Origin of the sequence: Bifidobacterium sp. B4142 (assembly GCF_026537325.1) — a bacterium.
Classification (GTDB): Bacteria; Actinomycetota; Actinomycetes; order Actinomycetales; family Bifidobacteriaceae; genus Bombiscardovia.
Genome location: NZ_JAFNMJ010000002.1, coordinates 57,672 through 115,342 on the forward strand (window position 1 = coordinate 57,672; position 57,671 = coordinate 115,342).

Consider the following 57,671-nt stretch of genomic DNA (forward strand, 5'->3'; position numbering starts at 1 on the left):
AATCTTTTTGGGCGGGCCCCTCTTCTTTATGAGCGAGCTCAGGGAAGCCTTTAAGCGGATTCTCCAGGACAGGGTCAGCCGCTATATCATTCCCGAGAATGCACACCTCTATGTGGCCTATGGTGCTGCCATCATGGCTGGTCGCCACGACCAGGATGACCAGGACAGCGCGGCGCAGGTCAAGACTGACTACTCGCCTGAGTCCGACGTGAACGACCCCTTCGGCCCGGCTTGGGGACTGGACCAGGCGGAGGTCGACAGGGCACGGTCCGGAAAGGCTTCGAGCCTGGACAAGATGGCTCTGCATGATGCCATGCAGGATGGCCGCACCACCACCGTGGTGGACGGTGAAAATAAGGTTCCGGCGACCGAAACCGCCAAGGATGCCAGCCAAAATCAAGACATGCACTTTGAACTGACTTCGCTGGATGGTGTCCTTTCGGCATTGAAGGGCTTGGAGAACATGCCCTCGACGGCCAGAACGATCCGGCCGCTCTTCCTGAATGAAGACGAGCGCATGGAGTTCAACGACCGGCATGGGTCCCAGGTCATCCCTACTGGAGATCTGTCTGGGGCCAAGGGGCCGCATTTCCTGGGCATCGACGCGGGCAGCACGACCATCAAGGCCGTGCTGATCAACGACGACAAGACTATCGTCTGGTCCACTTATGGGGTGCATAAGGACAGCCCGCTGATCGCTGCCGCCAACATCGTCAAGGAGGTCAGGAAGTCCCTGCCGGAGGGCGCTTACATCGCCCGCGCCTGCGCTACTGGCTATGGTGAGGGTCTGGTCAAGGCCGGTCTGCATGTTGACGAGGGTGTGGTCGAAACAATGGCCCACTACCGGGCAGCCGAGGAGATCAGCCCCGGCGTTACCTCGGTCATCGACATCGGCGGACAGGATATGAAGTACATTGCCGTCAACGATGGGGTCATTGATTCGATTTGCGTCAATGAGGCCTGCTCGGCAGGCTGCGGATCCTTCCTGCAGACCTTCGCCCAATCCATGGGCATCAGCATCCAAGACTTCACCAAGCAGGCGCTGGCCTCCGAGGCCCCGACCGATCTGGGCTCCCGTTGCACGGTATTCATGAACTCCTCGGTCAAGCAGGCTCAGAAAGAGGGCGCATCCCCGGAGGATATCGCCGCCGGTCTTTGCTACTCGGTGGTCAGGAATGCCCTCTACAAGGTCATCAAGCTGCGTGATGCCAACGCTCTGGGGCCGGTGGTCGTTGTCCAGGGAGGGACCTTCCTCAATGATGCCGTTCTGCGGGCCTTTGAGCTCCTGACCGGCCGCAAGGTGACCAGGCCCAACATTGCTGGGCTCATGGGAGCCTATGGTGCTGCACTCACGGCCCGTATGCACTGCCCGCAGAATGAAGAGATCGAGGATCTGACTGTGGCCAGCTCCATCCTGGCAGGGGACGACTTGGATAACCTCTCCATGACCACCACCCACGATGTCTGCAAGCTCTGCCAGAACCACTGCAAGCTGACCATCACCGAATTCAAAGATGGCGGCCGCTATGTGACTGGGAACCGCTGCGAACGTGGCGGAGACAAGAACCGCAAGCGCTCCGACAGGCCTAACCTCTACGACTTCAAATACAAGCGGGCCTTCGCCTACCGCCGTCTGACCCCGGACAAGGCCACCAGGGGCGATATCGGCATTCCACGTGTGCTCAACATGTACGAGGACTACCCCTTCTGGTTCACCCTGCTGACCTCATTGGGCTTCCGGGTCATGATCTCGGGGCGTTCCAACCATGAGCTCTTCGAGAGCGGGATGGAGTCCATCGCTTCCGAGAACATCTGCTACCCGGCCAAGCTGGTCCACGGGCATATCCACTCCCTGGTGGACAAGGGCATCAAGACCATCTTCTATCCCTGCGTCACCTACGAGCAGGAGCTGGTTCCCGATACGGACAACCATTACAACTGCCCCATCGTGGCCAACTACCCGGTGGTGATCGAGGCCAACATGGCCGAGCTCAAGGAGAACGGTGTCCGCTTCATGCGGCCCTACTTCAACCTGTCCAACAAGGAGAAGATGGTCGAGCGGATCGTCAAGGTCTTCGACTGGGCCAAGGTGAGCGAGGAGGAGGCCCGGATCGCCGTTCAGGAGGCCTACAGGGAGGATGCCCGGTTCAAGGAGGACATCCGCCAGGAGGGGCTTCGCGCTCTGGCTTACATGCAGGAGTATGGGGTCAAAGGCGTGGTGCTGTCCGGACGCCCCTATCATGTGGATCCCGAGGTCAACCACGGCATTCCCGAAACCATCTGCTCCTTGGGCATGGCCGTGCTCTCCGAGGACTCCATCTGCGAGCTGGACGTACATGACCTGCCTAAGCTGAGTGACTACATCATTCCAGCGGCAGGTGAGCGGGCGCTGGCCTCCAACAACCCCACGGCCGCCAAGTTCCGCAAGACCGTACCAAGCTTCGGTGACGATCATCAGAAGATGCCCTTGAGGGTGACCGACCAGTGGGCCTACCATTCCAGGCTCTACTCGGCCGCCAAGTTCGTCTCCGAGTATCCCGACCTGCAGCTGGTCCAACTGGTCAGCTTTGGATGCGGTGTGGATGCCATCACCACCGACCAGGTCCAGGAGATTCTAGCTGACAAGGGCGATGTCTACACGCAGTTAAAGATCGACGAGGTCTCCAACCTGGGTGCAGCCAAGATCCGTCTGCGCTCGCTGAAGGCCGCCATGGACGAACGTCACCAGCGGGGTCTGGCCCAGGAGGACAGCGAAGACCAGGAGGAAGCCCCCGTTATGGAGCAGGCGCATGTGAAGGCCGGAGCCAAGGAAGTTGATTCGTTGCCTGACCTTGTTCAGGCGGAGGATCCATCTGATTCCCATGATTCTCAGGAATCTCAAGAGTCTGCCAGCCATATTGCAGTAATGGATGCAGGTGCGTCTGACAAGCAGAAATCCGATGGGTTCCGGTCCACCAACGCGCAGAAAATCAACCTATCTCAGCGCAAGGCCGACATTGTGGCTCTGGCCCGGTTCGTGGCCCTGCACGATAAGAGCGATCAGGGTCTGATAGGCCTTCATCCCATGGGCGTCAGGCCCATCCGGGAGGCCATGGCTTCGCAGCAGAAGAAGCAAGAAGCCGACAACCAAGGCAAGGATGTCCAGGCTAGCGGAGCCGCCGCCAAACCGACCCTGTCCAAGTACGCCACAGAGCATCGCTTCACCAAGGAGATGGGGCACAAATTCACAGTGGTGGCACCGCAGATGTCCCCTGTGCACTTCTCTCTCCTGGAGGCAGTCTTCTCCAGCGCCGACTACCACTTCGAGCTTCTGAAGCATGCCACGGCCGAAGACATCAACACCGGTGTCAAATACGTCAACAACGATGCCTGCTTCCCGGCCATCATCGTGGTGGGGCAGCTGGTCAACGCCTTCCTTTCCGGCAGGTTCGACCCGCACAAGTGCGCGGTCATCGTCACACAGACCGGCGGCATGTGCAGGGCCACCAACTACTATGGCCTTCTGCGCAAGGCCCTGGCTGATGCGGGCTACGGTTATGTGCCGATTATCACGCTGAGCGTGCAGGGCTTCAAGGCCAATCCCGGCCTTCAGGTAACCCCGGCGTTGCTGCATCGTGCTGTCAAGGCCTTCTATCTGGGCGATGCCATGATCGAGTGCCTGCTCAGGGTCCGTCCCTACGAGCAGGAGCCAGGATCAGCCAACAGGCTCTACAAGCTTTGGGACACGATCTGCAAAGAGACCATCGAAAACCACGGGTATTCCAAGACTGCCAAGAAAGTCTACGGTCATGGATATCTGCCTTACCGCAAGCTGATGAAGAGGATGATCCGGGCTTTCGACCAGCTGCCGCTGCGCGATATTCCCCGCAAGCCTCGTGTGGGGGTAGTAGGCGAAATCCTGGTCAAGTACCATCCAGATGCCAACAACCATGTGGTCGACCTGATTGAGAGCCAGGGCTGCGAGGCCGTGCTCCCCGGTGTCTGTGACTTCATGGTCAACGGCATTTCAAACGCCGAATGGAACGAGGAGATGCTGGGCACAGGCGGCCGGGTGGGTGTCAAGAAGATCGTCCTGAAGGCGGCGGATGCCTACCGCGCCCCCATGATCGCCGGGTTCAAGGCTTCCCATGGGAAGTTCGACATTCCCGCCCATATCAGTGAGCTGAGGGAAAAGGCCGCATCAGTCACCTCCCTGGGCGTTCAGGCTGGAGAGGGTTGGCTCCTGACCGGAGAGATCATTGAACTGATCCAGTCCGGCGCCCCCAACATCGTTTGCGCGCAACCCTTCGCCTGCCTGCCCAACCACGTGACAGGACGTGGCATGTTCGGCAAGATCCGTAGGACCTACCCTGAGGCCAACATCGTCTCGATCGACTACGATCCCGGCGCATCGGAGGCCAACCAGCTCAACAGGATCAAGCTGATGATCGCCGCTGCCAAGAAGCCGGGCGACCAGCAAACACTCAGCCGGGACCACAAGGATGCCGTGGAATCACAGCCTGCGGGATCGACCGGCCTGGATGCTGGGCAGGCAGCACCCGTCCAGGACGAAGAGAAGGTTCTGGAGAGTCTGTAGATACCAGGTTGAGGCCGGCGTCTGGAGCTAACGCAGCGGCCTCGGAACTGCTGAACCACGAAGATCAAGGAAAGAGGGGCTTACCATGACCAGCCGCGAGGAGATCAAGGCTCTGCTGGACACCGACCAGATCTACATTGCCGATACGCCTGAAATGAAGCAGGTCCAGGACGCCCAGCAGGATTTGGTCTTCGAGTTCAATGCCTGCCGTCCCAGCCAGGCGGAGAAAAAACAGAACCTTTGCAAAAAGATGTTCGGCTCCTTTGGCCAAGGCAGCTGGATTGAGGGACCAGTGCGGGCCAACTGGGCCTGCAACACCTACTGGGGGAGCAGATGCTACGCCAACTTCAACCTGGTTCTGGTTGACGATGGACGCATTGACATAGGCGACCACACCATGTTCGGACCCAATGTCACCATCGTCACCACCGGGCACACCATTCGCCCCGATATACGTGCCTATGGAACGCCCCAGTTCTCGGCCCCGGTCAGCATAGGCAGGAATGTGTGGATCGGCGCAGGCGCCATCATCATGCCAGGAGTGTCCATCGGAGGCAACACGGTCATCGGGGCAGGGTCCCTGGTCACCAAGGACATCCCCTCTAACGTGGTCGCCTATGGCCACCCTTGTAAGGTCGTCCGTCCCATCAATGACCACGATTATGAATACTTCTGGAGGGATCGTCGGTATCAGGCGCCCTATGATGCCCGACCTTTCAAGATGGATCAAGCTGGCTGACTGATGGCTGACTCTTTGGCCCTCCCTGCCGGCTGGTGTCTGGCAGCCGTCGTTTGGCCACCGCAATATCTGAGCTGATCAGCGATATCCATCCCAGAGTGGTGAGGGGAAGATCAGCGCCTTGAACCGGTCCCATTCCTGGATGTAGTCGACTTTCGGCCCACGCAGCAGCCGTATCTGTATGCCGTCCATGACTTCCAGACTCATCCTCACCCTGACCCGCATGTCTGTTGCCCACTCCATGCCTTTGGGAAGCAGCCATGGGAATTCGGAATAGCGCTCCCAGACCTCTGCCGGCCTGCGGATGAAATAATCATGCAAGGGATGGTTGGTCGCTACAGCCTCAGTTTCCAGGACTGTATAAAGCTGTGTGAGTTCGGGCTGGCTGGCGTTGTGGGCGACCAAATAGTCAAAATAGGCCGGGAGATGCGGATGTTCGGGGTCGGATCCCGGAAGGCCTGTCTGCAGGAATTCCTCAGGGGTGCCATAGGCATCGTAGATGTCTGTGACCAGGAGTGAGAGCAGGCCTTCCTTGCTGCCCACATAATGGAGGACGCCCGGTTGCGACATCCCTACCATGTCAGCGACGTCTTTGAGCGATATGCCGTTGTACCCATGCTGGCTGATGAGGTGGGCGGCGGCCTGTGTGATTTCCGCTCTTCTCACCTCCGGTGATTTTCTGGTACGGCTCGTCATTGTCTGGTCTTGCGACTCCTTTTCACTGCTCCTGGACATGTTGATACTTATGGTACATGGGGCGTATTGGTAACAGCACAAGGGTTCCGACTCGTCTGGGGAGAGAAAAGAAGTCGTGGCACCCGCGGCCCTGCATAGAGTCGTTGACTTGACAGAACCATTGAATAACTGTTAGGTATATCATTATCTAATGATTGGTAGATATGGCTTTTCCGCCATTGGAGTGTCAGAGAAGACTAGTTGAAAGATATCGACACCATGAGCGACTCAACAACCCAGGCATTGGGTGATTCCGAACTTCTGCAGGTGCATAAGGACTCCTCGGAGCCGTCAACCTATCCGGAATGGACTAGCGAAGAAAGCCAAGGCTTCCAGTCAAAGCTGGAGCCGCGGTCCTTTAACACCTTCGTTCTATGAATTGAGTCCAGTAAATCAAGATTGGAGTTCATCATGTCAGACAATGCGGGCAGCACGCGCCTTCCGGACAGGCTCATCTTCGGGTGCGCCTACTACGACGAATACATGCCCTATGAGCGGGTGGACAAGGATATGTCCATGATGAAGTCCGCGGGCATTACCACCATTCGTATCGCCGAATCCACCTGGAGCACTCTGGAACCCCAGCCCGGCGTATTCGACTTCAGCCATGTGGACCGTGTGCTGGATGCCGCAGGACGCTTCGGCATCCAGGTCATCGTGGGCACGCCCACCTATGCCGTCCCCGCCTGGCTGGTTGCCATGCATCCGGATGTTCTGGCGGACACCCCCAACGGCCACAACCGGTATGGCGCTCGCCAGATCATGGACATTGTCAACCCCTCCTACCGGTACTATGGCGAGTGCGTCATACGCAAACTGATAAGTCATGTGTCCGATAACCCCCAGGTGATCGGCTACCAGGTAGACAACGAAACTAAGTACTACGACTGTGTATCGCCCGACGTGCAGCGGCTCTTCGTCAAGGATCTGCGACGGCGATTTGATGATGATCTGGATCGTCTCAATGCTACCTTTGGCCTGGACTACTGGTCCAACAGAATTGACTCCTGGGAGGACTTTCCCGATCTGACCGGGACCATCAATGCATCCTTGGGTTCGGCCTTCGACCGCTTCCGCCGAAGCCAGGTCAGTCGTTACCTGGCCTGGCAGGCTGGCATTGTGCGCGAATATGCCCGCGAGGACCAATTCGTCACCCACAACTTCGATTTCGACTGGGGCCCGGGCTGGTCATACGGCATCCAGCCAGCCGTCGATCATTTCGAGGCGGCCGAATGCCTGGACGTGGCCGGTGTGGACATCTACCATCCCACGGAGGATAACCTGACCGGCAAGGAGATCGCCTTTGGCGGGGATATGAACCGCAGTCTGAAGGGCGGCGCCAACTACCTAGTCCTGGAAACCGAAGCCCAGGGGCAGAACGGCTGGCTGCCCTACCCAGGCCAACTGCGGCTGCAGGCATACAGCCATTTGGCATCGGGCGCTAACGGGGTCATGTACTGGCACTGGCATTCCATCCACAACTCCTTCGAGACCTACTGGAAGGGGCTGCTTTCACAGGACATGGAACCCAACCCCACCTATGAGGAGGCCGGCCAGTTCGGCAGGCAGATAGCGCAAAAGGGTGTGGGGGAGCGTCTGATCAACCTCCAAAAGCGCAACAAGGTCGCCATCATGGTGGGCAACGACTCCCTGACCGCTTTGGACTGGTTCTCCCTGGAGACTGGCTTCCCCCGTCAACAGGGGCAGATCTCCTACAATGATGTGATCAGACGGGTCTACGACGCTCTCTTCGAGCTCAACATCGAGTGCGATTTCATCAGTGACAAGGCTGACCGGTCCCGGCTGGGTCGCTATGCCCTGATCGTGGTTCCAGCCTTGTACAGCACCAATGAGGATACGCTGAGGGTCTTGGCCGATTACGTTCATCAGGGAGGTCACTTGGTGGCCACGCTGCGCTCCTTTGTGGCGGACGAGAACCTCAAGGTTTGGCATGACAAGGCACCGCATCTGCTGATCGACGTGTTCGGCATCGACTACAACCAGTTCACCCGTCCCGGCAAGGGTCTTACCCTGGATTTGCATGGGACCGACCAGGCCGGGCCGGCCTGCCAGGGGTTGATTGAGCTGCTGAATCCGCGTCCCGACACTCAGATTCTGGCATCCTATGACCACCCGGTCTGGGGGCGGTATGCGGCTGTGACCCGTCATGATTACGGTCGCGGCAGCGCGGAGTGGATTGGCACTCTACCGTCGGCCCAGGGTATGCGGCTGCTGCTGTCGGATGCGGCGGATGTGGCTGGCCTGAGCGGTCCTGCCCGGGATCTGGCCGGCCTGGTCACCGTGCGTGAGGGCACCAACGCCTTGGGGGAGCAGGTCGCCTACCTGCTCAATTATTCATCGAAGAAGGTCAAGCTGGACGCACCCTATGGTGGGCATCTGCTGGTGGCAGACGGGCAGGCTGATCCTCAGGCGCATGTGGATCAGGGCCAGTCCATGACCATCGGCCCTTGGGAACTGGCGATCATTGTTCGGTAAACCGTCTTCAGTCTGACTGACTGCAAAGCTATCAGTTTATGAGTTATCAATGAGAAAGGAAGGTGTCCAGATGGCATCGAGGAAGCTGACGGAGGATCTGCCCTACCGCAATCCCGACCTGAGCGTGGATGAGCGGGTGGCCGACCTGCTGGGACGGATGACCCGGGAAGAGAAGGTAGGCCAGATGATGCAGCTGGATGCCAGCCAGGGGGTGGACAAGGAGGTGGTGGACCAGCACGTCGGCTCCCTGCTCCATGTCTCTCCGAAGAACATGATCAAGGCAGACAAGGCCGTTCATCGCACCCGACTGGGCATCCCCCTGCTGATCGGCGACGACTGCATCCACGGCCATTCCTTCTTCCGCGGGGCCACCATCTTTCCCGAGCAGCTGGGCATGGCGGCCTCCTTCGACCCGGAATTGGTTCAGCGGATGGGACGGGCTACGGCCCAGGAGGTTGCCGCAACAGGCATTCATTGGACCTTCTCCCCGGTGCTTTGCATCGCCAGGGACACCCGCTGGGGTCGGGTGGACGAGACCTTCGGCGAGGATCCCTTCCTGATCGGCGAAATGGCGTCGGCCATGGTGCGCGGCTACCAGGGCGGATCAGCCATGACCGGAACCCTGCCCAAGGATGCTGTGCTGGCCACGGCCAAGCACTTTGCCGGCTACTCCGAGACCCAGGGCGGGCGCGACGCCTCCGAGGCCGACCTCTCGCACCGCAAGCTGCTCTCCTGGTTCCTGCCGCCCTTCGAGCGCCTGGCCAAGGAGGGCGCGGCCACCTTCATGTTGGGCTACGAGTCCATCGACGGGGTACCGGTCACCATCAACAACTGGCTGCTCAACGACGTTCTTCGAGGGGAGTGGGGTTACCAGGGCACCCTGATCACCGACTGGGACAACGTGGGCCGCATGGTCTGGGAGCAGAAGGTGCAGCCCGACTACGCCAGGGCCGCCGCGGCCGCAGTCAAGGCAGGCAACGACCTGATCATGACCACGCCAGGCTTCTACCAGGGAGCCTTGGATGCGCTGGATGTCGGGCTGTTGCGCGAGGAGGACCTTGACCGGGCGGTCAAGCACATCCTGGCCCTGAAATTCCGCATGGGGCTCTGTGAGGATCCGCGTCTGCCCGACCCCGAGGCCCAGAAGGCGGTCATTAACTCACCGGAGCACCAGGAGCTCAACCTCCAGGTGGCCCAGGAGTCTGCAGTCCTTTTGAAGAACGACGGCATCCTGCCCCTGTTCGGGGGTGTGGATGCTGATGGCCGCCCTAGCGATGATTCGCCGCACAGCGTCGCATTGGTGGGTCCGCTGATCGACGATGCCCAGAACCAGCTAGGGGACTGGGCGGGCGGTTCAGGTCAGTGCGACTGGATCAAGGACCAGCCTCGGGAGATGATCGCGACCGTGGCCGACGGTCTGCGCCAGGAGTTGCCCGAGAACTGGCAGCTTAACTGCGAGCAGGGTGTTGAGGTGCTCCGTCTGGTAGACGACCTGGCGGACAAACTCTTCCCCGATGGCCAGCCCAGGCCCGAGGTGGCGGCCCCGGCCAGGATCGATCAGGACCGCTTCGACAGGGCCGTAGACCTGGCCAGGCAAAGCGACCTGGTGATTGCCGTGGTCGGCGACGTGGTCCAGCTCGTGGGCGAAGGCTGTTCGACAGCCACCCTGGAGCTCTATGGTCCTCAGCGTGATTTGCTGGATGCTCTGGCGCAGACGGGCAAGCCCATGGTCATTGTGCTCATGTCTTCCAAGCCGCTGATCCTGCCCGCGTCCGCACAGTCGGCCAGGGCTCTGATCTGGCAGCCCGACCCGGGTATGCAGGGCGGTCGTGCCCTGGCCAGGATTCTCGTCGGCAAGGTTGAGCCCACAGGCAGACTGCCCATCACCTTCCCCAGGCACGTAGGGCAGTTGCCGGTCTACTACAACCAGATCCGGGGCCAGCATGGAAACCGCTATGCCGATCTGACCCAGGAACCGGCCTTCGCTTTCGGCCAGGGCATGGGCTACACCACCTTTGCCTACGGAAGGCCCCAGGTCGATGGACCGGATACCGTGGAACCCGAGGATACGGTCAGGGTGACTGTAGACCTGACCAACACCGGCCAGCGGCCAGGCACCGAGGTCGTTCAGGCCTATATCAGCGACCTGGTGACATCGGTCAGCTGGGCTGATCGCGAGCTCAAGGCCTTCCAAAGGATTCAGCTGCATCCAGGGCAGACCAAGAAGGTAGTCTTCGACCTTCCGGTGTCCGAGTGGACCCTGGTCGATGCTGACTGCAACCGCAGGGTGGAGCCCGGTCAGTTCCAGGTGTTGGTAGGATCGTCCTCGCGTAGGGAAGACCTGCAGGCCGTGACGGTGACAGTGGGCTGACTGACCGCCATCCGGTAGCGGAACTCCTCGCGTGTTGATTGCCCAAGGCCCTCGCCTGCTTCTACGATTGCAGCATGAGGAAAAGCGTAGGCGCTGGGTACGCGCACCTGTTGACGGTCCCTAATCCGCGGCATGTAGCCAGCCTGGCTAACTACTTTTCGCGCGGGTCTAAGCCGCGTTCCCAGTGGCGGTTCGGCATCGAGATTGAGCATCTGCCGGTCCGCAACGACGGATCCGATGCCCCGGTTCCCTATGAGGGGGAGCGGGGCATCGAGGCCCTGCTGTCTGCCTTGGAGCCCTGCTACGACGGCGATAAGGAGTACCGGGAGGACGGACACCTGGTGGGGCTGAGCAGGCCGGGCTGCGTGGTCTCCTTGGAGCCCGGCAGCCAGGTGGAGTGCTCCCTGGGTGTGATGCGGAACAGCCGAGAATTCGAGGACCTCTACCGTCGCTTCCGTGCCGAGGTCGACCCCATTGCCAAGCGTCTGGGGTTCCGGCTGATCGAGTACGGGTATCGCCCAGCCGGGTCCTACGCTGATGTGGGCGTCAATCCCAAGGAACGTTATGCGGTCATGAACACCTACCTGGGTCGCATTGGCCAGTGCGGACCCATGATGATGCGCAGCACCGCCTCCACCCAGATCAGCATCGACTACCAGGACGAGAAGGATGCCATCGCCAAGATCCGTCTGGGCACGGCCATTGGGCCTATTTTGGCCTACCTATTCCGCAATACTCCAATATTTGAGGGGGAACCCAACCACATGCCCCTGCGGCGCCAGCGGATCTGGGACTGGCTCGACACCCAGCGCACAGGTCTGATTCCTGGGCTGTTTGAGGATGGCTTCGGCTGGGAGGATTATGCCGTGGACATGCTGTCCACCCCGCTTATGGTGGCTGATGTCTCACACACCCCAGAGGTAGAGGGGCCGCAGGGGCAGCAGGTCTTCATAGCCTGGCACGAAAACGCCGGGGAGATCTATCCTGATCGGCCGCTCAATGATGCCGAGATAGCGCACATTCTGACCACGCACTTTAACGATGTCCGCTTAAAGAACTACATTGAGCTCAGGCACTGGGATTCCCTGCCCATGAAACGCGCCAGCCGACTTCTTGAGGTTGTCGGTGGTATCTTCTACGACTCGGATCGATTCGCCAGGCTTGTCGAGCTCTTGGACGGGGTGAGCGAGGAGGATGTGCTCCAGGCCAAGGCTGACCTGCAGGTCCGTGGCAGCCAGGCCAGCCCCTATGGCCGCTCTTTGGACTTCTGGCGGCAGGTGCTAGGTGCCGAGGACACTCTGGATGATGTGCCGGGTGACCCCTCTAATCCCAGCCGATTCCAGAACTAATATCTCGCGCAAGCTCACTAAATTGGACAAAACTTTGCTGTCGGTTTAAACTCGTGTTAGTTGATAAAACGTTATAGCAATTCTGGAGACTCGCAGCGGAGGGATTCCAATGGTGGTTGTCATTCGGTATGATGCGCTGACGCCAGAATTATACGAACGGGTGCGTTCGACGGCTGGTTTCCACGCTTACTCACCAATCGACGTAAAGGCGGCCCTTTCTGGTGGCTATTGCTCAGTCGTTGCCGAGGTAGAGGGTGAACCTGCTGGTATCGGCCGTGTCATTGCCGATGGACGAATAGCTTTCTTCATCAAGGATCTTGTGGTGCTGCCCCAGTATCGCCACCACGGCGTGGGTAGTGCTGTCCTTCAGGCACTTCTGGATCGAATCGCTCAAGAAGCATGCGAGCATGCTTACGTGGGGCTGATGGCCACTCCTGGCAAGGAAGGTTTCTACGAGGAACATGGCTTTATTCGGCGGCCAGGTCCGGACCTAGGCAGCGGGATGATCCGTTTCCTGGACGGCGCCTATCGGTCGCAGTTATCAACTGGAAGCAAATCAAAGGAGCAGGAATCATGAATCCAACACCAGTCATCATCGATACCGACCCGGGAATTGACGATGCCGTTGCCATTGCTTTGGCGCTATTTTCGCCTCGGCTGGATGTGCGTCTGATTACCACGGTGGCCGGCAATGTCGGCTTGGACAAGACCACGCCGAACGCCCTGCGGCTGCTGACATATTTCGAACGTCGTGTCCCGGTGGCCCAAGGGGCCTCTGCTCCTCTGCTGGAGCCTTTCGTGGATGCCAGCGATATCCATGGAAAGACTGGAATGGAGGGCTTCGACTTCCCTGAGCCCGATCGGTCCCTGCTGCTGAAGGAAAATGCGATCGAGGCCATGCGCAAGGAGATCATGGACTCGTCCGAGCCGGTCACCCTGGTGACCATCGGACCGCTGACCAATATCGCCCTCCTGCTCAAGGTCTACCCCGAGGTCGCCAAGGGGATTGGACGGATCGCCATGATGGGAGGCTCCACTGCCCGCGGCAATCGTGGTGTCATGTCCGAGTTCAATATAGCCACGGACCCCGAGGCTGCCGCCATTGTCTTCGAGTCGGGAATCCCCATCGTCATGGCGGGCTTGGACGTCGGTCTCAAGGCCCTGGTCCTGCCCGAGGACAGCGCTCAGCTGCCTGCCATGGGGAAGGTGGGCACGATGACCCACGACCTGTTCAAGAAGTACCGCGGAGGAAGCTTCGCCACGGGTCTGAAGATGTACGATCCCTGCGCGGTCGCATGCATCCTGGCCCCTGAGCTCTTCAAGTTCGCAGAGACCTCTGTTGAGGTAGAGCTGGCGCAAGGCCCGACCCGCGGCTGCACGGTCGTCGATCTGAAGGGTTATCGGAAGCGCAAAGCCAACGCTTCCGTGGCTATCGATGTGGATTCCAAGGGATTCCGGGCCTGGTTCCTGGATGGCATGAGCAAGTGCATTTGATTACCAAGACCAAGAAAGGGAGTATTACAAGGTGATTGCGGAGATCATTCTGGTTCTGGTCGTCCTGGTGGCGATCGGGTACCTGATCATCAAGAAATATAATCCAGCCCTGACCCTGATTATCGGGGGCCTAGTCCTCCTCCTGGGTGCCTGGGCGCTGGGACATCCTCTGTATGCTGCGGGCAAGGGGACAGGTTTCGGGCTCTTCGATGTCTTCATGGTTTTCAAGGACACCATTCTGGATCAGCTCAAGGCTGCCGGTCTGGTCATCATGGTTCTGTTCGGCTACTCAGCCTACATGAACAACATCGGGGCCAACCAGGTTGCCGTGAACTACATGGTCAAGCCCCTGCGTCACATCAAGCACAAGGCGCTCATCGTGCCGGCTGTCTTCCTGCTGGGTAATGTCATGTCCCTCGTTATCCCCAGCGCTTCCAGCCTGGCAATCATCCTCATGTCTATCCTTTACCCCGTACTGGTGGGCATGGGCCTTTCATCGCTTACTGCTGCCGGTGTAATCGCCTGCACGGCCACCATCATGCCCACTCCTCTGGGTGCAGATAATGTTATCGCCGCCAAGACGCTCAAGTACGATCTGATCGAATATGTCGGCAACAACGCCAAGATCGCTATTCCTTCCCTGCTGATTATGGCCTTGGCCCACTATATCTGGCAGAAGTGGTGCGATCGCCATGAGGAGGGTACCGGCGTCGCCGACCCGGTCGACCATGATGCGAAGGCTGTGCGTGACACCACGGGAATTCCCGGATATTACGCTTTCCTGCCTCTACTGCCCCTCATTCTGATCCTGGTCATCGGCATCGCGGCCATGTTCATCAAGGGTCTGACGATGGATATCGTGGTGCTGACCTTCATCTCCTTCTTCATCGCGGTTATCATCGAGGCCGTCCGGCATTGCTCCTTCAAGGAGATCCAGGGATCGGTTGTCGAGATGTTCACCGGCATGGGTCGCGGCTTCAGCCAGGTGGTCATCCTGGTCTGCGGCGGTTCTCTCTTCACCACCGGTGTTCAGAAGCTGGGGTTAATTGACGCCCTAACCCACTCGGTGGAAGGATCCACTGGAGCCGGCCTGACCGTGGCTCTAATTTTCGCCCTGGCCACCTGCCTGTTCGGCTTCCTGTCCGGTGGTGGCCTGGCCATGTTCTACGCGGTCATCGCCCTGGTGCCTGGCATCGCTGCTGCCGCGGGTGTCGACGGCATCCTTATCGCCATGCCCATGCAGCTGATCGCCAACTTGGCCCGCGGCATATCCCCGGTGGCGGCGGTCATTATGATCGTGGCTGCCAGCATCAAGGTGGAGCCCACCAAGGTACTCAAGCGGACCAGCGTGCCCAGCATCGTGGGCATCATCAGCGTATTGGTTTTGTCGATCTTCCTTCTGCCATACTGATTGCAGTTGTAAACCCCCCTAAGGGCCTCCCTAGTGTCGACGCAGTCGATTCTGGGAGGCCCTTGGTCAACTTTGGGATCACCCATTCTTTTAGAGTGTTCTATTTATATTTGATACATGGAAATAATGGTCGGTGTACCTGGATTTATGCCTATCTGAACGAGTGAGGAGCACCCAGTCGTTTGCGCTGATACAGAAATGCGCTGGCTCAGTGTATTCGTCTGGAGCGATGAATGAACTTTCAGTTGCTGCCGCACTCGTACGACATTCAACACGGACTTCGGGTTATGCTTGGACTGTTACACAATCGGTCAATTCGGAAAGATATTTTATGGGATTCGTGACTATTCGCGATGTGGCACAAAAAGCAGGCGTATCCATCGCGACCGTCTCGCAGATCTTGCATGGGAAGGGCCGTTTCTCCAAGAAAACCAAAAAACTGGTCATGAACACGGTTGACGCTTTAGGGTATATTCCTGATTCAAGGGCCCAGGCTATCCGTATGTCCGATTCTAAGATGGTCGGTTTATTGGTACCTGATTTACGAAACAGATATTTCGCGGATCTGGTCAGTTCTATGGAAAATATACTCTATGAAGAAGGCTTCAACACACTTATCGGTACTTCTGCCGAAAATGTGGAACGTCAGGACTCATTTATTACCAATATTCTAGGGCAGAGATTTGATGGGTTAATTATTATCCCACAAGGAGTGGAATCTGCAGGTTTGAAGGCTTTAGTAAAACGAAATATCCCCACGGTCTTTGTAGACCGCCGTGTACCCGGTATGGAAACAATTCCTTATGTTGTTTCAGATCCCAGGCCAGGTCTGGTGGAGGCGATGCGTGCCTTATATGCCGACGGACATAGGAAAATCGCTTATCTCGCTCATCCTTCCTTGAAGTCTTTTAGCTTGAATGAACGCGCAGAAGCATTTAAAAAGTTGAGTCCTCAGTTCTTCGGAAAGTCGGGTTCTCTGATTCTGTCTAGTGACAGCAAGAGCGGATCGCTCGAACTGGCGCTGAACCGTATCGATGAATTTGGAGCTACTGCACTCATTTTCGGGTATTCGCCAGATGCTATCAGTTGTTTGGGCATTTTCCATGATCGCGGAATCAAAATAGGTTCCTGCATGTCGCTTATTTCTTTTGATGATATTGATGTCTTCAATCTTATGACGCCAAGAATTTCGATTATCTCCCAGCAGGCCGAGAAAATGGGGCGCAGAGGCGTGGAGATGCTACTTGAACTGATAAGAAATGGAGTAAGTGGCCTGGGGGCTATGGTGAGTATTCCCACCATTTTCATTCAACGTGAATCGGTGGGGCCGGCTCCAGCTTTGGGCTCATACCACTGAGTGAAATTTGCAAAGCGATTCCACCTTGCTTAGACCGAATCGTTAACTGCACAATATCCTTGAATATTATTCAAATGATGCACGGTATTAAATGAAACCGGTGCCAATATGCTTATCGACACCGGTTGGTAGTTCATTAGACTCACAAATCGAACAGATCGTGGTCACGAACGTATTGTTTATTACTTGCTCTCGCCATAAATCTTCTTATTGAAAGCGAAGTAGATAAGAAGGCCAACAACAATCATACCTGCATCAATTAGGAAGAGGTTGGAATAATTGGCGGCGAATCCAGTAGTGCCATTGATGCTGCCTATGGAGAGTGTTGGGGAACTCATCAGACCGCCTATGATGGCGATACCAATGGAACTGGAAACGTTCATAGCCAGGTCATTCATGCCTACGCCGCGTCCAGACTCATCCTTAGACAGGGTGCCAAGAACCGTTGAGACCAGCGGCGAGTAGAGGAAACCGCCTCCACCATAATAAATGCAGCCTGCAATGGTCAGAGCAATCGGTCCTAGATTGACGCAGAAGACGGCAAGAACAAAGCCGAGTATTTTCATGCAGCCCGCGGTGATAATTGCGGCACGACGACCGATCTTGCCAACGATCCACCCTGAGCAGATTCCTACAGTGGCCCCTACAACGAAAGCCCAGACGATATGCAGCGATACCTGTGAAGTGGTCAGGTGGAATACCTTGGTGCTGATTCCGTTAAAGAGCGGGGAGAAGGAATAGTTGGGCAGATAGAAGAGGAGGAGCAGAGATATTGCCATCAGCCAGCGCTTGTTGCGGAAGAAAGCCGGAGTGACGAAGGGATTTCTTGCCTTGTGGATGTATATTGCGAAGACAATGAAAAGAGCGGCAGAGGCAGCAAGCATCCACCAGCTCTTGTAGGAGAAGAAGAGGGTAATGAAAGCTGTGGCCAGGCCGAAGATCGTGAAGCCGATCGCATCAACTTTTTCACCGTTTCCTGTTTTATCAGGAAGATTCTTAAGAAGAAGGGGTAGGAAGAGTACAGTCACGGCGGGGATCAGGAATAGATACTGCCAATGAATCGAAGTTAAGAAGCCTGCAGCGAAGACGCCGATGGCAGCTGAGATCTGATATCCAGCGGTAAAGATCCCGAAAAATATGACCTTAAGTGAATCCTTAAGATATTTTGTTGCCACAACCAAATAAACGGAGCCGGCCACCTGCTCGCCAGCCGTCTGGATAGCTCGAGCTACAATGACCGTCCATATATTAGCAGTGAAATAGTAGTTGGCTACAAATCCAAGAACTGAACCGAATACCAGCAAGGTAATGCCTACAACTACCATTTTTTTGAGTGAGACGAAATCTCCCAGAGAGCCGTAGATGAAGCATACGATACCGAGAACAATACTGGGAATCGCTGTTATCAAGGAGGCTTGCCCTGGTGCTCCAACGCTTTCTCCGATTTCCTGGAAGACCAGATTGAATCCTTGTAGGCATAAAGTACCCAGGACGAAAGTGATGAGTAGCGGAATTAAGGCTTTGACAGCCATGTCGCTTGTTATTTCCGCTTGTTGAGAGGAACTCTGTGATTGCGAGCCATTTTTGGCTGCAGTCGTGCTGTCTGACATGATTGCTCTTATTCTCTCTTTATTATCTATATCAATTAACGGGTTTACCGGTGTTTGGCTTCATTGCTGGTCAGAGACAACTAGGGAGGTTCTGGTCATGAATTCGTGCAGGAAACGCTCTACATCTACTTTGATGGCCACTTGAGTGGTCTTGGTGGCATCGTTGAGCCTGTTCTTGTCTCCAATAGTTCTTCCTCTAGTGGCTCCGTCAGTCTCAACTTTCAAGTTGACACCCAGGGTCTTGACCAATGTGGGGTCAACGGCTACTGCTACGGCCAGGGGATCATGCAAACCGCAACCGCCCAAGCCTGGGGACGTAAGCTCATATGCGTGGATGTAGTAATCTGTCATGTCGCTGAGAAAAGCGGCAGCGGGGGTTCCCAGCGCTCGCCATTGTTTGGTTTCGTTTTTCGTCAGCAAAGTCTGCAAAGTAACGTCAAGACCAACCATGGTGCATTGGGCTCCGGATGTGAACAGTGCATTAGCAGCTTCGGGGTCTTGCGATATGTTGGCTTCCCGCCATGGCGCCACATTGCCTGTAACAGTCAGTGCGCCTCCCATGACCACGATTCCCCCCATGATTTCCTTAATGGAAGGGTCTTGTTTCACGGCTGCGGCGATATTGGTCAGTGGCCCCGTGGCCACATAAGTCAGATCCTTGCCGTATTTATGAGCTGAATTGATAATAAAATCGACCGCTGATGATACTTCCTGGCAGCGAGGCGAATCGGGTATTGTCACATCGCCGATTCCATTTTTACCATGGATCAGCCGTGATCCCTCCAAGACCTCGAAGAAGTCCTTGTTGGTTGCATGGGGTAGACCAGGGTAAACAGGGACTTCTGCATGACCAAATAAATCGGTGATAGCCAGGTCATTGCGGATTCCTTGCCTCATGGTTACGTTGCCGTAGGTTGCGGTGATACCGATCAGCTCTACCTCTGGGCTTCCAAGAGCGTAGGCGATGGCAAGGGTGTCATCAATTCCGGTATCAAGGTCGAGTATGAACTTCCTCAATTGTTCGCCTTTCCAATAGCAGCAATGAGTGAATACAAAGCATCTGCGCTCCCTCTAAGCATCTTTGCCTCACTTGCATTCTTTAAAACAAAGAAGATAAAACCTTTTATCGTCTCTGTGGTGAATAAATTATCAAATAGGATTTAACTTGTCAAATCTTTGGGTGAAAAAGGTGATGAGCAATAGATCTCCATAGTTGTTTCCGCGAGGTGAATGAGCGGAAAGAAATAGTAGATGGGTGGTGTATTCTTAACTATCAATAGGCCTTGATCCGTCATCAGCGGGGAGCCTTCGGAAGAACGGGACTGCTTGCGGCGATCCTCAGTAGAACCGACGGGTGGGCCCGCATAGCCCAGATCAAGCGGTCCGGTGCGGGTCATTGGCCGGGCAAGCGAGGTGGTACCGCGGTGGGCCCCCTGGGTCCCTCGTCCTCGGTATGGCGACATGAACGACCAGCGAGGAGCGTGAACGGTGAATCAGACCACTGATACCTCAGATGCGACAAATCGGGATGGCGAAGTCTATCCCAAGGCGGTGGTGGACCCGGCTCTGGCTAAGGTGAAGCCCAATCCTTCCTTCCCTGATATGGAGGAGTCCGTTCTGGACTACTGGGATCAGGACGACACCTTCAACAAATCGGTGGATCGCCGTCCATCTGGCGATCATGCCGACAACGAGTTCGTCTTCTTCGATGGTCCGCCCTTCGCCAACGGCCTGCCCCACTATGGGCACCTGCTGACAGGCTACGTCAAGGATGTCATTCCTCGCTACCAGACCATGAAAGGCCACAAGGTCAACCGTGTCTTCGGCTGGGACACCCATGGTCTGCCCGCCGAGTTGGAGGCCCAGCGCGAGCTTGGTATCGACAGCGTGGATCAGATTGAGCAGATGGGCATCGAGAAGTTCAATGACGCCTGCCGCGCATCGGTGCTCAAGTACACCAGCGAGTGGAAGGATTACGTCCATCGTCAGGCCCGCTGGGTGGACTTCGATCACGGATACAAGACCCTGGATGTTTCCTACATGGAGTCGGTCATGTGGGCTTTCAAGACCCTCTACGAGAAGGGCCTGGCTTATAAGGGGCACCGGGTGCTGCCCTACTGCTGGAAGGATCGAACACCGCTGTCCAACCACGAGCTGCGCATGGATGCCGATGTCTACCAGGACCGGCAGGACACCACCGTCTCCGTGGCCGTCAAGCTTAGGGACGAGGACGCCTATGCGGTCTTCTGGACTACTACTCCCTGGACCGTCCCTACCAACCTGGCCATCGTGGTCGGCGCAGGCATCGAGTACTCGGAAGTCAGCCCGGTGTCTGGGCCATTCGCCGGCAAGCGCTTCTACATCGCCACGGCCCGCTTGGGCGATTACGCCAAGCAGCTGGGGGAGGACTACCAGGTGGTCCGCACCCTCAAGGGGTCCCAGATGGAGGGCTGGCGGTACTGGCCGGTCTTTCCCTACTTTGCCGGAGAGCAGGCCGAATCAGAGGGTGGCACCCCCGGCCCCAATGCCTATACCATCTACATGGCTGACTACGTCGACACTGTGGAGGGCACCGGCCTGGTCCACCAGGCTCCCTATGGCGAGGATGATATGAACACCCTGAACGCCAAGGGCATCCGCAGCGTGGACGTCCTCGATGCCGGGGCCGTTTTCATCGAGCAGTGCCCCGACTACCAAGGCATGCAGGCCTTCGATGCCAACATGCCCATTATTCGCAACCTGCGCGCAGGGGACGGCCCCCTGGCCCGGATCCCCGCCGAGCACCGGGCCATCCTCTTCCAGGAGAAGAGCTACGTCCACTCCTACCCCCACTGCTGGCGTTGTGGCACTCCGCTGATCTACAAGCCGGTCTCCAGCTGGTTCGTCTCCGTAACCAAGATCAAGGACCGCCTTCTGGAACTCAACCAGCAGATCAACTGGATCCCCGAGAATGTCAAGGACGGCCAGTTCGGCAAGTGGCTGGCCAATGCCCGTGACTGGTCCATCTCCCGCAATAGGTTCTGGGGCTCGCCCATCCCGGTCTGGGTTTCTGACGATCCCAAGTATCCTCGGGTGGATGTTTACGGGTCCCTGGATGAGCTCAAGAAGGACTTCGGACGTTACCCGACCGACGAAAAGGGGCAGATCAACATGCACCGGCCCTGGATCGATCAGCTGACCAGGCCCAACCCTGACGATCCGACCGGCAAGTCCACCATGCACAGGATCACTGATGTGCTGGACTGCTGGTTCGAGTCAGGCTCCATGCCCTTCGCCCAATTCCACTACCCCTTCGAGAACAAGCAGTATTTCGAGGACCGGGATCCCTGTGATTTTGTGGTCGAGTACATCGGTCAGACCCGCGGCTGGTTCTACACCATGCACATCATGTCCACGGCCCTCTTCGATAAGCCGGCCTTCAAGAACGTGATCTGCCATGGCATCGTCCTGGGCTCCGACGGCCAGAAGATGAGCAAGCACCTACGCAACTATCCGGATGTGAATGAGGTTTTCGACGAGTACGGATCCGATGCCATGCGCTGGTTCCTGATGAGCTCGTCCATCCTGCGCGGCGGCAACCTGGTCGTCACCGCCGAGGGCATCCGTGACACGGTCCGTCAGGTTATGCTGCCGGTCTGGAGCTCCTACTACTTCTACACGCTCTACGCCAACGCGGCCAATATGGGAGCCGGCTACCAGGCCCAGGCGCTGACACCGGACTGGGTGGCGAGTCTGCCGGAGATGGACCGCTTCCTGCTGGCGCGGACCCGCCGGCTGATCCGGTCGGTGCAGAAGGCCCTGGACGACTTCGCCGTCTCGGATGCCTGCGATGCGGTGACCGACTTCATCGATGTACTGACCAACTGGTACATTCGCAACAATCGCGACCGTTTCTGGAGTGAGGACCACCAGGCTTTCGACACCCTTTATACGGTCCTGGAGGCCTTCGCCCGCGTTCTGGCCCCTCTGGCGCCCATGGAAGCCGAGCAGATCTGGCGTGGTCTGACCGGTGGGGAGTCGGTCCATCTGGCCGACTGGCCCTTCCTGGCCGATGAGTCCACCGGACAAGAGACCGAACTGGGGCAGGTCCTGCGTGATGATCCTGCCCTGGTAGCTGCCATGGAGAAGGTTCGCGAGGTGGTTTCGGCCACCCTGGCCCTGCGCAAGGCCGAGCAGATCCGCGTCCGCCAGCCGTTGTCCCGGTTGACCGTGGTGGTTCGCGACCCCGATGCGGCCCGTTCTTACGTGGACGTGCTCAAGTCGGAGCTGAACATCAAGAATGTGGAATTCTGCACCCTGGACCAGGCCGGCCAGCATGGCCTGCGAATCATCCACGATCTCAAGGTCAACGCCCGTGCGGCTGGGCCTCGGCTGGGCAAGCAGGTTCAGTTCGTCATCAGGGCTTCCAAGCAGGGCGACTGGTCCGAGCAGGACGGGCACGTGGTCGTCGCTACCCCCGACGGATCGGTGGCCCTGAAGCCAGGCGAATACGAGCTGGACAACCGGATCGAGCAGGAGGATGGCTCCCAGGCCGACAGATCGGCCTCTGCAGCCCTGCCCACCGGTGGCTTCGTCATTCTCGACACACAGCTGGACGACGACCTCCTGGCCGAGGGCTATGCCCGAGATCTGATCCGCCAGGTTCAGGATGCCCGGAAGACTGCCGGTTTGGACATTGCTGATCGAATCCGGCTGACCCTGACCTTGCCCGGGGAGGATGCCCCCAAGGCCCAGCAGTTCAGCGACCTGATCGCTCGCGAGACCCTGGCCACCAATCTGACCGTCAATGTTGGCGATCTGGACCAGCCGCAGGTCGACCTGGTCAAGGCCTGATCCTAGTTGCACAAAGGGGTTCCATCCTGCATCAGATGGAAACCCTTTGTGATGCGTCCTGCCGGGCGTGATACCCGGCTGCCGATCAGCCCTTGACCTTGTCGCTGACCTGGTCCAGGGTCTGCATATCCTGGTCGCTCAGTTCCAGATGGGCGGCGGCCAGAAGGGCCGGCAACTGTTCCGGAGTGCGTGCAGAAGCGATGGGGGCTGCGATTCCAGGCCTGTGGTTGAGCCAGGCCAGGGCTACGGTGGCCAGTTCAACATCGTGGGCCTTGGCGATGCCGTCCATGGCGGCGACCACATCCAGCCCCTCCTGGGTGAAGAAGTCCTTGACCATGCCCTCGCGCTGCTTGCCCTTGAGGTCGTCCATGGTACGGTACTTGCCCGTCAAGAAGCCCGAAGCCAGCGAGAAGTAGGGGAAGACCGCCAGATTCTCGTCCCTGGCGACCTGCATGAGGCCATCCTCATAGGTCCTGCGGTAGACCAGATTGTACTGGGGCTCCAAGGCCACCGGCAGGGTCAGGCCCTCCTGGCGCGCTATCCTGAACCATTCGCGGATCCGGTCAGGTGTGTAGTTGGACAGGCCGATGGTCCGGACCTTGCCCTCCTTGACCAGCTTGTCGAAGGCTGCCGCGGTCTCCTCCAAGGGGGTGGAGCTGTCGTCGAAGTGGGCGTAGTAGAGGTCGATCACATCCAGGCCCAGCCTGAGCAGGGAGGCATCGGCAGCGGCCTCGATGTTCTTGGCTGAAAGACCAGAGTACTGGGGGTGTTGGCTGACCTTGGTGGCCACCAGGACCTTGTTGCGGTTGCCGTTCTTGGCCAGCCAGCGGCCCAGGACGATCTCGGATTCGCCGCCGGAGTGGCCGGGGGCCCAGGCCGAGTAGACGTCAGCTGTGTCGATCAGGTTGCCTCCGGCTTCTGTGTAGGCGTCCAGGACCTGATCAGACTCTGATTCGTCACTGGTCCATCCGAAGGTGTTGCCGCCCAGAACCAGGGGGAAGATTTCGGTGTCGATGCCGCGTAGTTTTGCCATATTCATCCTTTCGGGTTGAAGCCTTGTCAGGCCGAGTCTATTACCGTTCCAGGCGCCAGAACGGATTATTCAGATGTGTGCCTCATGTATAGTGATGGAGGGGAGGCCGGAATGGTGCGGTTTTCAGGTCCGACATCCAAGGGTTTTAAGCTCGAAGGAGAACACTCATGCATTTAGACATTGCCATTGCGGTCGCCGTGTTGGTCCTGGCGCTGATCATCTTCCTCTCGGGAATCTTCGTGGTGCCCCAGCAGCAGGCGGACATCATTGAGCGCTTTGGCAAGTACCACCGGGTGGCGCAGGCGGGCATCCACGCCAAAATTCCCCTGGTGGACCGGATAGCCACCAAGACCAACCTGCGCGTCAACCAGCTGAACGTCAAGCTGGAGACTAAGACCAAGGATAATGTCTTCGTCACCGTGGAGGTCTCCGCACAGTTCCGGGTGGAGGCGGCCAACGTGGTTACGGCCTACTATGAGCTGGTCGACCCGGCAGGCCAGCTGCGCTCCTACATGGAGGATGCCCTCAGATCGGCCATTCCCGCCCTGAGCCTGGATGACGCCTTCGCCCGCAAGGATGACATCGCCTCCGATGTGCAGCAGACTGTTGGCCAGGAGATGCAGCGCTTCGGATTTTCGGTTATCAAGACCCTGGTCACCGCCATCGACCCCTCCGCCCAGGTCAAACAGGCCATGGACTCCATCAATGCGGCCCAGCGCGAAAAGGAGGCTACCCGTGAACGTGCCGAGGCCCACCGTATCGAGATCGAGACGCAGGCCAGGGCGGATGCCGAGAAGACCAGAATGCAGGGCGAGGGCCAAGCCAACTACCGGCGGGAGATCGCCAATGGCATTGTGGACCAGATCAACAGTCTGCGGGCCGTGGGCATGGATATTGATGCCGTCAACAATGTGGTGCTCTTCAACCAGTATCTCGATGTTATGCGCTCGCTGGCCGAGTCTGACAATGGCAAGACCCTGGTCCTGCCCGCGGCGACCCCTGGTGGCTATAACGAGCTCTTTAACCAGATGACCGCAGCGCTGATGACCGCCCAGAGCAGTCAGGGAAGTGCGGATCCCAGCCACGACCGCAAGAGTGCGGACGCAGAGAGCGGATCTGGAACGCCAGTTCTGTAAGTTCTTCTAAAAAGATTTGAACAAAACAACAGCAACAACCCCCCGTATGGTAGGTCCGGCGGGGGTGGAGGGGGGGTCAGCTTTTCAAGAAGTCGGCTATGGCCTCGGCGGCTCGATAGCCCTTGTCGTACATGGCGTTGAGCCCCTTGAGCGACTTGCTCAGCGTGGTCAGCCCACACAGGCTGTCCGGGGCCAGGATGAGCGCCTGGCCCTCCTTTTCGGCTTGCTTGGCCAGAGCCACCTCGTCGTTGTAGGTGCGGTAGCGCTCCATTAGGCGCTCGCCGGCCGCCGGATAGGTCCTCGACAGGATTCGGGCCGGCAGGACATCCTTCTTCTGCTCACGCAGAATGTCCCTCTGGCGTGTCAGGACAAGGACGATGCGTTCATAGCCCTCGTCCATGGCCTTGCGGATCGGGACCGGGTCAGCGATACCGCCGTCCAGATAGGGCACGCCATCGAGCATGTATGGCTTATTGGCCACCGGCACGCTGGATGAGGCCTTGAGTATGTCATAGTTGTCCTGGGCCAGGTCGGACTTGTCAAAGTAGGCGGTGGATCCGTCAGTGGCCTTGCAGGCCACTACGGTCAACAGGGCCGGGTTGGCCTTCAAAGCCTGATAATCCAGCGGGTATTCTCCGTCATGGGCCGACAGTTTGCCATAGACGTAGTCCAAGTCGACAAAGGCGTGCTTGGTCAGGAAGTTGCTCACGCTTGCGTACTCCTTACGCGAGGAGTAGACGGTGTAGAAGCGGTAGCAGCGTCTGAGCTGGCCCGACAGGAAGGAGGCCAGATTGGCGCTGCCGGCCGAGATCCCATAGCAGTGGTCGAAGGCGATGCCCTGCTCCATGCAGCGGTCGAAGACGCCGGCGCCGAAGATGGACCGGTAACCGCCGCCTACGTCAATGACGGCTGTTCTTTTGCGTGCCATGGGCACCTCGATTCCTGACAGGTATCCTCCCTTGATGACAGCTTATGCGTGAACGTTGGACAAGCCGTTCAGGGGCGGCATGAGGCCAGTAGCCGCTTGGACAGATCCAGCATGGCTGGCGAGGGATCAGAGTTGGCGATCTCTACTCTGCCGGGGCCGGGGTCCGGGTTGAGGGCATCGGCTTGGGCCAGCAGATCCTTGAGGTGGCGGGCCGTTCCCGGGTTGCCGTCAATCAGTGCCAGGCCTGGCGGGCAGATGCGGGCGATGGACTTGCGGAAGAAGACGAAGTGGGTGCAGCCCAGGACCAGGGCATCCAGGTTCTGCAGATCGTAGGGGTCCAAGTAACGGTGCAGAGTGGCGTCGACCAGGGTCTGGTCATTTAGCCTGTCAGACTCCACAATGGTCACCAGGTCTGGGCAGGGCTGGGTAAGGATGGTGTGCCTGCCGGAGAACCGTGCCATCAGGCGCGAGAACTTGGCCTCTTTCAAGGTCAGCGGGGTGGCAGTGACCAGAACCCGCTGAGGTCGGCCTCCGCTGCGCGTACAAGCCAGTTTCAAGGCCGGCTCCATGCCGATGACAGGGACCGGATAGCGCTGGCGCATCTGATCAACGCAGACGCTGGTGGCGGTGTTGCAGGCGATGACCATGGCCTTGACGCTCTGGTCCATGAACCGGTCGCCGATGACCTGGCAGCGCTTGGCAATCCGGTCCGGCTCCTTGGTGCCGTAGGGGGCGTAGGCGGAATCTCCGAAGTAGAGCAGACTTTCTTGGGGCAGAAGGTTCTGAATGGCTGCGGTGACGCTCAGACCGCCGAGCCCGGAGTCGAAGATCCCGATCGGTGCATCTGATGCCATGTGATCTGCTCCTTTCGCAGCCGAAGAACCAGCCTAGCCTGTCGCCGAAGGGCCGTACCCTACAAGCATGAGTATTCCCCGGACTGTTTACAAAATGCAAGCCACCGGCAACGATTTCGTGGTCTACGCCGATCCCCGGGGGGATCTGGAACCTACGGCCGACCAGGTGCGATGGCTGTGCGACCGGCATTTCGGGGTCGGAGCCGACGGGGTGATCCGGCTGACCCACCCGGCCGATGTCAGCGACTTGGACCAGGCGCAGGTGGATGCTTGTGACCGTTTCGGCTGTCAGTGGTTCATGGACTACCGCAACGCGGACGGATCACTGGCGCAGATGTGCGGCAACGGGACGCGGGCTATCACCCTCTTCGCTCAGAAGCAGGGGCTGACGCCAACCATGGAGGGGTCCTCCTTCCTGCTGGGGACCCGAGCCGGGGTCAAGCGGATTGTCTCGTGCAGTCCGATGAAGTGCGATGGCGAGCATGTGTTCATGGTCAAGGTCGGGGCCTGGCGGATGGGGCCGGTGGGGCAACAGCTGATTGACGGCGGCGCCCTAGGAGGCTCGGCTCCTGGCACCATGGTGGATATGGGCAATCCCCACGCAGTCGTTCTGACGGCAGTCGCTGCCGAGTTGGAGGCCAGCGGGTTGCCGGGGACCGTGGCCGACCTGCTGGCCAGGACCGATCTGCCTGATCCGGGCGATCTGGACCTGTCGGCGCCGCCGCGAGTCAGGCCCGGGCTTGCCGAGGGGCAGAATGTGGAATTCCTGCGTCTGGATGCCTTGGATGCCGACAATGGCAGCGGTCGGGCCACCATGAGGGTTTATGAGCGAGGCGTGGGCGAGACCCTGTCCTGCGGGACGGGCCTATGCGCCAGCGGCGTGCTGCTGCGAGCCCTGACTGGAGTTGATCATTGGACCATCCATGTGGGCGGGGGCTGTCTGAAGGTGGATGTGGATCCGCAGGATGTGTGGCTGACCGGACCGGCCAGAATGGTCGCCCGTCTGACCCTGGAGCACGTGCCAGGCTGCTGATCAGCCGAAGAGGGCAGAGCCTTCCACAGCCAAGACGATGGTTGCCAAGGCAACCAGCCAGATCAGATCGACCATCAGATCGAAGTGCCGCTGGTAGTAGATCTGCAGCCATCCCGACCTCTTGCGCGGAAGACCCTGCTGGGTCACCGTGGCGTGGCTGAAAGCCATGAATTGCAGGCTGGTGGCGAAGGTCATGACCAGGCACCAAGGGCATAGGGCGTGGATGACGAAGAGCGACTGGGTGAACAGCCAGAGCGCATAGGCCAGAGCGGCGAGCGAGGCCAGCCAGGTCCCTGCTGCCAGCAGCGCGGGCATCTTGATCCGGCAAAGGCCCACAACGGCCAGCGTCAGAAAGACGGATTCAGCGATCAGTCCAAGGAAGGCATTGGGAACCGGCAGGGTGCCCAGACGAAACAGCTCGGCCTGGGGTGAGTGGGCCACGGCTGAGCAGGAGACCACTGAGTTGATGTCACAGCTGAGCTGGCCCTGGGGGTGACGTGCCAGCTGCAGGGTTTCCGCTGACAGAACCAGGCTGGCGTAGAGGGTTGCAAGTGAGGCCAGGGCGGCAATCAGATAGCTGGAAGGGGCTGAAGAGGTCGATTCACTCATGGGGTCCATCACCTCAATGGCTGGGGAGATTCTCTGGGACAGGAACGCGTTCACGAGTTTAGGATGGAGGCATGACGCATGAGGATACTGCCACGGTTTCCGGGTGGGATCTGCACTGCCACACCGTGTTCTCGGACGGCACCGTGACGCCTAGGGGGATGGTCGAGCAGGCGCAGCAGCTGGGTCTGGAAGGTTTGGCCATCACCGACCATGACACCAATGCGGGCTGGGATCAGGCCCGTCAGGTTGCCCAAAACTTGGGGATGCCACTGTTGCCGGGCACTGAAATCACCGCGCAGGATGGTCGTGTCTCGGTTCACATGCTGGCCTACCTCTATGATCCGGAGGATCCGGTCATCGCCAGGCTCTTTGCCAAGACCAGGGAGGCCAGGCTGGCTAGAACCAGGACCATGGTCGAGCAGATTTCCCGAGATTATCCGATCACCTGGCAAAATGTGCTGGACCAGGTCAAGGAGGGATCGAAGACAACGGTGGGCCGTCCGCATATTGCCGACGCTCTGGTAAAGGCCGGTGTCTACGCCGACCGCAGCCAGGCTTTCGCCGGGGTCTGCTCCTCCAGAAGCGCCTACTACCTCCCCACGCCCTCGCCGACCACCCACCAGGTGCTGGCAGCCGTTAACCATGCGGGGGGCGTTTTGGTCATTGCTCACCCGGGTGCGGTCAGCCGCAATCCCGTCCTGCTTTCCGACCAGCAGATCGCCGCGCTGGCCAGAAAGGGCCTGGGAGGCTTGGAGGTCTGGCACCGGGACAATCCGCCCGAGCAGCGTCGACGGCTGTTGGCTCTGGCTCAGCGCTGGGGGTTGCTGGTGACCGGCGGATCGGACTGGCACGGCCAAGGCAAACCCAATCACATGGGGGAGAACAGCACCAGCGACGAGGTGGTGGCCCGAATCGTGGACAGGGCCCGGGGGAGCCATCCGGTGGCCTGGAAGGGTTAACGGATATGAATCGGGGGCGGTCGCGGACCACAAAGATCCTGCCGCCCCCGTCAGGCGATCACAGCCTCAGTCGGAGGAGCCTCCCAGAACGCCGAAGCCCACAGGATGGGTGGTGTCGGAACCAACCACTGCGTAGCCTAGCGACTCCTTGGGAACGATGATGTGCCGACCCTTGTCGTCCACCAAATCGATGGGTCCGCCCTCGTTCAGTGCCTGGGCGATGTGGGCAGCCACCTCGTCCGCCTTGGCGTTGGTGCTGAAGCTGACCGTGCGGGCCACATTTTTGATGCCGAATTCGATATCCATCGTTACCTCCAAGGTTTTTCTCCGTCGCCCAGACCTGCCGGTCCACGGATCTTCCGGTCTCATTATTCGCTGACCCTGGTGATTACGCTCTAAGCGTCCCCGTGGGGCTCCTCCTGGGGAGAGCTCGTGTCTGGCGGCGATGCCGATGCTTGTCCGTCTGTGGTGAGTGTGGGGATCTGCTCGGGCAGAGGTTTTCTGGGAAGGACGATGGTCTCTGTCTGATCGTTTGCAAGAGCCTGAGTTGACGAAGCATCATGCGGCTGGGAAACGGCGTCTCCTGAATCAGCGGCGTTCGAGGGCTGGTCATCTCCGGACGAGTGGCTTATTGCAGCCTGCGAATCCGCTTCGCCATCTGCATCCCCGTCGCTGGGGGCTGGGTTGCCGATGCCGCGGAAGTGATCGCTCAGGCCTGAGTCTTCGTCTTGGGCAGCAGGAGCAACAGCTGGCTGCTTGCGTTGATCGTCACTGCCAAGGTCTGTGCTCTGGTCCTGCCCAATGGGCTTATTCTTGGCATCGGAGTGCCCCATGGCGGTCTGGGCCACAGCCAGATCAGCCATTTCCGCCCTGTTGATGGCGATGGTGGCTGAGCTTTCATCGGACGCTTCTGTCGGGGCGGGGTCCGGTTCTGGTGTCGGATTCTCCTGCAGCTCGGCTACAGAGGGGGCTTCAGCATTATCGTCGCCCAGCAGGGTGCCTACGGTGATGGTGGAGGGTGCACCGGCAGGTGACGGACTTGGCGTCTGCTCCTGGCGACGGGTGCGCTGGACCTGCTCATGATCGCCCAGCTGCTGGGCTAGGCGCTCAACCTGGGCTTTGAATTGGATGATCCGTTCGTTGTCCGCATGATCCAGGGCGGTGATGAAGTCGCCCACCTGCTCCATCTGCAGCCAGAGGTTGGCTCGGAGCATGATCAGGTCGTCCAGCCGAGCCCCCATCATCCTGCCGTAGGCTGCAATGACTGCATTGCGGCGGGATCCGTCCAGCTTGGCGAAGATCCAGGCCAGATCACGGGCAGGATCGTTGACCTGCATATCCTGCCAGCCGTAGAGTCCGCTCAGCCCGGAGCCTGCATAGAGCAGGTCTCCATCGGAGAAGCCTCCGTGCACGGTGCAGGTTTCAAAGGACCAGAGTCCGTCGGTCGCCACGATGGAGGCCCAGGAATCGGTGATTTCCTTGGGCACGTGGCCATCCATGCGCAGCCGCTTGATCCATCCCCGCAGTTGGGCTGCGATTTGAGCGGTGGAGAAGACCGGATATCCGTGGGTTTTCAGAAAATCAGGACGCACCCGGTGGATGGCGCCGATGGCGGTGCCTGCGGCGGTGCATTCGTTCAAGGTCAGCAGATGAAGGGGACGGATTCGGCCTGGGCAGTGGGTCATGACGGCAACAGCGGTGGTGCCGGTCGGACTATCGGCCCTCTCCCCGGGCTGGTAGGCCAATATGCGCTCGACCCGGAAGCCCATGGCCGCTATCTCTTTGGCATCGGCCAGGGCCTGAGCCGCCTTGACCCGAGCGGCCAGCCGACGTTTGCCGGCCTCCGAGCTGGTGGCCCAGACGTCGTAGACGTTGCCGGTTGCATCCTGGACCACGGCGCAGTCCACGCCCTGTGTACGGTCCAGGCTGCTGAGCTGGTCGCAGTCCCGCGCACCGGTCATGGGCACCTCGGGCATGGTGGCCGATGCCAGGGCGGCCAGGGTCAGCTTCGTTCGTTCACTCACACCCTCAAGGATAATACAAGGACTGTTGTGGATACGGTTGCCCACTAGACCACATGGGCACGCCGCCGCCGGTTCCGGTACCGGCCTTTGACACAATGGGGGTGTGCATGAGGATGAGGAACGATTGCTGGAGGGTCTGGATCCAGCCCAGCGGCAGGCGGCTAGCGTGCTTGACGGGCCTGTGAGGATTGTCGCGGGGGCCGGGGCTGGCAAGACCAGGACCATCACCCGGCGGATGGCCTATGCCTGTGCCAGCGGCAGCTGGGAGCCCTCCAGAACCTTGGCAGTTACCTTTTCGGCCCGTGCCGCAGCCGAGATGCGTGATCGTCTGACCAAGCTTGGCGTGTCGGCCTCCCTGCAGGCGGCGACCTTCCATTCGGCGGCCCTGCAGCAGCTCAGACGGGTCTGGCCCCAGGTCAGCGGGACCTACCCTCCCGATCTGATTGAGGATGTGGGTCCTCTGGTGTCCTCCTCCTACCAGAGGGTCTGCGGGCAGGAGGCCGACCCGGGCCAGGTCAGGGACCTGACGGCGGAAATCAATTGGGCCAAGGTGGGGCTGATTGCCCCTCAGGACTACGTTCGTGTCTGCGCGGCCAGTCACCGTCTGCCGCCGGCCGGTCTGGAGGCCGATCGAATGGCCGACCTGTACACGGTCTTCGAGAGCTCCAAGGCCGCCCATAATCAGATGGACTTCAATGATATCCTCCTGCTGGTCTGCCACATATTGGAGGAAGACGGCCAGGCTGCTGCAGATATTCGAGACCGAATCGGCTGGCTGACCGTGGACGAATACCAGGATGTCTCGCCCCTGCAGCACCGGCTGCTCAAGCTCTGGCTCAACGGCAGGCAGAACCTCTGTGTGGTGGGGGACCCAGCCCAGACCATCTACTCCTTTGCTGGAGCCACTTCCTACTATCTGCTGAACTTCCCCCAGGAATTCCCCGGCATTAAGGCAGATTTAGATCTGTCCACCGATTACCGGTCCACGGGTAGGGTAGTCCATTACGCCAACGGCATTCTGGCGCGCTCGCCGGTGCGTGACGACTATCTGAAGCTGGCTTCGGCCCGTCAGGCGGGCAGCAGGGTCGCGATGACACGTTATGAGGACGATGGCGATGAGGCTGGAGCCGTGGCCTCCCGTATATCCTCCATGATTCGGAAGGGGGCGCGGCCCGGCCAGTTTGCAATCCTGACCCGGATCAATGCCCAGCAGACCCTGATCTGCCGTGCCCTGCACGAACGCGGAATCGGCTATCGGGTGCGTACCGAGTCGGGCTGGCAGAACCAGTCGGTCGATCTGAGCAGGCAGGAAGTACTGGAACAGCTTGAGGGCGGCATGGGCCAGGGGAGGGTCACGGTCTCCACTATTCACGCTGCCAAGGGATTGGAGTTCGCTCATGTCTTCATTGTTGGCTGCGCCGAGGGGCTGATTCCCTTTGGCTCACCGCCGGAAGGAGATGCCCTGGAGGAGGAGCGCCGCCTCATGTACGTAGGGGTGACCCGAGCAGAGGACACCCTGCATCTTTCCTACGCGGAGCACAAGGATGGCAGCGCCTTCGTCCGACGCACCCCCAGCCGGTTCATTCACCGCTGAGAACCAACGTCTCGTCCATCGGAACGTAGGGGGTGTTCAGTCCTGGCTGCTGTCAGGATCGCTCCTGTCTGAGTCATCCTGGTCCGGGTTGCTGTCGCGGGTGCTCTTCTGGTCGCCCGGAGCCTCGTGGCCCGAATGTTCCTGGTCATTTGCAGCGTGGGAATCAGAAGCTCCGGAGTCTGCGGAGGCGGTCGAATCGGCAGAGGAATCCTTTTCCTCGGCATTCAATAGTTTGTCCAGCTCGGCATCCCAGTCCACCGAGGGAGCGGAAGTGGCGTCCTTCTGCTCGGATTGCCCGTCTGCAGATGTAGATGCTCCGCCCTGGTCGCCTTCGACCTTAACAGGCAGCGAAGGCAGCAGATCAGGATGGGACCAGTGACTGTCACGGCCTTGGATTCCCTCCTCTGCGGTGATGCGCTCCCAAAGGTCGGCGGCCTCACGTAGCTGCTTGGGATGAAGATGCAGGCCCAGCAGGGACTCAAAGGTCTGTTCAGCCGGCCCTCCCACGGCACGCTCGCGTCGGGTCATCTCCCGCAGCTGCTCCAGGTGGGGCAGGTGGGCCATCCCGGCGTTCCAGACCACGCAATCCACCCAGCCATCCACCAGGGCCAGCAGGTCGCCCAGGCTGTGCAGGGCCTCTTTTTGCTCAGGGGTATCCTCAATGCCGACATTGCTGAGGTTGATGGCGCCAGCGATCGATTCGGGGTTGATTTGCTCAGCGTCGCGCAGCTGATCCTCCACAGCGTCCAGGTCGATAGAGACTCCCCGGGCATACTTGCCGATCAGGGCCTCGAAGCGCGGCATCAGCCAGGGGACGGCAGCGTAGAGCCGGGCGTGGGCGGCTTCCTTGAGGGCCATGTAGCGGGTGACCTCGTCCAGATCCAGCTGCAGGGATTTGGCGTAGGCCTTGATGTTCTGAGGTATGAGGGCTCCGGCGGGGTTCTTTAGCAACGGTATGCCCTGGTCGAATCCTCCGCGCACCTCCTTGGCCAGCTCGCCGGCGGCCTGACCTAGCTGCATGGCGAATGAGGTGTTCCCCAGCAGCCTCATCAGCGTGGTCGGATCCTTGAGGTTGTCAGGCAAGGGGATGGGCACAGGTCCGGCGAACATCCCCGAAATCTCACCCTGGTCGAAACCTTGGAAGCGCTGGCTTATGACGGAGGTCAAGGCCTCGCTGACCGCCTGGGCCACCGGCGAGGCGAACTGAACCCAAGCGTCTATGCTGCCCTCGATCCATCCTGCACGGGTCAAGGCTTCGGTTTGGCCTGGGGCGGGGTCAAAGGCGCAGACGGTGTCCAGCCAGAGGTTGGCTTCGCTCATGACTCGGGCCACCCGGTCGCTGTCCTCGGCTGTGACAGCGGTGTCGGACTGGTCGGCCCTGGTGCGCCCCAGGGCGATGTTCTTGGCCAGCGCAACGTTGATGGGCCCCTGGTCAGCCTGGGCCTGCATGTCAGCCGGAGTGTTCAGTCCTCCAGCCGTGAAAGCCTGAATCAGGGCCTGGACTTCGGCGGGTTTGGGCAACTGTTCGGCTCCCTGGGCAGCCATCTGGGAGCGGATGGACTCAGGCAGCTGAGAGAACTGACTCCAAGCCAGCTCGCCCTGCACCGGGCCGAAGCACTCAATGAGCCATTGGTGGATTGCATTCTCGTCCATTGCTTTGTTTCCAGTCCTCGCCAAGGCAGGTCGCCCGCCGCTTAGGTTGGCGTCTGCCGGGATTATCGTCTTCATCAACCATAATATTGGAGCTATGACACTTCCGCACGGGAAATCGGATCACTGCGCCACAGGCGCACCCGAAAGGCAAATCGGGACACTTGGCGGACCCACCCGCAAAATGCTGGTCGGTGGTCTTTTGGTCATTCTGGCCCTCTTGGTGCTTTTCCTTCCTTCGCCCTACACCATCGAGACGCCCGGCCCCACCCAGGATGTGCTGGGAAGTTCAAAAGGATCACCAGTCATCAAGGTGAAGGGTGGTCAGGTCCATCGTGACAAGGGCAGGCTGCTGATGACCACGGTCAATGCCCGCGGAATCTCCGGCTACCCGGCCTCAAATCTGGACGCCCTGGTGGGCTGGGCCGACCCTCACGCCACGGTGCTTCCCCAAGAGGCCGTGGTGCCTCCCGGACAGAGCGTGGAGGAGTACAAGCGCCAGGAGCAGGGCGATATGCACGGCTCCCAGAAGGCTGCCTCGGCCCAGGCTCTGGCCTTCCTCAAGGCTCGTGGATATGACGTATCAGGTCTGCAGTTCAGCATGAGGGTGGCCGACATAGGCGGCCCTTCGGCCGGACTCATGTATACCCTGGGGGCCATCGACAAGATCACCCCCGAGCAGGAGACCGGTGGCCTGACCATTGCCGGGACCGGCACCATGGATGAGAAAGGGCGAGTCGGGGCCATCGGCGGCATTCAGCTGAAGATGCTGGGGGCCAGACGGGACGGCGCCGCCTGGTTCCTGGCCCCAGCCGCCAACTGCTCACAGGTGGCAGGCCATGTGCCCGAAGGACTGCGCGACGTGCGGGTGTCCACCCTGGATGAGGCCTACAAGGCCCTGGTGGCCATCGGCCATGGCCAGGGGGAGGTGCTGCCCCGCTGCACGGCCGCCAAGGGCAGGTAAGACAAGGCCGGTCCAATTAATTGGTGAATTCCGGCAGTCTTGTTATGCTGAAGCCGTGGCTGAGACTACAACCTATACAGCGGAAGAGTTCGGTTTTCATCCCGGCGATATCGTCCAGGAATGGATGTGGGACGACGATGTCGACGACGGGATCCGGACTAGGATCGAGGATCTGACCGGCGAAGAGCTGGTGGACGAGGACTATGACGCAGCCGTGGATGGGGTCATCATCTGGTGGCGGGACGGTGATGCCGAAGACGATCTGGCGGATACCATCATGGATGCCTCGGCCATGGTCAACAAGGGCGCACCTTTCTGGGTGCTGACTCCCAAACCCGGCAGACCTGGAGCTTCGGCGCCAGGGGTCGTCTCCAATGCGGCCAAGACTGCGGGCATGAACGCCCTGATGCCCACCACCGTCAGCAAGGATTGGAACGCCACCCAGCTGCGGGCTTTCGGCAAGGGCAAGTAAGACTCCTGGCTGTAACGGCGCCTGCGTCGGCTCGACATATCGCATAAGCGCCAATGAACGAGGTGTCGGGCATCAGGATCAAACATGCCCGACACCTCCTTGTCGTTCATGAGGAATTCACGGAGGAATCCGTCTGGACAACGGCCCTTACCGCTCGCCCTTCTCAGCAACGGCAGGAGCCACCGTCGTGGCCTTGTTTTGATATTCAGCCAGCAGCGTGCGCGAGCGGATATCGCAGAGGTTGGCCACCAAGGCGATTATCAGGATGACCAGGCCCACCAGGAATATCCAATGCAGGCCGTCGAAGACGATGGTGCGGGCCGGTCCCAGCAGGCGAGAGGGGATGCTCCCTGCTGTGGCCGGGTTGATCATGCTGTTCATCATGTCTTCGGTCAGCCCCTTATGCTGGGGCACCTCGCGGGCGATGACCGTGTTCATGACGATGCCGAAGATTGAGACCATCAGGGTCTGCCCTAGGGAACGGGCCAGTGTGTTGAAGCTGGTCGAGGCGCCCACATCACCTGCTGGCACCACGCTCTGGGCGGTGATGGTCGAGGTGGTGATGGTCAGGCCGAAGCCGAAACCGACTACGGCGGAAATGACCAGAAAGACCCAGTAGGCGGTGGCCTGTGGGACGGCTATGTAACAGACGCAGGCTGTCAGGATGAAGGCCAGGCCGATATTGGTGGCCCGGTGCGGCGGGTGGTGCATGGTCAGAGGTCCGGCCAGGTAGGCGCCCAGGAGCCAAAGAATGGAAGAGGGGGTGACCACGAAACCGCCCAGGGAGGGGTTCATTCCCAGAACAGACTGCATCCAGATGGGCATGTAGGTGTCGAAGCCCATGAGGAATCCGGCCACCAGGAGCATGCAGATGTTCTGGATGACGAAGGTCCTGATCCGAAAGAGTCGCAGGGGCAGGATGGGATCTTCCTGGCGGCCCTCGACATGAAGAAGCAGGGCAAAGGTGACCACGGTGGCCGCAATCAGAACCAAGGTGATCCGCGCATCGCCCGCCGATCCCAGGCTCTGCAGGCCGAGCATCAGGCAGATCAGGCAGATGCTGAGCAGCCCGATGCCGATGTAGTCGACGCGGGTTTTACGCGCCTGGATATGTTCGCTCAGGAAGAGCTGGATCATGATGATGACCAGCAGGCCGATGGGCACGTTGATGGCGAAGACCCAGTGCCAGCTTATCTGCTGGACGATGAAGCCTCCCAGCAGGGGGGCGATGATGGAGGCGATACCCCAGGCCGAACCGTTCAGACCGATCATGCCCGCCCGCTTGTCCAGGGGATAGATGTCGGCCAGAACCGTGTATGTCAGCGGCTGGATGGCGCCTGCCCCCAAGCCCTGCAGAAAACGCGCGCTGATCAGCTGGGGCATGGATTGGGAAAGGGCGCACAGGGTGGACCCGATCACGAAGACCAGCAGGCCGATGGTCAGCAGCGGCTTGCGGCCGAAGCGGTCCGAAAGCTTGCCGTAGATGGGTGTGGTGACCGCCGTCATGAGCAGATAGATGGAGTAGACCCAGTTCATGATGGACAGCCCATGCAGGTCCCCGATGATGGTGGGCATGGCGGTGGAGACGATGGTCCCCTCGATGGCCGTCATGAAGGTGGCAATAAAGACCGCCACTGTCACCAAGGTGCGGTTGGTCTTTCTGCCACTGCCTGTATCGACTGTCTGTGACAATCCGAACCCCCTCTTATGCGGTATATACGGTGTGTTTCTCTTCTTTTGCGGGCAAGGCCCGAATTCCTAGAGGATTATAGCCGCACCTTGCGGCCTTGTCACCGTGTATTCTGCTAAGGTAGTGTGCTGGTCCCGTGGCTCAGTTGGTTAGAGCGCCACCTTTACACGGTGGATGTCCCCGGTTCGAGTCCGGGCGGGACCACAGGGGTTTTAGGGGTGTGTGCCCGAAGTTGCGTCTTAGCGCTCACGTAGAATCGATGCACGAAGATCGTTGGCAAGAAAGGTCAGGAGGTCGATGCCTGATGTCAGCTAAGCCTGATGCCCGTGGAACCGAGGCGACCATCGCGCGCTCGGGCAAGCGCAAGTGGGGATATGACACCAAGCAGGTTGATGCTTTCTTGGAGCGGGCTCACTCACTCTATGAGAGCCAGGACCCCGATCTTACCCAGGAGGAGATAGCCAACGCCTCCTTTGACCTGTGCAAGAACGGTTATATCATCACCCAGGTGGATGCTGCCCTCTCACGGCTGGAAAGGGTGATTTCCGACAGGCAGACCAGTCTGGAGATAGCCCGGGTGGGCGTGGATGGCTGGACGACTAGAATGGTCAGTTTGCAATCAGAGCTGACCGCTCATGCCGGCAGACCCTCGGGCAGCGTCTTCAAGCGCGGGGATCCCGGCATGCCCTCATACGACTGCAAGCAGGTGGAGCGGCTGATCGAGCAGGTCCTCAACAAGACTTCTGATCAGCTCAACCTGCATGAGGGACGGAAGACCGACTCAGGCAAGTCGAAGAACACCGACATCACGGCTGACCGCGTCTCCAACGTCATCTTCACCCAGCGGCGGGGGCCCAAGGGCTATGACGAGCGCCAGGTGGACTTCTTCCTGGCCAAGGCCGTCGAGCTTCTGGAGCAGCTGGAGTCCTTTGCCAGGGTCAGCGAGAGGGCCAAGAGAGCAAGCGCTAATGCAACGGCTCCAGCTGCTGTTTCTGGGCACTCGCAGCTTGCCGGGCAGAACCCTTCAGTTTCGGGCGTTCAGCCGCTGATCGGACAGAGCCAGGCACCAGCCTGGAGCATTCCCGATGATTCCGCTGTCGCGAGCGACAAGGGCAGCCAGGACGATTTCGCTCAACTGCACCAGGCGGAGCGGGCTATCTTTGAGGCGCCGGCCGCCAGCACGCAGACAACGCCTACAGCACCGACGGCGCAACCCAACAGTTCGCTGAGTGCTCTGGCTTCGACCGTCAACCAGCGACTGACTCAGGAAGGCGCTGGGGCAGCCTCAGCAGCATCGGCGGCAGCTGTTCCTGCCTCTTCCACAGCCAGGTCGGCCTCCTCAGCAGACGTGAGTGGCGGAGCCCCTGTTGGCTCTGCCAATCCCACCCCTGCCAATCCTTTTGTCTCCGGTCAACAGGAATCGGTCATGCCCGCCTCCGTGCCGCCCGCGGCTGCACAGCCGGCCTCTGCGCCAACCAGCCACACTCCTGCGGCTCCCACATCAGCGTCAGCAGCACCCGCGTCGGCTGCGCAATCCGTGCCATTCAACTCGGTGGCCGCTTCTTCGCCTTCCCCCGCACCACAGACTCCTGAGCCTGCGGTATTCCAGCCGACCTCTTCGGCACCCACGGCCTCCACTGCGCCTACTTCGGCAGGGAACGCTTTCGTCCCCTCCACAAGGCCGGAATCGCCAGTGTCTCCCTCAACGGCAGGTGCTGACACTGACGGCTCATCTATGCCGGGATCCGCCTCAATCATCTCCTCGCCCTTCGTCGATGGTCCTCTGGGCGCAGGCGGGCCCTTGGGCAGCTATGGGGAACCCTCGCCAGCAGCGCCTGAGGCCCATGAGCGGTCCTGGGCTGAAACAGCTGGAAGCAGCACGGATACGCCCGACTGGGCCAAGCCCCGGTATTCGCAAAACACGCAGGGCAATAAGCAGGACAAGGATCCGGATTCCTACCTGGCCTCCCTGCTCAACCAGGATCTGCCCAAGATGGATTTGGACATTCCTGATATTGCTTTCCCGGCCTTCGGTGACGAGGGGGAGCAGGATAAAGGCGGTCGATGAGTCATTCGGAAACAATGAATGCAGGCAGTGAAGGCAGGCAGGCTGGTTTGTCGGTCGAGCATGAGCGCATCTTGTCGGATTGGTCGCCCAGGGACGATGCCGGCCAGTCTTGCAGTCTGGTCATCCTGGGATCCACAGGATCCATTGGCACTCAGGCTTTGGATCTGATCAGTCGTCATAGGGACCGGTTCCAAGTGACTGGATTGGCCGCTGGCGGCGCGCATGTCGAACTGCTGGCCCGCCAAGCTCGCGATTTTGGCGTGACCCGTCTTGCTCTGGCCGACAAGGCCCAGGTTCCGGCTCTGCAGCAGGCTCTCGAGGCTCTGGAGTTGACTGGCATCCAGGTAGAGGCAGGCATGGATGCGGTTCAGGCTCTGGCCGGTTCCGGCAGTGACTTGGTCCTCAATGGCATTACCGGTTCAGTTGGTCTGCGTCCGTCTATTGCAGCCCTGCAGGCCGGATCCCAGCTGGCTCTGGCCAACAAGGAGTCCGTTGTGGCCGGAGGCCATCTGCTCTTTGACGCCGAGATAAGGCCGGGCCAGATCAACCCTGTCGACTCCGAGCATTCGGCCATCTGGCAGTCTCTGCGTTCGGGGCAGCATGGAGAGGTGGCCCGTCTGGTGGTCACTGCCTCAGGGGGTCCCTTCCGGGGTTGGAGCAGCCAAGCCATGCGCGAGATCACCCCTGAACAGGCCCTGAACCATCCGACCTGGTCCATGGGTCCGGTGGTCACCATCAACTCCTCCACCATGGTCAACAAGGGTCTAGAGGTCATCGAGGCCAGTCGGCTCTTCCGGATCGAGCCCGAGCGGATCACCGTGGTGGTCCACCCCCAGTCTGTGGTCCACTCGATGGTCCAATTCCAGGACGGGGCCACCATAAGCCAGGCTTCGCCACCTGATATGCGTCTGCCAATCGCCCTAGGCCTGTCGGCGCCCGTCCGTCTTGACCATGTGGCTGCGCCCTGCGACTGGTCCAAGGCCAGTACTTGGACTTTCGAGCCCTTGGATGACCAGGCTTTCCCGGCGGTCAATCTGGCCAGGCGGGCTCTAGGGAGCTGCGAGCCCATGACTGCGGTCTTTAATGCCGCCAACGAGCAGGCGGTCCGGGCTTTCCTGGATCATCAGCTGCCTTACCTGGACATCGTCGAAACCATCCGTTCAGTCATGGATGCCATGGAAACGCATCTTCCGGGAACATTCACATCCGTGGAGGTAATGGAGCAAGTCGAGCATGAGGCACGCCAAAGGGCCGATGCTTTGATAGACATGACAGCGTGAGTAGCATTCCCAAGACCGAACAGCCAGCACCCTCCCAAGGGTTCCGCAAGACAGGCGAGCAGGCCATCAGCCAGACTCCGCTGCATCCTCGTCGCCGCTCCCGTCGGATCATGGTGGGGCCTGTGCCGGTCGGCGGAGGCGCTCCCATTTCGGTGCAGTCCATGACCAACACGGTCACCGCTGACATCAATGCGACCTTGCAGCAGATCGCCGAGCTGGCCGCAGCTGGATGCGATATCGTACGGGTGGCTGTGCCCAGCCAGGACGATGCCGACGCGCTTCCCATCATTGCGAAGAAGTCACCCATACCGGTCATCGCCGACATTCACTTCCAGAGCAAGTATGTCTTTCAGGCCATCGATGCGGGTTGTGCAGCTGTCAGGGTCAACCCGGGCAATATCCGAAAGTTCGACCAGATCGGCCCAGAAATCTGCAAGGCCGCCACGGATGCGGGCATCTCCCTGCGTATCGGGGTAAACGCCGGCAGCCTGGACAAGGACATCTACGCCCGCTACGGCGGCCCCACCCCCGAGGCCTTGGTCGCTTCGGCCTTGAAAGAGGCCCACATGTTCGAGGATGTGGGCTTCCACGACTTCAAGATCTCCGTCAAGCACCACGATCCTGTGACAACGGTCCAGACCTACCGGCTCCTGGCCTCCAAGGGCGACTGGCCCCTGCACCTGGGCGTGACCGAGGCCGGCCCCTCCTGGCAGGGGACCATCAAGTCCTGCCTGGCCTTTGGCGCGCTCCTGGCCGAGGGCATCGGCGACACCATCCGTGTCTCCCTGTCCGCACCGCCTGTGGAAGAGGTCAAGGTGGGCTGCAAGATTCTGGAATACCTGGGTCTACGCCAGCGCCACTTCGACATCATCTCCTGCCCCTCCTGCGGCAGGGCCCAGGTGGATGTGATCGAGCTGGCCAAGGAAGTCACCGAGGGTCTTAAGGACATCACCGCTCCCATCAGGGTGGCTGTCATGGGCTGCATCGTCAATGGGCCAGGCGAGGCCAGGGAGGCCGACCTTGGGGTGGCTTCGGGCAACGGCAAGGGCCAGATTATCATCAAGGGCAAGGTGGTTCAGACCGTCCCTGAGGACCAAATCGTCCCCACACTGCTGGAGCGGGCCAAGGAAATCGCCGCCCGGATGGATGCAAAGGCGGCGGTCCAGGGTGAAACCCTGCCGGAGGCAGGGCCCATGGTGGTTCCGGTCACCGGCCGTGCCAGCTGAGCGCATAAGCACCATCCTCGCCACCGGTTACAATGGCCGTCGTGTCCCAAGAGGTTGAGCGTTCCCTCCCCGCAAGTCGGTGGAGCAGGGTCAGGCGGCTGATGACCAGCCTGCCCATCTTCGTGATTCTCATGGGTCTGCTGGCTTCTGTCTCCCACCTGACCGCCGTTCCCTGGAAATACGAACCAGTGGATCAGAATTTCCCCACACTGACTCCGGATACCGCGGTCACTTTTGACTGGCCTGCCGGGGTTGCCAGGGATACCGTGGGGCAGTACCAGGTCGAATCCCGTCACCAGGAACTGAGCATGGAAAGGCCCGCCACTGGCGAGCGCCAACGTATTCGGATTCTGATTCGTACTCCTCAGGGGGCTTCCGGCCATCGGCCGGCTGTAGTCTTCATGCATGGCGCCGGTTATGGCACATGCGACAACTCCTTCGGGGACGTGGCCCGGTCCATGGCCTCTGCTGGCTTCGTCACTGCCGTGCTGGACAAGCCGGTCTGGTCAACCACGGATGCCGACCGGGACTATCCCGCTTCGGCCAGGGCCTACGAGCGGGTTGCCAATTTGCTGCGCGACCGGGATGATGTGGATGCATCCAAGGTGGGCATCTATGCCACCAGCGAGAGCACTTGGATCGCCGCCATGCTGCTGACCATGGACCACCGGATAGCCTTCCAGATCCTGCTGAGCCCAATGGTCTATTCCCCGCGGCACGCCATGGGTTTCTTCGTGGCCCAGGACTTCGCTATTGCCGGGGCCAACCAGGGCTACCAGTCGGTGGTCCGTCGGCTCTTCAGCACCGATGCTTCCCTCTTGGGACTGAACAATCTGGATATCGACCCTACTGACCGCTACACCTACGCCATTCCCACCCTGCTGGCCTACGGGGCCAAGGATGTCATGACCGCCCAGGTGGAGGGCGTGCAGCGCGTGCTCTCCAAAGCTCATGCTTCCGGCAATGAGAACGTCACTGTGCGTTCCTATCCGGTCTCCAACCATGTGCTGCGGCTGGGGGATGAGGCCCGGACCGGCACGCCCCTGGCCGACCACTACCAGCAGGACATGATCGACTGGGCGGTGGGTCAGGCCCATGGCCTGCATCAGACCAGCCCCAGCGTGGGCGGGGCCACTATCCACCAGTCCATCGCTGTGCCCACTGATCTGAGGGGGCGGCGCTCGCTGACTATTTATATGCTAGTCCTGCACCTGCTGACCCTGGTGCTATTGCTGGCGGCCCTGGCCATGGCCCTGGCGGCCGGTCTGACGAAACTGTACCGTCTGCGCCGACGCAAGGACCCGGTCCTGGGCTTCAGCCATGGCTTCGGCGGCATCTTGGCAACCATCACCGGCACCACTATGGCCACCCTGGTCCTTTTCGGAGCCGGTCTGGGCCAGGTCATCATGGCGGTGGTACGTCTGGGCTGGGGCGGCGTGCCCGACCAGGCTGGGGTCAGCTACTGGAGCTGGCCGGTCATCCAGGTGGTCTGCGCCTTGGTCATCTGGGCCTGGTCACGCACCTTCGCTCGCATGGTCGAAGTAGCCTCCCTGAGGGGATTGGACCGGCTGCCCGACCAGGTCCGCACAAGCAAGGCCGGCGGCCCCAGTCTTCGCCAGCAGATGCGGAACATGGACCCCAGGCCTGTACTGGCTTCCACCCGCTTGGGTGTTGCACTCTTCATCGTCACCACCCTGGCCATGTTCGGGGTTCTGCTGATCTTCGCCTTCTGGGGCCTGTTCATCTACCAATGAAAGGACGGGACTGTCGTGGCCATCTATCGTGACGAGGGCCTGGTCCTGAGAACGGTCAAATTGGGCGAGGCCGACCGAATTGTCACCATTCTGACCAGGGGACACGGCAAGGTCAGGGCCGTAGCCAAAGGGGTGCGACGGACCAAGTCCCGCTTCGGCGCCCGGCTGGAGCCATTCATGCGTGACGACCTGCTCATCTCCCGCGGCCGCAACTTGGACATCGTATCCCAGGCGGCCTGCACAGCTCCCTATGCGGATGCCATATGCGCCGACTATGACCTCTACGCCAACGGGGGTGTCATGCTTGAGACCGCCGACAAGCTGGTGGTGGGCGAGCACGAGCCGGCTCCGGAGCAATACCGTCTGCTGGTCTCCGCCTTGGCCAGTCTGGCAGGTCACCGGCATGACCCCCGTGACATCGGCGCCTCATATCTGCTGCGCTCCCTAGCGCTGGCTGGCTGGCGGCCCCGGCTGGATTCCTGCATCGTCTGCGGGCGGACCGATCAGCTGACCCACTTTTCGGTGCCCGGCGGCGGAATGGTCTGCAGTCGGGACAGGCCTACTGACGCTGTGGCGGTAGATCCAGCCACCCTGGCCCGCTTCCGGGCGTTGAGCAGCGGGGACTGGCCCAAGCTGGACGGCAGGGGCTCAACTCCCCTCTGCGATGGTCTTGTCGAGAAATGGGGCGAATATTATCTGGAGCGGCCCATCAGATCTCTGCGGCTATTAGATTCGTGAAGCATGAGTTTTGACCCCGTCGACTACACCTCCCTGGATGTGCCTGCAGCCCCCTTCTCCGATCCCGCGCGTATCCCGCAGTTCCCCAAGGGTTCAGTCCCTCGTCATCTGGGTGTGATCATGGACGGCAATGGCCGCTGGGCCAAGCAGAGGGGCATGGAGCGCACCCAGGGTCACCGGGCTGCCGAGCCGGTGGTCTTCGACACCATAGCCGGGGCCATTGAGGCTGGGGTCCGCTACCTGAGCCTGTACACCTTCTCCACGGAGAACTGGAAACGCTCGCCGGCTGAGGTCCGCTTTCTGATGGGCTTCTCCAGGGACATCATCCATCGGCGAGTGGCCCAGATGGACGACTGGGGAGTGCGCGTGCGCTGGGCGGGTCGTAGGCCCCGGCTCTGGAAGTCGGTCATTGACGAGCTGGAGGCGGCCATGGAGCGCACCCGCCACAACACCAAGATTGATGTGATCTTCTGCATCAACTACGGGGGCAGGGCTGAGCTTGCCGATGCAGCCACTGACATCGCCCGGGAGGTGGCGGCCGGGCAAATCAAGGGCTCCAAGGTGACTGAAAAGATGATCGCCCAGCACCTCTACAACCCCGACATACCGGACTGCGACCTGGTTCTGCGCACCTCGGGGGAGCAGCGCACCTCCAACTTTCTGCCCTGGCAGGCGGCATATGCGGAGCTGGAATTCGTGCCTGAGCTCTTTCCTGACTGCGGGCGCGAGGTGCTCTGGCGGGCCATCGACGATTACATTCACAGGGACAGGCGCTTCGGCGGCGTGGAGAATGGCTGAGAAAACTGTCCCTCCCATGATGTGAAGCCAGCCATGGTCGTCCGAATTTACATGTCTGAGCACTCTCGCAATGCCCTTGAAAGGTAGTATGTGTCTTATCACAGCGAAGCAAGCCATAGCCGCTGTGGGAATCAGGGCAGCAAACGAAGCGAAGGAGCGACAGGCATGGACGACAAGCAACGCATCATGCAGATCATCGAAGATAAGTCACAGGAGTTCATTGAGGCCGCCGACCATATTTGGGGTACCCCCGAGACCAGGTTTGCCGTGAAGGAGTCGGTCCAGCAGCACTACAAGGTGTTGGAGCAGGAAGGCTTTGGCATCGAGAGGGGCGTGGGTCATATGGACTATGCCTACGTGGCGACCTGGGGCTCGGGCCGTCCGGTGATTGGCATCACTGGCGAATACGATGCCTTGGGAGGCCTCAGCCAGGTGGCTGATTTGGGTGAACACAAGCCCTTGGTCGAAGGCGGCAACGGGCAAGGCTGCGGCCACAACATTCTGGGTATGGCAGCCGTCGCGGCCGGGGTCGGGATTAAGACCTTCATGGAGGAGAAGGGGCTCAGGGGGACCATCAAGGTCTTCGGCTGCCCTGCTGAGGAGTCGGGCTATGGCAAGGCCTTCATGGCCAGGGACGGGGTTTTCGACGGGCTGGACCTGGCCCTGTCCTGGCATCCCTCGGATGTGACCCAGGCCTGGGGCTCCTCCAGCCTGGCAGTCCTGCAGGCCTACTTCGACTTCACCGGCGTGCCAGCGCACGCGGCTGCGGCCCCTGAGCTGGGCCGGAGCGCCCTGGATGCTGCGGAGCTGATGAACGTGGGGGTGCAATTCCTGCGTGAGCACATGATCGATGAGGCCCGTGTGCACTACGCCTTTATCGACGCAGGCGGCGAGTCGGCCAATGTGGTGCAGTCCCACGCCCGTCTTTACTACTTCGTACGTGCCCCCAGGATGGATCAGGCTCAGGATCTGTTCAAGCGTGTGGTGAAGATCGCCCAGGGTGCGGCCCTGATGACCGAGACACAGGTCAAGGAGGAGTTCGACGCGGCCTGCTACAACTTCATTCCCAACCATCCGCTGACCGAGGCCATAGACAGGAACTTGGACGTCGTCGGCCCCCTGCCCCTGGACCAGCAGGAGTTGGACTACGAACGCCGTTACACCGACACGGTTTCCGAGGCCGGCAAGCAGAGGGTGCTCAGCCGCACCAAGGCAGCCTTCCCGGATCTTCCGGAGGAGGAAGTCCGGAAGATGGCCGAGTCCACCATGGCCCTGAAGAAGTATCCGCTGGCCTTCACCGATACGGCATCGGGGTCCACCGACGTTGGCGATGTCAGTTGGCAGACGCCCACCGCCCAGTTCAGCGGCGGGTTCGAGCCCCAGGGAACCTCACCACACTCCTGGCAATGGGCGGCCAACGGCAAGTCCTCGGTGGCCCACAAGGGTCTGCTTGCGGCGGGCAAGACCCTGGCTTTGACCGCTTATGATGCGTTTACCAACCCGGACCTGGTAAAGGCCGCCAAGGAGGACTTCAGCAAGACATTCGCCGGCCAGGAGTACAAGGTTGTCATCCCTGACGATGTGATGCCTCACTGACTTGCTATTCGGCTGCCGCCGGGCCCTGTGATCCCTGTGGATCGAATCGCCCTGCGGCGGTTGGCTTCGACTGAAGGATGACAGACCAATGGCAATCAAGCAATCCTCAAAAACGGCGAGCGGAACGCTGATCTTTTCCCTGATGGCCGGTTACTCGATCGTGTACATGGACAAGAACATGATCTCGACCGCCATCATCCCCATCTCCGAGCAGTTCCACCTTGACTCGGGGCAGACAGGCATCATCATGTCGGCCTTCTTCCTGGGATACTCGCTCATGCAGATTCCCAGCGGCTGGCTGGCCGACCGGCTTGGGGCCAAGCGTGTGCTGATGGCCTCCATGATCATCATCGGTCTGTTCAGTTATCTGTTCGGCCTGGCCAATGGTCTGGCCTTCTTCATCATCGTCCGGTTCTTCGCTGGCATGGGCCACGGTGGCTATCCGCCCTCCTGCTCCAAGTCGATCGCGGAGAACTTCCCCCAGGAACGGCGCACCTTCGTCCAGTCCCTGATCCTGTCGACCTCGGGCATCGGCGGCATCCTGGCCTTCGTCCTGGGCGCCAACCTGGTCGCCATCAACTGGCACTTGGCATACGCTGTGCTGGGCACCCTCTACCTGCTGGCCTTTGTCTGCATCCTGATCTTCGTGCCATCCAAGCCCCGCCAGCCCGAGGCTGACCAGAAGCCCGGAGCCAAGGGGGCAGGGTTCCTCGAGGTTCTGAAGAATCGGAACGTGCTGGTCCTCTTCGTGGCCATGCTGCTGCTGAACATCCTCCTGTATGGCAATATCTCCTGGATGCCCACCTTCATCAAGAATACCTTCGGGCTCTCGATCGGCCAGGCAGGCATCCTGCTGGCGGTCAATGCGGTCTTCACGACCGTTGCCACCATCTACGCCGGTCAGTTGCTCTCGAAGCTCTTCCTGGGCAGGGAGAAGTTGGCCATCCTGGGTGCCGGGGTGATCAGCGCCGTCCTGGTCGTATGCTTCGTCTTCTCGCGCAACATCTGGCTCTCCCTCCTGCTGCTGATCCTGGTATCCTGCGTCTCCGTGGTGGCCTTCACCGGCATCTTCACCTGGCCCCACAAGATCATGGACCCGCATATCATCGGCTCCGCCATCGGCATCATCAACACCGGCGGCACCCTGGGCGGATTCCTGGCCCCCATGATCATCGGCTATCTGGTCAAGGCGGCCGGCGGTTCCTTCGTCGGAGCCTTCCTCTTCATGGGTGCGGCGGCCATTGTCTCAGGGTTGATGGCTCTGCTGGTCAAGGTCGGCAAGTAAAGCCTGGGCCGGATCGGCCACATCAATGGTTTCTGGTCTCGAAGATTAGGCGGCTGTGGCGCAGTCATGGCCGCTGGTCCATGGCAGGGAGTCAGTGTCAAAAAGTCGGTACCTCTTCTGGGATCTTCGATTCTTTGGTGCTCACCACGGATACTTGAAGGCGATGCTTACCAAGTAAAAGGCCCGCCCCCTGAGTAATTCAGGGGGCGGGCCTTTCCTGTGCCGACTAGGACAGTCGGATCAGCGATCCGGCTCTTCCCAGATGGTGCCCAGTCTGGCGATGGAGAGGGAGTCGATCAGGGCCTGGCCCTCGCCGGACTCGGCGATCAGGCGGATGCCGCGGGGTCCTTCGGCGGGGAAGGAGTAGGAGGACATGATCTCCAGCCCGTCGTTGATGATGACCTCGATCGAGCCCCGGTCCACGATGATACGCAGTTTGAGTTTGCCCGAGGACTTGTCGACGGGTGCTGTGCGGTAACCCCGATCCCCGTAGGTGTTGCAGTGGCGGTCCAGCACCACGCGGTCCAGCTGGTCGTCATAGCAGACCAGCGTATGATCGCCTGACTGGGTTCGGTGAATCTCCAGACCGATGCGCTCGGCCTGGGACTTGGCCAGGTCAATTTCCATAGTGATGTCGGCGGTCTGCGCGTCGTCCAACAGATCCTGGCTGCCGTTGACCTTCAGCTCGATGGGGCCGAAGTCCTGCTGGTCCTGGTCCAGGTTGGAGAACTCGCGTATGGGCAAGCAGCGCAGATGATCACCGGCCAGGGTGACCTCGCGGGGTACGGTGAACTGGCCGCACCAGCCATCCTCCTGCATGGGGATGGGCTCGGTGAAGGGACTCATCCAGCCGAATACCAGCCGACGGCCGTCAGGAGCCTGGAAGGTCTGCGGGGCATAGAAGTTGTGGCCGTCATCCCAGAGGTGGAATTCGGTCTCCTGATGGAAGTCGCCGCCGGGCTGCCAGCTGCCGATTACATAGCCGGCGTTGTTGTGGTTGCGGGCTTCGAATCCATGGGGTTTCAAGCCCATGGCCGAGTAGCAGATCACCCACTTGTCCTCCAGGGGGAACATATCGGGGCATTCCAGCATGAAGACCTCGGGGTCGGGGTGCCGATAGATCACCCGGTCGAAGGTCCAGTGCTCCATGTCATTGGAGGTATACATCCAGATCTCGCCCCGGTGGGCTGGGGTGCTGACTCCGAAGACCATGTACCAGAGCCCGCCCATCTTCCACACCTTGGGGTCACGGAAGTGCAGGATCTTGTCGTCGGGGCAGGGGACCACGACACCCTTCTTTTCGAAGTGGATACCGTCGGAGGAGACGGCCATGCACTGCTCCTGGAGGTTGCCGTCATCATCGTTGACCCCATTGCGCCAGCGGTGACCGGTGTAGTAGATGGTCAAACGGCCGTCGTCGCCCACCACGGCCGATCCGGAGAAGACCCCGTCCTTCTCGACCTCCAGGGTGGGCGCCATGGCCAGGGGCTCGCGCCGCCAGGTGACCAGGTCGGCGCTGGACACATGCCCCCAGTGCATGTTTCCCCACTCGCTCCCGTAGGGGTTGAGCTGGAAGTAGGCATGATAGCGTCCCTTGTAGTAGCTCAGGCCGTTGGGGTCGTTGATCCATCCGGCCTTGGAAGCGATGTGGCACTGGGGATACCAGCGGTCATTGCGGGTGGTGAAGAGCCGATCGATGCTCTTCTGGGCCTTGTCCAGCTGGGCGTTCATATCGGCGTTTTCCTTGGTTGCTGACTGGTTCATCCTTGAATCCTTTCGGGGTTGGAGGGGTGCTGATTATGGTTGACGTGGGGAATCAGCCTTGGGTCACGGCGGACTTCCGGGAATCCCTGATGAAGGGATCGCCGTCGACCTGCTGGTCGTCGCGCTTGAGCACGAAGGTGCCGTAAATCAGGGCGACCAGCACCACCAATGAAATGGTGTAGAAAGTGACCCGGTCACCGGCGCGATCGTGGAGCATGCCCAGGGGGGTGGACAGGGCCGCCTGGCCGACCTGGGAGGCAATCTGGAAGCCCACCATGTAAAGGGTGGCGGACAGCTTGGGGTTGAAGTGCAGTGTGAAGTAGCGGAAGGCCGGCAGGCTGAAGAGCGGGACCTCGATGGAGTGGAAGAGCTTGACGATGGAGACCATGACCGGGTCGTGGAAGAAGCCGCACAGTCCGATTCTGGCAAACATGACCGTAGCGCCCAGCAGCAGGGAGTTGCGGACGCCGATCTTGCGCATGATGACGGGGACGACGCCCATCATGGCCGATTCCAGGAAGACCTGGAAGGAGTTGAGAATGCCATAGATCTCGTGCCCCTGCTCCGGGGTTGAGAAGAGGTTGGCATAGTAGTTGGGGAACATCTGCTGGTCGAAGACCGTGTAGAAAGTGTTGGTGAAGATCATGAAGACAATCAGGAGCCATAGGGCGGGCATGCCCAGAACGTGGATTATGTCGCGCAGGGAGGGCTGGGACTTTTCGCCCTCGGGGGTGGACTCCCGCATGATTTCCTCGCGCTGCTCATCGGGGATCCAGAAAGCATAGACCAGCAGCATGCAGGCGCCGAAGGCGGATCCCAGCCAGAAGTTGATCATCGGGTTGATGTTGAAAGCAAACCCGGCAATTAGGGCCACAAGGGCGTAGCCGAAGGAGCCCCAGGCCCGGGACTGTCCGTACTCGAAGCCGAACTTGCGAGAGTAGCGCTCGGTGATGGCCTCGATCAAGGAGCAACCTGACATGAAGCCGGCAGAGAGGACCACTGCGCCAAGCATGGCGCCCAGCATTATGTTGGTGCGCATGAGCGGCGCATAGATGAATTGGACGAAGGGCCCCACCAGGGCGGCGATGGCAGCGATGAAGATGGCCAGACGGCGCTTGACTCCCAGTTCGTCCTGAATGACCCCGTAGACAAACATTATTATCAGTGTGCCCACGGAGTTGATGGAGTAGATTTTACCAACCTGGGTGTTGGTCATACCGAGGCCGTTGATCAGCCAGGGCGAGTAGAAAGACCACCAGATGCCCCAGGCGCAGAAGAAGAAGAATATTCCGGTAGAGGATTCCAAATATGATGGATTCCTCCACGCCGATAATTTGGCGGCCATGCTGCCCCTCTTTCCTTGTCGTGCACCGCTTCCCCGCAGTGCCTCTCAGTCCGATGCACTTCCTGTGTGCAGAGCGGACCTGGTAGGTATAGTAAGCCGTCAATCGATTTACGTCAAACGATTGACGATTGTCGTGCCTTCCCATCGGACACGATGGGCAACTGGCAGGGGATGTTGACTGATTGGTGACTGGCGCCAAGCCAACCAGAATCCGGCCTTAGCTCACCATCTTGCGACAGGGAAGGGGGAGATGTGACTCTGGCTTTAGGGATTGGCTGGGACCGGGTCCGAGGCGGTGTCGAGGCGGGTGGAGCCCTTGCGAATAAGGGCGCAATGAATGCGCACTCCACCAGCCTGATCAAGCGGCGGCAGGACGGCACGGGTTTTGGGCAGGGGCAGAGCAATGCGACGGGGATTGATTTGCACCAGCAGCCGTCGCACTGCCCAGAAGCCCATCTCGTAGTGAGGCAGTTCGACTGTAGTCAAGGGGGGTGCTGCGGTTTCTGCGACGACCTGGTGGTTGTCCACGCCCACCAGATTGAGGTCCTTGCCGATGATCAGATGGCGGGTTGCGGCGGCCTGGTAGAGGTAGAACGAACGTGAATCATTGAAGCAGAAGACCCCATCGGGGTGCTGTTCGTCGACCAGGTCGTCCGCCTGATCCATGGCATCCTGGTTGAATCCGACCAGTCGGATCAAGGTCTGGCTTGTAGGCAGGCCAGCTTCCTTGAGAGCTGTGTGATATCCGCGCATTCTGTCTTCTTGCGCCGGCAAATCCTGTGTGGTGCCCAGGTAGGCTACCCGATGGCAGCCTGACTCGATCAGGTGGCGGGTGGCATCGTAGCCAATCAGAAACTCGTCAGGGGCTATGCTTGGACAGCGGCTGGCCCGCTCCGTCGCGTTGACCACCACGGCGGGGCAGGAGCGCAGAGACTGTGGCAGGTCAACATCCTGGTCGTACATCTTGGCGAAGAGGAATCCGTCCACCCCATAGCGCTTCAGGGCCTGGATCTGCTCGGCTTCCCGGATGCCCCCATCGGTGGAGACAGTGAGAAGCACATAGCCACGCTCAGCGGCCGCATCCTGCGCACCCTGAATGATGGCGCCAGCATAGGGCGTGGTGGCCACCTCTTCGCTGATGAAGCCCAGCATGCCGGTCTTGCTGGTGCGCAGCGACCGGGCCATGGGATTGGGCCGATAGCCTAAGGTCTTGGCTGTACTGCGCACCCTCCGTGCAGTCTCCGACTTGACTCTGCCCTTGTCATGGCCGTTGAGCACCAGAGAGACTGTGGAGACGGATACGCCTGTGCGTTCGGCGATCTGCTTCTTCGTGATCATGGGCACACCTTAACTTGCTCAGGCGATTTCAGCCCGGCTGATCTTGAGTGGCAGGGTTTCAGCGGTTTTTCCCGCCTAGAATCCGGTTGACTCGCTCCACCTTCTCGTGAATCTGATCCCGCTTGCCGGGACGGATGTCCAGCCTGAGGCTGACGCTGGTCCGATGCCCCTGCTCGGCCAGGACCCGTGCAGCTTCTTCCACGACCTCCATGACCCGATGCAGATCCCCCTCGACGACGGTGCTCATGGCATTGGTCTGGTTAGGCAGTCCCGAATCCCTGATGACCTTGATGACCTGGGCCACGTAGGTGGACAGCTCTTCACCCTGACCTGAGGGTGCGATCGTGACCTCGGCTAAGGTATTCATGTAGGATGAATCGTTTATGTCGGGCATATCGGGAACCTTCCCACATCGATTGGTGTGTTCGTAGGCAGGATGCCCGGTGTCCCCTGCGGCCACCTGCGCGGCCTCCCGCACCTGTCTCGATGGTAGGCCTCTACGCTGACAGCAGGTCACCAGCCGAAGGTATGCTGGAGGCCGGTCATCAGGTCGTATGCCCCCAGGAGGGGTTCCCAAGCAGAAGGTGTGATCAGTGGCAGTATCGAAACTGGATGAGGTCATCTCCCTGGCCAAGCGCCGGGGATTCGTCTTTCCCGCAGGGGAGATCTACGGCGGCACTCGCTCGGCCTGGGATTACGGACCCCTGGGCGTGGCCCTCAAGGACAACATCAAGCGTGAGTGGTGGCGGACCATGGTGGTCACCCGCGACGACGTGGTTGGCGTGGACACTTCGGTCATCCTGCCCACGGCGGTCTGGGAGGCCTCGGGCCACGTGTCCGTCTTCAATGACCCCCTGATCGAGTGCCTGAACTGCCACAAGCGGCACCGGGCCGACACCCTGGAGGAGGCCTACGTCGAGAAGCACGGCCACGATCCGGAAAATGGTCTCAAGGACATTCCCTGCCCGGACTGCGGCACCAAGGGACAGTGGACCGAGCCGCGCGATTTCAACATGATGCTGCAGACCCACCTGGGACCCGTCCAGGACGAGAAGAGCCTGCATTATCTGCGTCCCGAGACCGCCCAGGGCATTTTTGTGGACTTCAAGTCCGTCATGGCCTCCTCCCGCTCCAAGCCCCCCTTCGGCATCGCCAACATGGGCAAGAGCTTCCGCAACGAGATAACGCCCGGCAATTTCATCTTCCGTACCCGGGAGTTTGAGCAGATGGAGATGGAGTTCTTCGTTCACCCCGGCACCGACGAACAATGGCATCAGTACTGGATCGACGCCAGAACCCGCTGGTACGTGGATCTGGGCGTCAAGCCCGAGAACCTGCGCCACTACGAACACCCCAAAGAAAAGCTGGCCCACTATTCCAAGCGGACTGTGGATATTGAGTACCGGTTCGGCTTCCAGGGCTCCGAGTGGGGTGAGCTGGAGGGTGTGGCCAACCGCACCGACTACGACCTCAAGGCCCATGCCGAGCACTCGGGCGAGGATCTGAGCTACTACGACCAGGCCAGCGGGGAACGCTACATCCCCTACGTGATCGAGCCTGCGGCCGGTCTGACGCGCTCGCTGATGGCCTTCCTGGTGGATGCCTATGACGTGGACGAGGCTCCTAACACCAAGGGCGGGGTCGACCGGCGCACCGTGTTGCGTCTGGACCCGAGGCTGGCCCCGGTCAAGGCTGCCGTCCTGCCCCTGTCCAAGAAGCCCGATCTGCAGCGGATTGCCCATGACCTGGCCGCCGACCTGCGCCAGAACGAGTGGATGGTGGACTACGACGAGTCCGGCGCCATCGGACGCCGCTACCGTCGCCAGGACGAGATCGGCACCCCCCTGTGCATCACCGTGGACTTCGACACCCTGGACGACAAAGCGGTCACCATCCGCAACCGCGACTCCATGCAGCAGGACCGCGTGGCCCTGGACCAGGTGGAGGACTATGTGCGCCGGGTCGTTGGCGAGCAGCGGGTGCGTTACCCCATGGGCCCATCCGACCTGACCGGCTCACGTGCCGCTGACGGCTACACGGACCTGGCCAGCGAGCCGGGCACGGACGAGAGCGAACCCATCAAGGTGGCCGAGGCCGGTGGCCGGTACTGAGGCTGATCGCCCGACCCCGAAGGTTGCTTCGGTGCAGCTGGGCCCGATAACCGTGCCTGTGCCGGTCATGCTTTCGCCCATGGCGGGCGTGACCAACTGGCCCTTCCGTCTGCTCTGCCGCGAGTACGGACCTGACGGACTGTATGTGGGGGAGATGGTGACGGCCCGGGCCTTGGTGGCGCGCAATCCCAAGGCATTCAGGCTCTGTCGCTTCGCCCCTCAGGAAAAGGTGCGCTCCCTGCAGCTGTACGGGGTAGACCCGCAGATTATGGAGCAGGCCACCCGGATGGTGGTCGATGCAGGGTGGGCCGATCATATCGACATGAACTTCGGCTGTCCGGTCCCCAAGGTCACCAGGCATGGCGGCGGGTCCGCCCTGCCCTGGAAGACTGACCTCTTTGCTGAACTGGTCCATCGTGTTGTCGCTGTCTGTTCGCCTGCCGGAATCCCCGTCACTGCAAAAATCCGGGTGGGCATCGATCATCAGCACGAGACCTTCATGGAGGCGGCCCACATCGCCCAGGAGGAAGGCTGCGCCGCCGTCACCCTGCACGCCAGAACTACAGCTGAATACTATGGCGGCCATGCCGACTGGGACCGGATCGCCGAGCTTGCCCAGGCCATAGACATCCCTGTCTTCGGCAACGGCGACATCTGGACCGCCGAGGATGCCCTGGACATGTTCGCTCAGACCGGCTGTGCAGGCGTGGCCATTGGCCGGGGCTGTCAGGGCCGTCCATGGCTCTTTGCCGACATAGCGGCAGCCTTAGCCGGCTCCCCGGAGCGGCAGGAGCCCACTTTGGGCCAGGTTGGGGCTATCGTGGCCCGCCATGCCCGACTCCTGGTCGAGTTCTACGACGGCGACGAGCGTATGGCGGTCCATGATATGCGCAAACACGTGGCTTGGTATTTGAAGGGCTTCGCCGTGGGCGGCCAGGTGCGCCGCGACTTCATGGCCTGCGAGAGCCTGGAGGATATGGACCGCTGCATCGCTGACCTGGACCAGGACATGCCCTATCCGCAGGCCGTGGCCGGCAAGCCTCGGGGTCGGGTTCGCTATGCCAAGAAGGTCCGCCTGCCCTATGGCTGGCTGGATTCTCGGACCACCACTCATCAGGAGCGCGAAACGCTCTTCGGCAACGACCCTATGGATGCCTCCTACTGAAGCTGGAAATATTCCCGTCACCAACCATGCGCATCCGGGTCTAGAATCAGGGTTTAGAATACGGACAGAACGGCGTGGAGGTTCTTTCGGAAGGCTGGGGCGGTTGGCTCTGACCTCCCGGACCCTAGGCCCACGGCCGTCAGGGAGGGTCGGAACGCCTGTGGGCAAATGCGTGTTGGCGTATATGACCTGCGCTAGAGTTGAGCGTAACGTGAGTGACGGGAGCATACTGTGAGCGAGATTGCCCAGAATGACAATTTCAATGACAAGACCAACATCAAGGTCGTTGGTGTTGGTGGAGCCGGTGGCAATGCTGTCAATCGCATGATTGCCGAAGGCCTGCAGAATGTCGAGTTTGTGGCCATCAATACCGATGCCAAGGATCTCCTGCGCTCAGAAGCCGATGTGAAGATCTCCCTTTCTGATGCGAACAGCCGCGGCCTGGGAGCCGGAGCTGATCCGGAGAAGGGCGCCAAGGCTGCCCAGGATCATCAGTCCGACATCGAAGAGGTCCTCAAGGGCGCCGATATGGTCTTCGTCACTGCAGGGGAGGGCGGCGGCACAGGCACCGGTGCCAGCCCCTTGGTTGCGCGTGCAGCCCGTCAGCAAGGCGCGCTCACCATCGCCGTGGTCACCCGTCCCTTCACCTTTGAGGGGCCCAGGCGCTCCGCTTCCGCCGAATCGGGCATCGAGAACCTGCGCAAGGAGGTCGATGCCCTCATCGTTATCCCTAATGACCGGCTTCTGGACCTCTCGGATCGCACGGTCTCGGTCATGGATGCCTTCAAGACAGCCGACACGGCCCTGCTGGCCGGCGTTCAGGGCATCACCGACCTGATCACCATGAACTCCTACATTCACGTGGACTTCTCCGATGTCACCGCCATCTTGAAGGACGCCGGCACAGCCCTCTTCGGCATCGGCGCAGCCAGGGGCGAGGATCGAGCCACCCAGGCCGCCGAGATCGCCATCTCCTCTCCGCTCTTGGAGGAGAGCATCGAAGGTGCCCATGGGGCCCTGATCAACGTGGCCGGCCCCACCGACCTGAGCATGCAGGAGGCATCTGCAGCCGCCCAGCTGGTCCAGGATGCCATCCATCCCGAGGCGCAGATCATCTGGGGCCTGGCCCTGGACGACGCTTACGGGGACGAGGTGCGGGTCACGGTCATCGCCGCCGGATTCGATCCCACCCCAAAGAAAGATGAGACTCCGGCCCCTGCAGTGGACGCGACCACCACACCTACGGCGGCTACTCCGGTCCAGGAGCCCCAGCAGCCACTGACGAC

General features: G+C 60.2%; 42 protein-coding genes and 1 tRNA gene (2 of these 43 cut by a window edge). 28 read left to right on the forward strand and 15 right to left on the reverse strand.

The genetic code is table 11. From position 1 onward, the window contains the following. Positions 1-4,576, forward strand: partial view of an acyl-CoA dehydratase activase-related protein gene (locus J3U06_RS04755; protein WP_267444480.1) — the 3' portion only. The gene continues 701 nt to the left of window position 1, outside the view; only the last 4,576 of its 5,277 coding nucleotides appear in the window; the start codon falls outside the window, past its left edge; its stop codon occupies positions 4,574-4,576. A gap of 85 nt (positions 4,577-4,661) precedes the next feature. After that, positions 4,662-5,315 (forward strand): sugar O-acetyltransferase, encoded by a 654-nt coding sequence (locus J3U06_RS04760; protein WP_267444481.1) that lies wholly within the window; start codon positions 4,662-4,664, stop codon positions 5,313-5,315. Between the two features lie 78 nt (positions 5,316-5,393). Here the strand turns inward: J3U06_RS04760 and J3U06_RS04765 are convergent, their stop codons facing one another. Further along, positions 5,394-5,981 (reverse strand): TetR/AcrR family transcriptional regulator, encoded by a 588-nt coding sequence (locus J3U06_RS04765; RefSeq protein ID WP_324123885.1) that lies wholly within the window; start codon positions 5,979-5,981, stop codon positions 5,394-5,396. 480 nt (positions 5,982-6,461) lie between these two features. Between J3U06_RS04765 and J3U06_RS04770 the strand changes: the two genes are divergently transcribed. From J3U06_RS04770 to J3U06_RS04800, 7 genes are all read left to right on the forward strand, one after another. After that, the gene (locus tag J3U06_RS04770; protein WP_267400745.1) at positions 6,462-8,546 is read left to right on the forward strand and encodes a beta-galactosidase; all 2,085 of its coding nucleotides are present in this window, start codon (positions 6,462-6,464) and stop codon (positions 8,544-8,546) included. Positions 8,547-8,616: 70 nt separating this feature from the next. Continuing rightward, positions 8,617-10,917: a glycoside hydrolase family 3 N-terminal domain-containing protein gene (locus J3U06_RS04775; RefSeq protein ID WP_267444482.1), complete on the forward strand. Its 2,301-nt coding sequence runs from the start codon at positions 8,617-8,619 to the stop codon at positions 10,915-10,917. A 74-nt stretch (positions 10,918-10,991) separates the two neighbouring features. Then, the gene (locus tag J3U06_RS04780) at positions 10,992-12,266 is read left to right on the forward strand and encodes a glutamate-cysteine ligase family protein (protein ID WP_267444483.1); all 1,275 of its coding nucleotides are present in this window, start codon (positions 10,992-10,994) and stop codon (positions 12,264-12,266) included. Between the two features lie 109 nt (positions 12,267-12,375). After that, positions 12,376-12,843 carry a GNAT family N-acetyltransferase gene (locus tag J3U06_RS04785; RefSeq protein ID WP_267431298.1) on the forward strand — a complete coding sequence of 156 codons (468 nt, stop codon included), beginning with the start codon at positions 12,376-12,378 and terminating at the stop codon, positions 12,841-12,843. Next, a complete protein-coding gene (gene rihC, locus J3U06_RS04790) occupies positions 12,840-13,760 on the forward strand; it encodes a ribonucleoside hydrolase RihC (protein ID WP_267400741.1) in 921 nt (306 codons plus the stop codon). The genes J3U06_RS04785 and rihC overlap by 4 nt, the downstream gene beginning before the upstream one ends. Positions 13,761-13,791: 31 nt before the next feature. Then, entirely contained in the window at positions 13,792-15,171 is a 1,380-nt protein-coding gene (dcuC, locus tag J3U06_RS04795) for a C4-dicarboxylate transporter DcuC (protein ID WP_267444484.1), read from the forward strand. Between the two features lie 229 nt (positions 15,172-15,400). Continuing rightward, positions 15,401-16,528, forward strand: coding sequence for a LacI family DNA-binding transcriptional regulator (locus J3U06_RS04800; protein WP_267431301.1), 1,128 nt, complete (start codon positions 15,401-15,403; stop codon positions 16,526-16,528). A 182-nt stretch (positions 16,529-16,710) separates the two neighbouring features. Here J3U06_RS04800 and J3U06_RS04805 read toward each other — a convergent pair whose 3' ends face one another. Together J3U06_RS04805 and J3U06_RS04810 are read right to left on the reverse strand one after the other, a co-directional pair. Then, positions 16,711-18,138, reverse strand: a complete 1,428-nt coding sequence (locus J3U06_RS04805; RefSeq protein WP_416378931.1) for an MFS transporter — start codon at positions 18,136-18,138, stop codon at positions 16,711-16,713. 60 nt (positions 18,139-18,198) lie between these two features. After that, entirely contained in the window at positions 18,199-19,155 is a 957-nt protein-coding gene (locus tag J3U06_RS04810; protein WP_267400737.1) for a nucleoside hydrolase, read from the reverse strand. Between the two features lie 471 nt (positions 19,156-19,626). Between J3U06_RS04810 and ileS the strand changes: the two genes are divergently transcribed. Beyond that, positions 19,627-22,971, forward strand: a complete 3,345-nt coding sequence (gene ileS, locus J3U06_RS04815; RefSeq protein ID WP_267444485.1) for a mupirocin-resistant isoleucine--tRNA ligase — start codon at positions 19,627-19,629, stop codon at positions 22,969-22,971. Positions 22,972-23,056: 85 nt separating this feature from the next. Here ileS and J3U06_RS04820 read toward each other — a convergent pair whose 3' ends face one another. After that, a complete protein-coding gene (locus J3U06_RS04820; RefSeq protein WP_220237012.1) occupies positions 23,057-24,004 on the reverse strand; it encodes an aldo/keto reductase in 948 nt (315 codons plus the stop codon). Between the two features lie 167 nt (positions 24,005-24,171). Between J3U06_RS04820 and J3U06_RS04825 the strand changes: the two genes are divergently transcribed. Beyond that, the gene (locus J3U06_RS04825; protein ID WP_267400734.1) at positions 24,172-25,140 is read left to right on the forward strand and encodes an SPFH domain-containing protein; all 969 of its coding nucleotides are present in this window, start codon (positions 24,172-24,174) and stop codon (positions 25,138-25,140) included. A 76-nt stretch (positions 25,141-25,216) separates the two neighbouring features. Here J3U06_RS04825 and J3U06_RS04830 read toward each other — a convergent pair whose 3' ends face one another. Both J3U06_RS04830 and murI read right to left on the reverse strand, forming a co-directional pair. Beyond that, positions 25,217-26,068 (reverse strand): patatin-like phospholipase family protein, encoded by an 852-nt coding sequence (locus tag J3U06_RS04830; protein ID WP_267444486.1) that lies wholly within the window; start codon positions 26,066-26,068, stop codon positions 25,217-25,219. A gap of 68 nt (positions 26,069-26,136) precedes the next feature. Then, positions 26,137-26,922, reverse strand: a complete 786-nt coding sequence (gene murI / locus J3U06_RS04835) for a glutamate racemase (protein ID WP_267431306.1) — start codon at positions 26,920-26,922, stop codon at positions 26,137-26,139. Positions 26,923-26,989: 67 nt separating this feature from the next. Here murI and dapF point away from each other — a divergent pair, with 67 nt between their 5' ends. After that, entirely contained in the window at positions 26,990-27,955 is a 966-nt protein-coding gene (dapF, locus tag J3U06_RS04840; RefSeq protein WP_220237016.1) for a diaminopimelate epimerase, read from the forward strand. Here dapF and J3U06_RS04845 read toward each other — a convergent pair whose 3' ends face one another. Next, positions 27,956-28,564 carry a vitamin K epoxide reductase family protein gene (locus tag J3U06_RS04845; protein ID WP_267444487.1) on the reverse strand — a complete coding sequence of 203 codons (609 nt, stop codon included), beginning with the start codon at positions 28,562-28,564 and terminating at the stop codon, positions 27,956-27,958. 71 nt (positions 28,565-28,635) lie between these two features. On the opposite strand from J3U06_RS04845, the gene J3U06_RS04850 reads away from it, so the two are divergent. Continuing rightward, the gene (locus J3U06_RS04850; RefSeq protein ID WP_220237018.1) at positions 28,636-29,523 is read left to right on the forward strand and encodes a PHP domain-containing protein; all 888 of its coding nucleotides are present in this window, start codon (positions 28,636-28,638) and stop codon (positions 29,521-29,523) included. Positions 29,524-29,589: 66 nt separating this feature from the next. Here the strand turns inward: J3U06_RS04850 and J3U06_RS04855 are convergent, their stop codons facing one another. Both J3U06_RS04855 and J3U06_RS04860 read right to left on the reverse strand, forming a co-directional pair. After that, positions 29,590-29,829, reverse strand: a complete 240-nt coding sequence (locus tag J3U06_RS04855) for a DUF3107 domain-containing protein (protein WP_220237019.1) — start codon at positions 29,827-29,829, stop codon at positions 29,590-29,592. 89 nt (positions 29,830-29,918) lie between these two features. Then, a complete protein-coding gene (locus tag J3U06_RS04860; RefSeq protein ID WP_416378932.1) occupies positions 29,919-31,547 on the reverse strand; it encodes a phosphotransferase in 1,629 nt (542 codons plus the stop codon). Positions 31,548-31,650: 103 nt separating this feature from the next. Here J3U06_RS04860 and J3U06_RS04865 point away from each other — a divergent pair, with 103 nt between their 5' ends. After that, positions 31,651-33,141 (forward strand): ATP-dependent helicase, encoded by a 1,491-nt coding sequence (locus J3U06_RS04865; RefSeq protein ID WP_220237021.1) that lies wholly within the window; start codon positions 31,651-31,653, stop codon positions 33,139-33,141. A 36-nt stretch (positions 33,142-33,177) separates the two neighbouring features. Here J3U06_RS04865 and J3U06_RS04870 read toward each other — a convergent pair whose 3' ends face one another. Then, complete coding sequence (locus J3U06_RS04870) at positions 33,178-34,794, reverse strand: zinc-dependent metalloprotease (RefSeq protein WP_267444488.1); 1,617 nt, start codon at positions 34,792-34,794, stop codon at positions 33,178-33,180. Between the two features lie 94 nt (positions 34,795-34,888). Here J3U06_RS04870 and J3U06_RS04875 point away from each other — a divergent pair, with 94 nt between their 5' ends. Together J3U06_RS04875 and J3U06_RS04880 are read left to right on the forward strand one after the other, a co-directional pair. After that, positions 34,889-35,755 (forward strand): S16 family serine protease, encoded by an 867-nt coding sequence (locus J3U06_RS04875; RefSeq protein WP_267444489.1) that lies wholly within the window; start codon positions 34,889-34,891, stop codon positions 35,753-35,755. Between the two features lie 55 nt (positions 35,756-35,810). Continuing rightward, positions 35,811-36,227, forward strand: a complete 417-nt coding sequence (locus tag J3U06_RS04880) for a DUF3052 domain-containing protein (RefSeq protein WP_024627263.1) — start codon at positions 35,811-35,813, stop codon at positions 36,225-36,227. Positions 36,228-36,374: 147 nt separating this feature from the next. Here J3U06_RS04880 and J3U06_RS04885 read toward each other — a convergent pair whose 3' ends face one another. Next, a complete protein-coding gene (locus J3U06_RS04885) occupies positions 36,375-37,919 on the reverse strand; it encodes an MDR family MFS transporter (protein WP_267400724.1) in 1,545 nt (514 codons plus the stop codon). A 128-nt stretch (positions 37,920-38,047) separates the two neighbouring features. Between J3U06_RS04885 and J3U06_RS04890 the strand changes: the two genes are divergently transcribed. The 9 genes from J3U06_RS04890 to J3U06_RS04930 all read left to right on the forward strand — a co-directional run bounded on the left by J3U06_RS04890 (position 38,048) and on the right by J3U06_RS04930 (position 48,662). Beyond that, a tRNA-Val gene (locus J3U06_RS04890) sits at positions 38,048-38,121 on the forward strand. Between the two features lie 100 nt (positions 38,122-38,221). After that, positions 38,222-39,985 (forward strand): DivIVA domain-containing protein, encoded by a 1,764-nt coding sequence (locus tag J3U06_RS04895; protein WP_267444490.1) that lies wholly within the window; start codon positions 38,222-38,224, stop codon positions 39,983-39,985. Next, positions 39,982-41,265, forward strand: coding sequence for a 1-deoxy-D-xylulose-5-phosphate reductoisomerase (gene dxr / locus J3U06_RS04900; RefSeq protein ID WP_267444491.1), 1,284 nt, complete (start codon positions 39,982-39,984; stop codon positions 41,263-41,265). Before J3U06_RS04895 ends, dxr begins: the two co-directional genes overlap by 4 nt. Then, positions 41,262-42,491, forward strand: coding sequence for a flavodoxin-dependent (E)-4-hydroxy-3-methylbut-2-enyl-diphosphate synthase (ispG, locus tag J3U06_RS04905; protein ID WP_416378845.1), 1,230 nt, complete (start codon positions 41,262-41,264; stop codon positions 42,489-42,491). The genes dxr and ispG overlap by 4 nt, the downstream gene beginning before the upstream one ends. 101 nt (positions 42,492-42,592) lie before the next feature. Next, positions 42,593-44,245, forward strand: a complete 1,653-nt coding sequence (locus J3U06_RS04910; RefSeq protein WP_267444492.1) for an alpha/beta hydrolase family protein — start codon at positions 42,593-42,595, stop codon at positions 44,243-44,245. A 15-nt stretch (positions 44,246-44,260) separates the two neighbouring features. Next, a complete protein-coding gene (gene recO, locus J3U06_RS04915; RefSeq protein ID WP_267431314.1) occupies positions 44,261-44,983 on the forward strand; it encodes a DNA repair protein RecO in 723 nt (240 codons plus the stop codon). Positions 44,984-44,986: 3 nt separating this feature from the next. Then, positions 44,987-45,781 carry an isoprenyl transferase gene (locus J3U06_RS04920; RefSeq protein ID WP_267400720.1) on the forward strand — a complete coding sequence of 265 codons (795 nt, stop codon included), beginning with the start codon at positions 44,987-44,989 and terminating at the stop codon, positions 45,779-45,781. A gap of 165 nt (positions 45,782-45,946) precedes the next feature. After that, positions 45,947-47,377 (forward strand): amidohydrolase, encoded by a 1,431-nt coding sequence (locus J3U06_RS04925; RefSeq protein WP_267444493.1) that lies wholly within the window; start codon positions 45,947-45,949, stop codon positions 47,375-47,377. An 88-nt stretch (positions 47,378-47,465) separates the two neighbouring features. Beyond that, positions 47,466-48,662 (forward strand): MFS transporter, encoded by a 1,197-nt coding sequence (locus J3U06_RS04930; RefSeq protein WP_267400717.1) that lies wholly within the window; start codon positions 47,466-47,468, stop codon positions 48,660-48,662. Between the two features lie 240 nt (positions 48,663-48,902). Here the strand turns inward: J3U06_RS04930 and J3U06_RS04935 are convergent, their stop codons facing one another. The 4 genes from J3U06_RS04935 to J3U06_RS04950 all read right to left on the reverse strand — a co-directional run bounded on the left by J3U06_RS04935 (position 48,903) and on the right by J3U06_RS04950 (position 53,503). Beyond that, positions 48,903-50,426, reverse strand: a complete 1,524-nt coding sequence (locus J3U06_RS04935) for a glycoside hydrolase family 32 protein (RefSeq protein WP_267400716.1) — start codon at positions 50,424-50,426, stop codon at positions 48,903-48,905. A 52-nt stretch (positions 50,427-50,478) separates the two neighbouring features. Further along, complete coding sequence (locus J3U06_RS04940) at positions 50,479-51,771, reverse strand: MFS transporter (protein WP_267444494.1); 1,293 nt, start codon at positions 51,769-51,771, stop codon at positions 50,479-50,481. A gap of 264 nt (positions 51,772-52,035) precedes the next feature. Beyond that, complete coding sequence (locus J3U06_RS04945; RefSeq protein ID WP_267444495.1) at positions 52,036-53,109, reverse strand: LacI family DNA-binding transcriptional regulator; 1,074 nt, start codon at positions 53,107-53,109, stop codon at positions 52,036-52,038. A gap of 58 nt (positions 53,110-53,167) precedes the next feature. Further along, positions 53,168-53,503: an MTH1187 family thiamine-binding protein gene (locus J3U06_RS04950; RefSeq protein ID WP_267444496.1), complete on the reverse strand. Its 336-nt coding sequence runs from the start codon at positions 53,501-53,503 to the stop codon at positions 53,168-53,170. A 199-nt stretch (positions 53,504-53,702) separates the two neighbouring features. On the opposite strand from J3U06_RS04950, the gene J3U06_RS04955 reads away from it, so the two are divergent. The 3 genes from J3U06_RS04955 to ftsZ form a co-directional block, all read left to right on the forward strand. Continuing rightward, on the forward strand, positions 53,703-55,220 hold the full coding sequence (locus tag J3U06_RS04955) for a glycine--tRNA ligase (protein ID WP_267431322.1): 1,518 nt from the start codon (positions 53,703-53,705) through the stop codon (positions 55,218-55,220). Continuing rightward, a complete protein-coding gene (gene dusB, locus J3U06_RS04960; RefSeq protein ID WP_416378844.1) occupies positions 55,207-56,385 on the forward strand; it encodes a tRNA dihydrouridine synthase DusB in 1,179 nt (392 codons plus the stop codon). Before J3U06_RS04955 ends, dusB begins: the two co-directional genes overlap by 14 nt. A 231-nt stretch (positions 56,386-56,616) precedes the next feature. Continuing rightward, a protein-coding gene (gene ftsZ / locus J3U06_RS04965) for a cell division protein FtsZ (protein ID WP_267431323.1) crosses the window boundary here: on the forward strand, positions 56,617-57,671 show its 5' portion. It continues 118 nt past the right edge of the window; 1,055 of the gene's 1,173 nt are visible here — the first part of the coding sequence; its start codon is at positions 56,617-56,619; the stop codon falls past the right edge of the window.

Excerpts from the sequence above, each read along its gene's own strand:
- J3U06_RS04760 (WP_267444481.1), top strand. The coding sequence starts at position 4,662 with ATGACCAGCCGCGAGGAGATCAAGGCTCTGCTGGACACCGACCAGATC.
- J3U06_RS04770 (WP_267400745.1), top strand. The coding sequence starts at position 6,462 with ATGTCAGACAATGCGGGCAGCACGCGCCTTCCGGACAGGCTCATCTTC.
- J3U06_RS04775 (WP_267444482.1), top strand. The coding sequence starts at position 8,617 with ATGGCATCGAGGAAGCTGACGGAGGATCTGCCCTACCGCAATCCCGAC.
- J3U06_RS04780 (WP_267444483.1), top strand. The coding sequence starts at position 10,992 with ATGAGGAAAAGCGTAGGCGCTGGGTACGCGCACCTGTTGACGGTCCCT.
- J3U06_RS04785 (WP_267431298.1), top strand. The coding sequence starts at position 12,376 with ATGGTGGTTGTCATTCGGTATGATGCGCTGACGCCAGAATTATACGAA.
- rihC (WP_267400741.1), top strand. The coding sequence starts at position 12,840 with ATGAATCCAACACCAGTCATCATCGATACCGACCCGGGAATTGACGAT.
- J3U06_RS04800 (WP_267431301.1), top strand. The coding sequence starts at position 15,401 with ATGAATGAACTTTCAGTTGCTGCCGCACTCGTACGACATTCAACACGG.
- J3U06_RS04805 (WP_416378931.1), bottom strand. The coding sequence starts at position 18,138 with ATGTCAGACAGCACGACTGCAGCCAAAAATGGCTCGCAATCACAGAGT.
- J3U06_RS04820 (WP_220237012.1), bottom strand. The coding sequence starts at position 24,004 with ATGGCAAAACTACGCGGCATCGACACCGAAATCTTCCCCCTGGTTCTG.
- J3U06_RS04825 (WP_267400734.1), top strand. The coding sequence starts at position 24,172 with ATGCATTTAGACATTGCCATTGCGGTCGCCGTGTTGGTCCTGGCGCTG.
- J3U06_RS04830 (WP_267444486.1), bottom strand. The coding sequence starts at position 26,068 with ATGGCACGCAAAAGAACAGCCGTCATTGACGTAGGCGGCGGTTACCGG.
- murI (WP_267431306.1), bottom strand. The coding sequence starts at position 26,922 with ATGGCATCAGATGCACCGATCGGGATCTTCGACTCCGGGCTCGGCGGT.
- dapF (WP_220237016.1), top strand. The coding sequence starts at position 26,990 with ATGAGTATTCCCCGGACTGTTTACAAAATGCAAGCCACCGGCAACGAT.
- J3U06_RS04845 (WP_267444487.1), bottom strand. The coding sequence starts at position 28,564 with ATGAGTGAATCGACCTCTTCAGCCCCTTCCAGCTATCTGATTGCCGCC.
- J3U06_RS04850 (WP_220237018.1), top strand. The coding sequence starts at position 28,636 with ATGACGCATGAGGATACTGCCACGGTTTCCGGGTGGGATCTGCACTGC.
- J3U06_RS04855 (WP_220237019.1), bottom strand. The coding sequence starts at position 29,829 with ATGGATATCGAATTCGGCATCAAAAATGTGGCCCGCACGGTCAGCTTC.
- J3U06_RS04870 (WP_267444488.1), bottom strand. The coding sequence starts at position 34,794 with ATGGACGAGAATGCAATCCACCAATGGCTCATTGAGTGCTTCGGCCCG.
- J3U06_RS04875 (WP_267444489.1), top strand. The coding sequence starts at position 34,889 with ATGACACTTCCGCACGGGAAATCGGATCACTGCGCCACAGGCGCACCC.
- J3U06_RS04895 (WP_267444490.1), top strand. The coding sequence starts at position 38,222 with ATGTCAGCTAAGCCTGATGCCCGTGGAACCGAGGCGACCATCGCGCGC.
- dxr (WP_267444491.1), top strand. The coding sequence starts at position 39,982 with ATGAGTCATTCGGAAACAATGAATGCAGGCAGTGAAGGCAGGCAGGCT.
- J3U06_RS04910 (WP_267444492.1), top strand. The coding sequence starts at position 42,593 with ATGACCAGCCTGCCCATCTTCGTGATTCTCATGGGTCTGCTGGCTTCT.
- J3U06_RS04920 (WP_267400720.1), top strand. The coding sequence starts at position 44,987 with ATGAGTTTTGACCCCGTCGACTACACCTCCCTGGATGTGCCTGCAGCC.
- J3U06_RS04925 (WP_267444493.1), top strand. The coding sequence starts at position 45,947 with ATGGACGACAAGCAACGCATCATGCAGATCATCGAAGATAAGTCACAG.
- J3U06_RS04930 (WP_267400717.1), top strand. The coding sequence starts at position 47,466 with ATGGCAATCAAGCAATCCTCAAAAACGGCGAGCGGAACGCTGATCTTT.
- J3U06_RS04935 (WP_267400716.1), bottom strand. The coding sequence starts at position 50,426 with ATGAACCAGTCAGCAACCAAGGAAAACGCCGATATGAACGCCCAGCTG.
- J3U06_RS04940 (WP_267444494.1), bottom strand. The coding sequence starts at position 51,771 with ATGGCCGCCAAATTATCGGCGTGGAGGAATCCATCATATTTGGAATCC.
- J3U06_RS04945 (WP_267444495.1), bottom strand. The coding sequence starts at position 53,109 with ATGATCACGAAGAAGCAGATCGCCGAACGCACAGGCGTATCCGTCTCC.
- J3U06_RS04950 (WP_267444496.1), bottom strand. The coding sequence starts at position 53,503 with ATGCCCGACATAAACGATTCATCCTACATGAATACCTTAGCCGAGGTC.